The sequence below is a fragment of the Calothrix anomala FACHB-343 genome (assembly GCF_014696435.1).
Classification (GTDB): Bacteria; Cyanobacteriota; Cyanobacteriia; order Cyanobacteriales; family Nostocaceae; genus Aulosira; species Aulosira anomala_A.
The window spans coordinates 57672-115342 of the sequence record NZ_JACJQG010000005.1; the positions used below are offsets into that span (position 1 = coordinate 57672).

General features: G+C 40.7%; 45 protein-coding genes (1 of these 45 only partly in view). 26 read left to right on the forward strand and 19 right to left on the reverse strand.

Features of this window, described 5'->3' with window-relative positions:
• Nucleotides 1-36: 36 nt before the first annotated feature.
• Nucleotides 37-1656, forward strand: a complete 1620-nt coding sequence (locus H6G08_RS03850) for a helix-turn-helix domain-containing protein (RefSeq protein ID WP_190538965.1) — start codon at nucleotides 37-39, stop codon at nucleotides 1654-1656.
• A 443-nt stretch (nucleotides 1657-2099) separates the two neighbouring features.
• Here H6G08_RS03850 and H6G08_RS03855 read toward each other — a convergent pair whose 3' ends face one another.
• The 5 genes from H6G08_RS03855 to H6G08_RS03875 all read right to left on the reverse strand — a co-directional run bounded on the left by H6G08_RS03855 (nucleotide 2100) and on the right by H6G08_RS03875 (nucleotide 11691).
• A complete protein-coding gene (locus tag H6G08_RS03855) occupies nucleotides 2100-2984 on the reverse strand; it encodes a GNAT family N-acetyltransferase (protein WP_190538966.1) in 885 nt (294 codons plus the stop codon).
• A gap of 54 nt (nucleotides 2985-3038) precedes the next feature.
• Complete coding sequence (locus tag H6G08_RS03860) at nucleotides 3039-6887, reverse strand: hybrid sensor histidine kinase/response regulator (RefSeq protein ID WP_190538967.1); 3849 nt, start codon at nucleotides 6885-6887, stop codon at nucleotides 3039-3041.
• 265 nt (nucleotides 6888-7152) lie between these two features.
• A complete protein-coding gene (locus tag H6G08_RS03865) occupies nucleotides 7153-9516 on the reverse strand; it encodes a glycoside hydrolase family 31 protein (protein ID WP_190538968.1) in 2364 nt (787 codons plus the stop codon).
• A 124-nt stretch (nucleotides 9517-9640) separates the two neighbouring features.
• Nucleotides 9641-10030, reverse strand: a complete 390-nt coding sequence (locus H6G08_RS03870; protein ID WP_190538969.1) for a response regulator — start codon at nucleotides 10028-10030, stop codon at nucleotides 9641-9643.
• A gap of 20 nt (nucleotides 10031-10050) precedes the next feature.
• Nucleotides 10051-11691 (reverse strand): ATP-binding protein, encoded by a 1641-nt coding sequence (locus H6G08_RS03875; protein ID WP_242046058.1) that lies wholly within the window; start codon nucleotides 11689-11691, stop codon nucleotides 10051-10053.
• 1895 nt (nucleotides 11692-13586) lie between these two features.
• On the opposite strand from H6G08_RS03875, the gene H6G08_RS03880 reads away from it, so the two are divergent.
• From H6G08_RS03880 to hpnK, 3 genes are all read left to right on the forward strand, one after another.
• Nucleotides 13587-14417, forward strand: coding sequence for a squalene/phytoene synthase family protein (locus H6G08_RS03880; protein WP_190538970.1), 831 nt, complete (start codon nucleotides 13587-13589; stop codon nucleotides 14415-14417).
• Between the two features lie 197 nt (nucleotides 14418-14614).
• Nucleotides 14615-16060, forward strand: coding sequence for a hopanoid biosynthesis associated radical SAM protein HpnJ (hpnJ, locus tag H6G08_RS03885; protein ID WP_190539061.1), 1446 nt, complete (start codon nucleotides 14615-14617; stop codon nucleotides 16058-16060).
• Between the two features lie 135 nt (nucleotides 16061-16195).
• Nucleotides 16196-17062 (forward strand): hopanoid biosynthesis-associated protein HpnK, encoded by an 867-nt coding sequence (hpnK, locus tag H6G08_RS03890; protein ID WP_190538971.1) that lies wholly within the window; start codon nucleotides 16196-16198, stop codon nucleotides 17060-17062.
• Between the two features lie 35 nt (nucleotides 17063-17097).
• On the opposite strand, the gene H6G08_RS03895 is transcribed toward hpnK, so the two are convergent.
• Nucleotides 17098-17472 carry a DUF2237 family protein gene (locus H6G08_RS03895; RefSeq protein ID WP_190538972.1) on the reverse strand — a complete coding sequence of 125 codons (375 nt, stop codon included), beginning with the start codon at nucleotides 17470-17472 and terminating at the stop codon, nucleotides 17098-17100.
• A 439-nt stretch (nucleotides 17473-17911) separates the two neighbouring features.
• Between H6G08_RS03895 and H6G08_RS03900 the strand changes: the two genes are divergently transcribed.
• From H6G08_RS03900 to H6G08_RS03925, 6 genes are all read left to right on the forward strand, one after another.
• Entirely contained in the window at nucleotides 17912-18202 is a 291-nt protein-coding gene (locus H6G08_RS03900; RefSeq protein WP_096646748.1) for a hypothetical protein, read from the forward strand.
• Nucleotides 18203-18714: 512 nt separating this feature from the next.
• The gene (locus tag H6G08_RS03905; protein WP_190538973.1) at nucleotides 18715-19149 is read left to right on the forward strand and encodes a DUF6918 family protein; all 435 of its coding nucleotides are present in this window, start codon (nucleotides 18715-18717) and stop codon (nucleotides 19147-19149) included.
• 791 nt (nucleotides 19150-19940) lie between these two features.
• On the forward strand, nucleotides 19941-20546 hold the full coding sequence (locus H6G08_RS03910; RefSeq protein ID WP_190538974.1) for a vWA domain-containing protein: 606 nt from the start codon (nucleotides 19941-19943) through the stop codon (nucleotides 20544-20546).
• Nucleotides 20547-20750: 204 nt separating this feature from the next.
• Nucleotides 20751-21353, forward strand: coding sequence for a VWA domain-containing protein (locus tag H6G08_RS03915; RefSeq protein ID WP_190538975.1), 603 nt, complete (start codon nucleotides 20751-20753; stop codon nucleotides 21351-21353).
• 44 nt (nucleotides 21354-21397) lie between these two features.
• Nucleotides 21398-22003: a vWA domain-containing protein gene (locus H6G08_RS03920; protein WP_096646009.1), complete on the forward strand. Its 606-nt coding sequence runs from the start codon at nucleotides 21398-21400 to the stop codon at nucleotides 22001-22003.
• 105 nt (nucleotides 22004-22108) lie between these two features.
• On the forward strand, nucleotides 22109-22522 hold the full coding sequence (locus tag H6G08_RS03925) for a salt stress protein, Slr1339 family (RefSeq protein ID WP_190538976.1): 414 nt from the start codon (nucleotides 22109-22111) through the stop codon (nucleotides 22520-22522).
• A gap of 103 nt (nucleotides 22523-22625) precedes the next feature.
• Here H6G08_RS03925 and H6G08_RS03930 read toward each other — a convergent pair whose 3' ends face one another.
• From H6G08_RS03930 to H6G08_RS03935, 3 genes are all read right to left on the reverse strand, one after another.
• The gene (locus tag H6G08_RS03930; RefSeq protein WP_190538977.1) at nucleotides 22626-26147 is read right to left on the reverse strand and encodes a two-partner secretion domain-containing protein; all 3522 of its coding nucleotides are present in this window, start codon (nucleotides 26145-26147) and stop codon (nucleotides 22626-22628) included.
• Nucleotides 26148-26343: 196 nt separating this feature from the next.
• On the reverse strand, nucleotides 26344-26472 hold the full coding sequence (locus tag H6G08_RS38050) for a hypothetical protein (protein ID WP_277877796.1): 129 nt from the start codon (nucleotides 26470-26472) through the stop codon (nucleotides 26344-26346).
• A 12-nt stretch (nucleotides 26473-26484) separates the two neighbouring features.
• The gene (locus H6G08_RS03935) at nucleotides 26485-26727 is read right to left on the reverse strand and encodes a hypothetical protein (protein WP_190538978.1); all 243 of its coding nucleotides are present in this window, start codon (nucleotides 26725-26727) and stop codon (nucleotides 26485-26487) included.
• Between the two features lie 831 nt (nucleotides 26728-27558).
• Here H6G08_RS03935 and H6G08_RS03940 point away from each other — a divergent pair.
• Complete coding sequence (locus H6G08_RS03940; RefSeq protein ID WP_190538979.1) at nucleotides 27559-28452, forward strand: alpha/beta fold hydrolase; 894 nt, start codon at nucleotides 27559-27561, stop codon at nucleotides 28450-28452.
• Nucleotides 28453-28719: 267 nt separating this feature from the next.
• Here H6G08_RS03940 and H6G08_RS03945 read toward each other — a convergent pair whose 3' ends face one another.
• From H6G08_RS03945 to H6G08_RS03955, 3 genes are all read right to left on the reverse strand, one after another.
• Nucleotides 28720-29337: a hypothetical protein gene (locus H6G08_RS03945; RefSeq protein ID WP_190538980.1), complete on the reverse strand. Its 618-nt coding sequence runs from the start codon at nucleotides 29335-29337 to the stop codon at nucleotides 28720-28722.
• Nucleotides 29337-29969: an AAA family ATPase gene (locus H6G08_RS03950; RefSeq protein ID WP_096646003.1), complete on the reverse strand. Its 633-nt coding sequence runs from the start codon at nucleotides 29967-29969 to the stop codon at nucleotides 29337-29339. Before H6G08_RS03950 ends, H6G08_RS03945 begins: the two co-directional genes overlap by 1 nt.
• A 312-nt stretch (nucleotides 29970-30281) precedes the next feature.
• A complete protein-coding gene (locus H6G08_RS03955) occupies nucleotides 30282-31622 on the reverse strand; it encodes an NF038122 family metalloprotease (RefSeq protein WP_190538981.1) in 1341 nt (446 codons plus the stop codon).
• A gap of 547 nt (nucleotides 31623-32169) precedes the next feature.
• Here H6G08_RS03955 and H6G08_RS03960 point away from each other — a divergent pair.
• Both H6G08_RS03960 and H6G08_RS03965 read left to right on the forward strand, forming a co-directional pair.
• Complete coding sequence (locus tag H6G08_RS03960; protein ID WP_190538982.1) at nucleotides 32170-33549, forward strand: cytochrome P450; 1380 nt, start codon at nucleotides 32170-32172, stop codon at nucleotides 33547-33549.
• A 258-nt stretch (nucleotides 33550-33807) separates the two neighbouring features.
• Entirely contained in the window at nucleotides 33808-35544 is a 1737-nt protein-coding gene (locus tag H6G08_RS03965) for a HEAT repeat domain-containing protein (RefSeq protein WP_190538983.1), read from the forward strand.
• Between the two features lie 64 nt (nucleotides 35545-35608).
• On the opposite strand, the gene ccmS is transcribed toward H6G08_RS03965, so the two are convergent.
• Nucleotides 35609-36037, reverse strand: coding sequence for a beta-carboxysome assembly chaperone CcmS (ccmS, locus tag H6G08_RS03970; RefSeq protein ID WP_190538984.1), 429 nt, complete (start codon nucleotides 36035-36037; stop codon nucleotides 35609-35611).
• A gap of 65 nt (nucleotides 36038-36102) precedes the next feature.
• Nucleotides 36103-37911, reverse strand: coding sequence for an ABC transporter ATP-binding protein (locus tag H6G08_RS03975; protein WP_190538985.1), 1809 nt, complete (start codon nucleotides 37909-37911; stop codon nucleotides 36103-36105).
• A 207-nt stretch (nucleotides 37912-38118) separates the two neighbouring features.
• On the opposite strand from H6G08_RS03975, the gene H6G08_RS03980 reads away from it, so the two are divergent.
• From H6G08_RS03980 to purT, 8 genes are all read left to right on the forward strand, one after another.
• On the forward strand, nucleotides 38119-38967 hold the full coding sequence (locus H6G08_RS03980) for a prohibitin family protein (protein ID WP_190538986.1): 849 nt from the start codon (nucleotides 38119-38121) through the stop codon (nucleotides 38965-38967).
• Nucleotides 38968-39132: 165 nt separating this feature from the next.
• Nucleotides 39133-39549, forward strand: a complete 417-nt coding sequence (locus tag H6G08_RS03985) for a DUF1824 family protein (RefSeq protein ID WP_190538987.1) — start codon at nucleotides 39133-39135, stop codon at nucleotides 39547-39549.
• Between the two features lie 70 nt (nucleotides 39550-39619).
• Nucleotides 39620-41548, forward strand: a complete 1929-nt coding sequence (locus H6G08_RS03990) for an ABC-F family ATP-binding cassette domain-containing protein (RefSeq protein ID WP_190538988.1) — start codon at nucleotides 39620-39622, stop codon at nucleotides 41546-41548.
• Between the two features lie 83 nt (nucleotides 41549-41631).
• Entirely contained in the window at nucleotides 41632-41973 is a 342-nt protein-coding gene (locus H6G08_RS03995; protein ID WP_190538989.1) for a type II toxin-antitoxin system RelE/ParE family toxin, read from the forward strand.
• A 4-nt stretch (nucleotides 41974-41977) separates the two neighbouring features.
• Nucleotides 41978-42292, forward strand: coding sequence for a helix-turn-helix domain-containing protein (locus H6G08_RS04000; RefSeq protein WP_190538990.1), 315 nt, complete (start codon nucleotides 41978-41980; stop codon nucleotides 42290-42292).
• 186 nt (nucleotides 42293-42478) lie between these two features.
• Nucleotides 42479-42721 carry an AbrB/MazE/SpoVT family DNA-binding domain-containing protein gene (locus tag H6G08_RS04005; RefSeq protein ID WP_190538991.1) on the forward strand — a complete coding sequence of 81 codons (243 nt, stop codon included), beginning with the start codon at nucleotides 42479-42481 and terminating at the stop codon, nucleotides 42719-42721.
• A 44-nt stretch (nucleotides 42722-42765) separates the two neighbouring features.
• The gene (locus H6G08_RS04010; RefSeq protein WP_190538992.1) at nucleotides 42766-43263 is read left to right on the forward strand and encodes a pentapeptide repeat-containing protein; all 498 of its coding nucleotides are present in this window, start codon (nucleotides 42766-42768) and stop codon (nucleotides 43261-43263) included.
• A gap of 24 nt (nucleotides 43264-43287) precedes the next feature.
• On the forward strand, nucleotides 43288-44460 hold the full coding sequence (gene purT, locus H6G08_RS04015; RefSeq protein WP_190538993.1) for a formate-dependent phosphoribosylglycinamide formyltransferase: 1173 nt from the start codon (nucleotides 43288-43290) through the stop codon (nucleotides 44458-44460).
• Nucleotides 44461-44607: 147 nt separating this feature from the next.
• On the opposite strand, the gene H6G08_RS04020 is transcribed toward purT, so the two are convergent.
• A complete protein-coding gene (locus H6G08_RS04020; RefSeq protein WP_190538994.1) occupies nucleotides 44608-44979 on the reverse strand; it encodes a zinc ribbon domain-containing protein in 372 nt (123 codons plus the stop codon).
• Nucleotides 44980-45188: 209 nt separating this feature from the next.
• Here H6G08_RS04020 and H6G08_RS04025 point away from each other — a divergent pair, with 209 nt between their 5' ends.
• Nucleotides 45189-45512, forward strand: coding sequence for a hypothetical protein (locus H6G08_RS04025; protein ID WP_190538995.1), 324 nt, complete (start codon nucleotides 45189-45191; stop codon nucleotides 45510-45512).
• 142 nt (nucleotides 45513-45654) lie between these two features.
• On the opposite strand, the gene H6G08_RS04030 is transcribed toward H6G08_RS04025, so the two are convergent.
• Together H6G08_RS04030 and H6G08_RS04035 are read right to left on the reverse strand one after the other, a co-directional pair.
• Nucleotides 45655-46113, reverse strand: coding sequence for an HmpF-related protein (locus tag H6G08_RS04030; RefSeq protein WP_190538996.1), 459 nt, complete (start codon nucleotides 46111-46113; stop codon nucleotides 45655-45657).
• Nucleotides 46114-46227: 114 nt separating this feature from the next.
• Nucleotides 46228-49230, reverse strand: a complete 3003-nt coding sequence (locus H6G08_RS04035) for a valine--tRNA ligase (RefSeq protein WP_190538997.1) — start codon at nucleotides 49228-49230, stop codon at nucleotides 46228-46230.
• 62 nt (nucleotides 49231-49292) lie between these two features.
• Between H6G08_RS04035 and H6G08_RS04040 the strand changes: the two genes are divergently transcribed.
• The 4 genes from H6G08_RS04040 (at nucleotide 49293) to H6G08_RS04055 (ending at nucleotide 52422) form a co-directional block, all read left to right on the forward strand.
• Complete coding sequence (locus H6G08_RS04040; protein ID WP_190538998.1) at nucleotides 49293-49718, forward strand: GxxExxY protein; 426 nt, start codon at nucleotides 49293-49295, stop codon at nucleotides 49716-49718.
• Between the two features lie 42 nt (nucleotides 49719-49760).
• Nucleotides 49761-51023, forward strand: a complete 1263-nt coding sequence (locus H6G08_RS04045; protein WP_190538999.1) for an AmpG family muropeptide MFS transporter — start codon at nucleotides 49761-49763, stop codon at nucleotides 51021-51023.
• A 109-nt stretch (nucleotides 51024-51132) separates the two neighbouring features.
• Nucleotides 51133-52107 carry an N-acetylglucosamine kinase gene (locus H6G08_RS04050; protein WP_190539000.1) on the forward strand — a complete coding sequence of 325 codons (975 nt, stop codon included), beginning with the start codon at nucleotides 51133-51135 and terminating at the stop codon, nucleotides 52105-52107.
• 168 nt (nucleotides 52108-52275) lie between these two features.
• Nucleotides 52276-52422 (forward strand): hypothetical protein, encoded by a 147-nt coding sequence (locus tag H6G08_RS04055; protein ID WP_190539001.1) that lies wholly within the window; start codon nucleotides 52276-52278, stop codon nucleotides 52420-52422.
• Here the strand turns inward: H6G08_RS04055 and H6G08_RS04060 are convergent, their stop codons facing one another.
• Both H6G08_RS04060 and H6G08_RS04065 read right to left on the reverse strand, forming a co-directional pair.
• A complete protein-coding gene (locus H6G08_RS04060) occupies nucleotides 52423-53931 on the reverse strand; it encodes a cellulase family glycosylhydrolase (protein ID WP_190539002.1) in 1509 nt (502 codons plus the stop codon). It lies immediately after the preceding gene.
• A 318-nt stretch (nucleotides 53932-54249) separates the two neighbouring features.
• Nucleotides 54250-57671 carry the final stretch of an SPM autocatalytic domain-containing protein gene (locus H6G08_RS04065; protein ID WP_190539003.1) on the reverse strand. The gene runs 3571 nt beyond the window's last position, so only the last 3422 of its 6993 coding nucleotides appear in the window; the start codon falls outside the window, past its right edge — the gene reads right to left on this strand; its stop codon occupies nucleotides 54250-54252.

Genomic DNA, 57671 nt, shown 5'->3' on the forward strand with positions numbered 1-57671 from the left:
TTAGTATTTCCATCTAAAAACAACTCTGACAAAACCATGCCCTACGCCATTACTAAGCGCTGTATTCAGTGTGATAATTGCCTTCCTCATTGTCCTAAAGGCGCTATCCAAGTGATAGATGGTGATTACTGGATTGACCCGACTGTGTGTAATGACTGTGAAGGTTATATGACACCACAGTGCGTGCTTTCCTGTCCTGTTGATTCACCTATACCTTATCAGGCGAAAAAGGGCAGATGCAAGATTGACGCCAAAACTGTTGCGAGTCCGAAGCTGTTTACTAACGGAAACAGCCATCCTTTTGCTTCAGCGATTGTGATTTGGGAATTGTGCAACGTTTTAGCGCAACGCCAATCTCTTGTGTGGGATATGGATGCAGAGGGAGAGTTATATTATCAACGACAAATTAATGGCGGTAAAGGTGCGATCGCTTTTCGGGTGACAGATAGTGTTGATTCTACCGCAGCAGTAGCGCTTAAAGGTGCAGAAGCTGTCTCTGCCATTGAGAACTTCGATTTGAGATCTGCTTGTTTGCACTTAATCTATGCTGCTTATGCGACTAATTTAGAGCAGCCTTGGGCAGAAGAGTTTATCATTAATGACAAACAAATTGAAGATTATTTAGGCTTAGATAAGCGCAAAGATTTAAATAAATCTACCAAACTGGCTTTAATTAAAGAATTAGTACAGCAACCATGTCAACTGATAGCTTCAATTAATTTACCTGCAAAAGGTAAAATTCAGGAAGTGAAATTAGAAAACAGTCGAGTCTGGCATTTATTAGAAATTCAACACCATTTTCAAGAAGATGATTTAGGCTGTAAACATCTAGTAGGATTAACTTTTAAAATTCAAGCTGGGGAATGGGCACAGTATTTTTTAAATCGCCAAGCTTGCAAAGAAAGGAAAGCTTTTTATCAATATGGTACTTTACCCAAGGTTTTACTGAATACAGTCATGAGTATTTGGCAACAGCATGAAGGTGCAGCCAGGATGATGCTGTGGTTATTATTTAAAACCAAAATGGGTAAAGAACAGCGCGTAACTATTCCTACTTTGATGAGAGTAGCTTATGGTGAGGTAAAATTAAGCCATGTAGCCTTGCAACCAGAACATCGCCAACGGTTATTAAGAATATTTGAAAGCGATTTAGAAGTACTCCATCATTATGGACTAAAACCAATATTCGATCCCGTTACTTACCCTGAAGAAATTCAACCTTTATGGGCGAAATTAGTAAATATTCCCGAAGATGCAGAAGCAGCATTAGAATTCTGGATTGATGATGGTAGTAATAGTAAGCGATTAACTGATGCAGCGCCACGTGGTAAATGGACTAGATTAATGAATGCGCGGATTTTAGATTTTGAAATGCCTTCAGATTGGAAAAAACAATTGAGCAAATCAAAGCAGAAAAAATCGCGAACTACTAAAAGTAAGACTCAGATGAAACAGCAAATAGTTCTTTCTACCGAATATATTCTTGAAGCGAGGAAAAAACTCGGATTAAGTCAAAGAGATTTGGCTCAATTAACAGGTAAAAGTCAGAGTTGGATTCGAGATATTGAAAACGGGCGGTTTCAAGCTAAGTTAGAAGACCAAATATTATTAAGAAAAGCATTAGGTATCAATTCTAATTCTGTGGGTGGAAGTTAGGGAATTGGTCAATGGTCAATGGTCAATAGTCAATGGTCAATGGTCAATAGTCAATGGTTAATGGTCAATGGTTATGCGTTTATAATATATCGCGAAGTGTAGGGACTGGACAGTGCCCATAGGTGTTAACTTATCGTGAAACCCTGTTACCGCAAGGAACTGAAGTTCCTTGCTAATAGCCAAAGTCATCTCAAGATGACTAAATATCCTCACAATCTTGAGTCTACTTCAGTAGGGGCGGGTTCACAAATATGCTCCAATAATTCACAACTATCTCGCTTAACCCGCCCCTACTTGAACTTTTTCCCTGAAAATTCATTCTCAGATGGGCGAAAAAGCTAAGACAGAGGCGATTTTTAGCTGAAGTTGATACCAATGAAATGCTACAAGAAACCTGACAATTGACCATTGACAAATGACAATTGACCAATGACCAGTTATCTTTAATACAAAGCAGAGGGTATAAATACTCCTGTTGGCTCGTTATACAAGCCGATACTCATCAAGGTTTCGGGTTGGATAAAACGCAAGCCACGATCTAAACACCAACGGAACAAGTCGCCGTTACGCATGGGAACGTAAAAGCCTGAACCGGCAAAGGCTGGTGCTGCGCCAATTAGTGCTTTTAAGTCTTCATTATTTTCGCCTACGGCATGACCAAAAAAGCCAATTTCGGTGGCGTAACCGGAGATACGTCCATCATACTCAACTAAAGTGGCTGTACCGCGCTCAAAGGCGGTTTTGAGTTCGCCTGCGCGGTTATGTCCGTGAATGCGATCGCATAGTTGATTACATCTAGCAATGTCGGCTGCTGTTACCGGACGCACAATTCGCCCTGGTATTGTAACAAAAAATGGCTGTCCTTGCAAGTTCGCCAAGGGTTCGCGGACATTAAAGCCGAGTTTGGTATACAAGGAAAGGGAACGGCTGTTATATGCAGCTTGCACGAGTCGCACGCCAGGATAGCCTTTTTCCTGGGTTCGCTGTAATACATGTTCCATCAACCGACGACCTACAGACAAGTTTTGGGCGGCTGGATCGACTGTAGTGGGGCCGATTCCGGCGATCGCATCGCCTTCCCATAAAAAATTGCTACCGACAACGCGCCCATCTGCTGTCTCTGCGACGACTGAGTAAATATTGGGATCTGCTAATAGTTCGCTCAACATCTCCGCTCCAAACTCCGCAGAAGGAAAGTCTGGTGTATAACCATACTGTTCCGCAATTGCACTGAAGGCTTGATACACAATAGTGCCACAATGTAGCGCGTCTTCAGGGCGTCCCCCACGCAGTGTCACCGAAGATGTTTTTTCTAATACTTTATCCATAATAAAAAACCTGCTGATTTCTTCCTTCTGCCCTCTGCCGTCTGCCTTCTTCTCTCAAGCACGCCCAACCAAGCTCGCAACGACTGTGGCTAACTCTGCTGGTTCAATAGGTTTGGGTAAATGTAACTGATAACCTTCTTGAATAGCGCGCATTCTGTCTTCTGCTCTAGCATAAGCTGTCAGGGCGGCGGCGGGAATATCTCCGCCTTGCTCTGGTGGAAGCGATCGCACTTTGCGAATGAATGAGTAACCGTCTTCGATTGGCATACCAATGTCGCTGACAATGACATCTGGTTTCCACTGTGGAATTATTTCTAAGGCTTCTTTAACCGATGCGGCGGCTTGTACTTCGGCTTGGGCTTGTTGCAGTACAGTTGTGATAAAGTCTCGGCTGTCGGCTTCATCATCCACAACTAGCACCCTTGTACCTAATAAGGAAGGCAATAAAACTGGGGCGGAATCTTCTTCCTGAGTAACTTGGGGAATATTTGTCTGTGTGGGCGACAACAAAGGTAGGTTGACTGTAAATGTTGAGCCTTGTTCCTCGCCGGGGCTATCGACTTGCACCGTACCGCCATGTAATTCGACTAAATGACGGACAATTGCTAATCCTAAGCCGAGTCCGCCATGTTTTCTGGTACTAGAACTATCTGCTTGGCGAAAGCGGTCAAAAACGTAGGGAAGAAACTCAGAACTAATGCCGATACCAGTGTCAGTTATTTGAATTTGAGCGTAGCTAGTAAGATTACCTTTGAATTTTTCGACGGTTTTAGCCAGTCTAATTTCTATTCTCCCACGAGGTGAGGTAAATTTGATGGCGTTGGATAATAAATTCCAAATAATTTGTTGCAAGCGTTCGGCATCGCCAGAAACTAAAAAGTCACTATTGCCATAATTTGCTAGATGAAATTGCATCTCAATTTCTTTGACTTGGGCGGCGAGATGCACGGTTTCCAAGGCTGAGTTAATAATCGAAATCAGATTGCAGGTAGCGACATTTAAACGCAATTTTCCTCGGATCATCCGGGAGATATCGAGTAAGTCTTCAATCAGTTGGGTTTGGATTCTAGCGTTGCGTTCGATTGTTTCTAAACCCTTACTAGCTTGAGCTTCGCTGAGATTGCGCGATCGCAGTAATTGTGCCCAACCTAAGATGGCGTTGAGGGGCGATCGCAATTCATGGGACAATATCGCCAAGAATTCATCTTTCATCCGGTTGGCTTCTTGCAATTGCTCGGTTTGTTGCTGCAAAGAATTAATTAACTGCGCTCGTTCCATGGCGATCGCAATTTGATCGCAAACTGCTTGCATCATTCCCTTTTGATTTTCAGTAAACCGCGTGCGGGTGCGGCTGCCGAAGGAAAGTGTACCTAAAAGCTGTCCTTGGGTGATTAACGGGTAACTATAATAAGCTGTAATACCAATTGAGCGAATTAAGGCTGTTTTGGGATCGGTAGATTCCTGCACGTTATCTACAGTAATCTGACATTTGGTTTGCGCTGTCGTTCCGCATACCGCCGTACCCACAGCTAGATATTCAATTTCTTTGGCTAGTTCTGCGGAAATACCTGTAGATGAGGCGAGATGCATTACTTGAGAGTTATCTTCTATCAAGTAATTTAGATACATATCTAGCCCAATCTGTTCAGCAAGTTTACGGAATAAGCTATCAACTAAAGCCACAGGATTTTGACTGGATAACAATTCGCTAGCCGTGTCAAATAGTAGTTTTAGCCGCTTATAACCTAAGGAAATGGCTTTTTCTACTTCTTTGATATTGCTAATATCTTGAAAAACTAATACACAGGTAGCCGGATAGCCATGCATTGCTGGTAAGGTATCGGCGAAGATTAAGAGCGATCGCACGCCTTGATTTGTATGCCAATCTACCTCTAAGCCATCCAAACGTTCGCCACGAGCTACCCTAACTGCGGGGATTTGGTCGTTTGCTAGGCGATCGCCATTGGCATCGGTGAAATAATAAAATTTATTGTAATCTTCTATTGCTATGCCTTTGGGAAATTCCCCTCCCGCCGCTTCATCGGCAGCACGATTAGCAAAAGTTACCTTTGCTGTTCCCGGTTCAATAAATAAGAGTGGCTTGGGCATTAAGTTGAGGACATCTTCTAGCCATTTTTGCTGATTGCGGAGCAATTCCTCAGCTTGCTTGCGTTCTGTAATATTTAAAAATACGCCGATACAACCTCTAGTTTTACCTTCCTCATCAAATAGCGGTGCTACATATTCCAGCAGTTTGACGATGTTGCCATTATCTTGCACAACATCTACTTCAAAATCCATAACTTCCACACCATGCGCCGCAGCATACTGCATGGGGAGTTCTTCTCCAGATATTTCTCTACCTTCACGGTAGACTTTAAAATTCGGTTTCTCTTGAATTGGCGCGCTTAGGGAAGCATTGTGATTCGGAGAAATTCCTAAATGTTTAGCAAAAGCAGGGTTAACACGGATTGTTTGACATTCGGGATCTTCTGCGATTCCAATCCCGACAGGAATAACATCAAGCAAAGTTTGTAACTCAGTAACGCGCCGTTGTAAATCCTTGTTGAGTTGGATAATTTGCTGTTTTGCCTGTTGACGTTCGCTTAAGTTGATAATAAATGCTACTGACTCTTGGCGCTGTTCCCCTAATAATACGTAACCTACTAAAACCGGGATGCGGCTGCCATCTTTGCGGATATATTCTTTTTCATAAGGCGTACAAGCACCGTTAGCACTGGCTTGGGCTTCAGCGATTCCTTTCTCATCTAAATATAAGTATTCTGGGGGTGTGATTTCACTCCAACTAATTCTTCCTGCTAATAAATCTTCTCGCGTGTAGCCAATTAAAGATAAAAATTCGTTATTAGCTTGTTGGATACCGCCATAGATATCACCAAACAAAATGCCGATTAAATTCGCATCTACAAGACTTCTGAGTTTGGCTTCATAGGCTTTGAGTTCATCTTGCACGCGATCGCGCTGTTTGCTGAGACGTTCGACTACACTGGTACTTTGCCATATAATCGTGGCAAAAATCACCATAACGATAATCGCAAATAATGATATAGCAAACGCCGTATCATAACCACCGATTTTTTGACCGAGAACAATTAACCATCCTACAACAAACGGAACTGCGATCGCTGCTAATAATAATCTGCGAGACAACAAACCGCTATCGGTATTGCTAGTAATTATTCGCATTAATCCCTGGCTTGGATTTGTCCACATAATTCCTATACACAACACTATAAAAGTAATAGCTGTGTGTAACGCCATTGAAGTTGAATAAGGTTGTGCGCCATAGAGAGTACTTACGTGATAGGTATAACCAATTAAGGCTTGAATAGCAATTAAACCAGCAATTAGGGCGAGTATTTGGGAATACCAATAACTGCGGGAGGTTTTTTGAAACACTGCTAATTCTAAGGCTCTACCAACTAGCATAAAATCAAGTGCAGTGTTCAACCCCATGCGCCCTGGCTGCGCTGTCAATATAGGATGTGGGGAGTCGGGGAATAATAACTGATCAATGCCAAAATTAGTCTGAAATACATATTGAATGACTGTCAATAACCCCAGAATCAATACTGCAATCGCCAAAAAACGAGAACCCCACAGATAACGACTATGATTTTTCCCAGAAGCACCTTTTTCTTTGTTGAGATTTTGAACTAACAAAAGTGACACCCCAGACAATATAAAACCCAAGGCTGAATTTGCCTTCATGGTTACTAAACCGCTAGAGCAGACACATTTGAGCCATTCAATCTCGAAAGCCCAGCCTATTAGTACAAATACACCAATGAAAATGGCGATCGCACTAGTGATTTGTACTATTAACGCTTGTGTGGAGACGCGATCGAGAGCTGGCAAACGCTTGCGGTTTCTGTTTAACATCCAGGTTTTTGTAACCCCATCTAAACGTGCCAATCGTAATTTATTTTGTGTGTGAGTCTAGTGGGTTATATTCTGGTACTTAATGATACCTACATTCAATTTATGATTTCATCTATCTATGTGCAGATTTTATTGGGCATGGGGCATGGGGCATTGGGCATTGGGCATTGCTCAAAAGTCTAATAGAATTCTTCATTTTGAATTTTGAATTTTGAATTTTGAATTGATTTTGTCCTCCTTCCAAAAATCTATCTTGGTGTAGATGTTAAAATCTGAAAATATACGCGCTGCCATCATCAGTAAAGCGTTGTTCGCCAATACCAACGACTTCAACAATTACTTCTCTCTCTGGTGGTATCCAGTCCCCTACTCTAGGCACAATATCAACGACAATTTGATTTTCTTGCGTATATACCCTGATTTCTCTTAAAGAATAGTTTTGATTTTGACTAGAATTACTAATACCATCATCTTCAAAAAATAAGTATTGATTGTCACCAGGCCAAATACGCCAACGCAGTAAATTTTGTGGCAATTCATCGACATATTGCTGTACTGGTTGCATAGGGATAATCGCACCACCACGGACATAAAGTGGCATTTTTTCTAATGGTGCATGACTCAGAATATGGGTAGGGCCTGTGTATTGTTCTCCCGTCCACCAGTCATACCAAGTACCTGCGGGTAAATAGACAGCGCGGTACTCAACTCCAGGACGGTAAATTGGTGCAGCCATTAGGGAAGCTCCCAAAAATACCTGATCGTAAATTGTGTAGGTTTGGCGATCGCGCGGATAATGGTAAAATAAAGGTCTTAAAATCGGAGCGCCCGTTTGTGCCGCTTCCCAAAACAGATTGTATATATAAGGTAATAGCTGATAACGCAGGTTAATATATTCTCGACAGATATTTTCAGTGCGATCGCCAAATACCCAAGGTTCATGACGCGCCGTAGACATCGCCGAATGTCCCCGCATCAAAGGGTAAAGCATTCCCACCTGCATCCACCGGGCAAATAATTCTGCCGTCGCGTTACCAGCAAACCCGCCAATATCGCAACCCACAAACGCCACACCCGAAAGCCCCATATTACACAACATGGGTAGGGACATTTCCAAATGTTCCCACAAAGATTGATTATCCCCCATCCACACCGCAGACCAACGCTGTACCCCCGCATACCCCGAACGAGTCAACACAAAAGAGCGCTCCTGCTGCCGATGACGCTTTAACCCCTCAGCAGAAGCCTTAGCCATCATCAACCCATACAAATTATGCACCTCTGTATGAGTCACATCAATTTTGAATTTTGAATTTTGAATTTTGAATTGTTCATCCCCCTGTGGCGCATCCAAAGGAAACCATATCTTCTCCCCCCCATCCCCAAAGGGACGATTATCAATAGCGGGTTCATTCATATCATTCCAAATTCCCGCCACACCCATATCGGTGAGACTTTTGTGCAAATCACCCCACCACTGACGCACATCAGAACGTAAAAAATCGGGAAAAACTGCCTTTTCCGGCCATACATAGCCGTGAAATAACGCGCCATCAGCTTTACGCACAAAATAATCGTTCGCCAATCCTGTATCAAATACGTGATAATTAGCTTCCGGTTCATATTTCACACCCGGATCGATAATTGTCACCGTCTTAAAACCAGCTTGTGCTAAATCGCCGATTAATTTAGCTGGTTCCGGGAAACGTTGCGGACTCCAGGTAAACACGCGATAACCCCGCATATAATCAATATCTAAGTGGATGACATCACAGGGAATGCGACGCTGACGAAATTCTTGCGCCAGTTCCCGTACCACATCTTCTGATTCGTAACTCCAGCGACATTGATGATAACCTAACGCCCATTTTGGCGGTAGCGGCATTCTCCCAGTCAATTGCGTGTATATACGTAAAATATCTGCTGGTTCCGCGCCGTAGATAATGTAATAATCTAGCTCTCCGCCTCGTGTTTCCATATTCCACACACCAGGCTGTGCTGCGCCAATATCAAATTGACTCCAAAAAGTTGTGTTAAAAAAGATGCCATAACTCAACTCAGGGCGCAAAGCCATAAAAAAGGGAATGGCTTGGTACATTTCATCAGTCAATGCATCATAATCTAAAGCATCAACCGTCCAGTTAGTTTTAACTTGGCTGAGTTTATCTAAAAAACCTGTGCGTTCGCCAAAACCGTAAAAATGCTCATCAGCGTAGATTTTCTTCCAACCAGCAACCGCACCCTGACGCCAACCTATCCCCAAATCCACATCTTCCGCAAAGGGATGATTAGCGTTATCAAAGCAAACTAGGCGAGAATTTTGCTTTTGCACACACAAGCGAATTTTTCCCGTAGTAATTTCTACCTCTGTTTCCCTATCCTCTACCGCAAAAGCTACCTTTTCCCATTCTGAATCATCCACCGTCACCGCCCAAGAACGCCGGGTGGTAAATTCCCCTGTCGGTGAAAACCTGACTCTGATTAAATTAGGGGAAAGTATAGTAACTTGTAACCGCGAGTTACCACAATCAAAATTAACAGTGCTATCGCTCCAATTTACAGCCTGTACGCTACCGATATGATTCCAAGGTTGGTTGGTTGTCGGTAATTTACCAAAATATTGCGGCATGATAACTGATGACGGTTGACGGTTGACGGTTGACGGTTGACGGTTGACGGTTGACGGTTGACTGTTGACTATTGACTATTGACTATTGACTATTGACTATTGACTATTGACTATTGACAATCCCTTAATTCAAGACTACACCTACAAGTTCCTGTAAATCTTCCTCCTTCCAGGGTTTGCGGATACAAGCATAAAGATTAGCTTGTTGTCTAGCACGCTCAATTGCGGTTTCGTCGGCTTGTCCTGTTAACATAACAGTAATCACTTCCGGGAAGCGTTGATGAACTTGAGTTAAAAACTCATCTCCTCTAACATTAGGCATCAACCAGTCAGAGACAATGATGAGAATTTTAATTCCTTCCTGTTCTAATTCATCAATCACAATCCAGGCTTCTTCTGCACTTTCGGCAACTTCATAAATATACTTATTGCCAAATAACCTTTTGAGTTGTTCCTTCAGTGCCTTTAAAATTGCAACTTCGTCATCTACACAGAGAATAGCAGCATCAGACATAATAAATTTCCTTTACCTATTTAAATAGACTCAATGGGCAAATACACAATAAATTGAGTATGCCCTGGTTTAGTATCTAATGTTATCCGTCCTTGATGTTTATCAATAATTCTGCGAGAAATATGTAATCCTAAACCACTTCCTTCACCAGCCGGTTTGGTGGTAAAAAAAGCATCAAAGATTTTTTGCTGTATGTCTTCGGGAATGCCAGATCCTGTATCTGTAATGCTTACCTGAATTTCCTGTGCTTGCTGACGGGTAGCGATAGTCAACGTTCCCCCTGATGGCATTGCTTGTATAGCATTAAAAATTAAGTTTGTCCATACTTGAATTAGTTCGTCGGGGTAACCCCAAATGTCTGGTAAATCTTGATAATCACGAATTAATTTAATATTGCGTTTAAGTTGATTGTGATAAAGAGCGAGCGTAGTTTCTAAGCCTTCAGTTACTTTTAATAACTGTTTTTTCCCACTTTGATCGAAATGCGAATAGCTCTTGAGTGCAAACACAATTTTGGCGGAGCGATCTACTGCATTGCTAATCATCTGATTATTGATAAAGCAAGAAGTGAGATTATAGGCAAACTGTACAGTCCATTCTCTTTGCTCACCCTTTAATAGAGGCAACAAAAATTCTATATCTTCATTTATGCCCATATCCATCAAGAGGTCGGCAATATAACGGGCATTTTTAATATCATTTTCTTGCAGTTTATTAGTGATTTTGCGTTTGAGTGACCTGTCTTTTTGATAGCCTCCCAATGGCATATTTGCCATTGTATGATTAATCATGTTAAACAGAATTTCTTGTTCGTTACTATTTAACCTCTGATGTAAAGAAGAAATTTCTGCAATAGCTTCTTGCATTGCTTGATTATTGTTACTTGCCGATGCTTTGATAATCCCTAACGGATTATTAATTTCATGAGCTATGCCTGCAATTAGTTGTCCTAATGCTGCCATTTTTTCTTTTTGAATTAACTGATCTTGGGTTTGGTGTAGTTCTGTTAAAGCTGCCTTTAATTCTTGGTTTTTATTCCACAATCTCTGATTGAAACTATATGATAAAGCCCCAATGATAGCGGCTGATAATATTAAAGAAACTGTAGTACCAATATCTGCTATTTTTCTCGCCTCTACTTTCTGTTGTACATAATATTTTTCTAAAATAAAAACTTCAGCATATAATTCATCATATATTTGATCGATACCATCAGCATCAACTTGGATTGCTTCTTTGACTTTACCTTCGTTGATTAGCTTTAAAACCCCATCAATTTGTGTTCTATAAAAGCGATGTAGGGCCAACAATTTTTTTAAATCATCTTTTCGATCAATTTGCCGTAGCTCATTTAATATGATGCTGGTAGTTTCTTTATTTTCCGCTAGTTCTTCTGTTAAATCTTCATCAAGTTTGCCTTTAGAAATACCCTCCCATTCTAAGGCATTGAGCCTGCTGACTTGCTCTTTGACACGAGTTAAAAGTAGTCTGGTGTTATTGCTCTGCTCTGCCATCTGATTAAGTGTATAAATTGCCCCGGCTGTGGCGATCGCAACTATAATAGACAGCAATAATATGGGCAATGTTGAATATTGAGACTTGAGCTTGACTGGAGCCTGAGCTAACTGCGCTTTTAAGACTAGATAGAGGTGATTGAACATACATACTAAATAATAGAGAGTACGAAGCAATGATTACGGCGATAACAATCAACAAATTTGTCAATAGTAGTCGAAATACTGACACTCAGGAAATAATAGCAACCTCTTTAGTAATTGTAATACAGAAAAAACACTAAATTTAGGATTATTTTTCCCTATATATCGAAAAAATCACCAGGGTTTATTGGCATATATATTGCTAAAAATACCGATATTGATCGCGATCGCATCCATGAAAAATGAGACAATTCATGGCAATTTGCAAAAAGAATGCAACAGATGCTAGAGACATACCTGTGTCAACTTAACTCGAAACCCAGTTACCGTAAAGAAATTCAATTCCTTGCTCATAGCAAAAGTCATCTACTGGGTTGGTGACATCTCCTACACTTCTGCTTCGCAGTAATCACAACTAATAAGATGAACCACTAAATATGCTCTAAATTTTTAGTCTACTTTGAGTATATTTGGACTTGGTTCCTAGTCATTAATTCCAAAGCAGGCGAGAAAGCTTACAGTTAAGGAATTTCTAGCTGAAGTTGACACCAATGCTCAAAACTTGCACCCCTACATAATTGCAATAGGCTTCAGTGGAGACAGCAAAATCTGCTTTTGTTGACTAAATATACCAAACTGAGTCAGTGAAATAGCTTGTAACTTGCGGAAAACACCAAAATGAGTAAGTAAAATGGCTTATGACTTGCGAAAAACACCAAAATCAGTAGGTAAAATGGCATTTTTAGTCAGTGAAATAGCATTCGACTTGCGGAAAACACCAAAATGAGTAAGTAAAATGGCATTTTTAGTCAGTGAAATGGCATTCGACTTGCGGAAAACACCAAAATGAGTAGGTAAAATGGCATTTTTAGTAAGCAGAATGCCATTTTGAGAAGGTGGAATGGTATTCCAAGAAAGCGATCGCGGATTTTGCTGACTAATTTTAGTTTAAAAATCAAATTTAGATGAAGTTGTTGTAAATAACGTAACTCAACAAAATCACAGCCTTAACTCTGTACAAAAGATTGCTTTAAGCTACACTTGAGCGTCTAGACACAGTACATGCGTTAAAAATAATACATATTTTTGCTCAAACACAGTCCTGAAAAAACTTGCTGAAGAATCAACCGTCAGTAAGGGCGGGTTGATTGAGAATTATCGTTGATCCGTGAGGATATTTGTGAACCCGCCCGTACAACAGTCAACAGTCAACATAAATTTTAATTCAGCTAATCGCGAGAAAAACTCACAACCAAACATGAAAATCTCTGTTAACAGTCAACACTCAACAGTCAACATAAATTTTAATTCAGCTAATCGCGAGAAAAACTCACAACCAAACATGAAAATCTCTGTTAACAGTCAACACTCAACAGTCAACAGTCAACGCTATAGTAATCTTTTTCTTTACCCAAACCTTGATTAATCACCTTGAAGCAGCTGTGTTTGCTTAAACCACAGGCAGTGATGCTCGTCTTAGGTTACTATTACTTTTTAGTAGAAAACTGTCAATTTGTCTCTATGGATACAATGAATATGATATTCTATTCAGCTTCATTAATATTTCAGAGAAGTAAATTCTCTGAAATTAGCTGTTCTGTGAGATGACAATGTGCAAATAATTAAGCAAATTTTAGCATAATTATTTCTAATTACACTGAAAAATTATGCTAGTAGCGGCATCACATCCTTCAGGCATTTTTGTCACCAAAGGACTATATACTAGACTAGACTTTAGGCGATTTGAGCCTTTTGTTAATTGTGATACCTTAGACTATTAATTTTTAGAGGAAATACTAGCTAAAAAACAGTTCTTAATGTTTAGTAAAAATTAGATCAAGTATCATCAAAAAACCGAAAACTTCATGTGGTGTGACAATCAAGAGAGGAGTGAAAACATGGATTTACGTAGAGATGCACTGCAAATCCTGAAAGAAACGAGTCGAACTTTTTACATCCCAATTAGCATTTTACCGTCAGGATTACAAGAGGCAGTTGCATCAGCATACTTGTGTATGCGCGCTATTGATGAAATTGAAGATCATCCAGAACTGGATAACCCAACAAAAGCCCAGTTATTACGCACAATTAGCTTGACATTACAAGCTGGGGTTGATGGTTTTGCCGTGGATGCTTTTTCCTCAGGATTCAATGATTATGAAAATACTTTACCAGAAGTTACCCTTGGCATTAGGGACTGGTCAATTTTAGCACCGGAAGCGATCGCCCCGCGAATTTGGGATGCCACCGCCGCAATGGCAGATAGAATGGCATATTGGGCAGAAAATAACTGGAAAATCACCACAGAATCAGATTTAGATCGTTATACATTTGGGGTTGCAGGCGCGGTGGGGTTGTTGTTATCTGATTTATGGGCTTGGTATGATGGTACTCAAACCAACCGTACCCAAGCCATCGGTTTTGGCAGGGGTTTACAAGCAGTGAATATTTTACGTAACCATACTGAAGACTTAAAACGGGGTGTAGACTTTTATCCCCAAGGCTGGAATGCTGCCAACATGCACGAATATGCAAGGCGCAACCTAGCCCTAGCAGACGCTTACACTCAAAGTCTAGGTGCGGGGCCAGCCTTAGACTTTTGCCAAATTCCCCTCACCTTGGCACATGGAACCCTAGACGCCCTAGCCAATGGCAAAGAAAAACTCAGCCGTAACGATGTTTTGGCACTGCTCAAGCAATTTATTGATGTGAACATTAAAGCTAGTTAGGAAAGGCAGAGGGCAGAAGGGGATGAGGCAGGGGAGCAGGGAGCAGGGGGGACAAACAATTCAAAATTCAAAATTCAAAATTCAAAATTAAGAATTCTATTTGACTTTTGCCCCATGCCCAATGCCCCATGCCCAATGCCCCATGCCCAATGCCCCATGCCCAATTACTATTGACTATTGACCAAGGAGAGCTATCAATGAAGAAAACTTTGTTCCTCAGTCCTCCTTCCTTTGATGGATTTGACGGTGGTGCAGGTTCTAGATATCAAGCCAAGCGGGAAATTACTTCTTTTTGGTATCCTACATGGCTAGCCCAACCTGCGGCGCTGGTACCAGGGAGTAAGCTGGTGGATGCGCCGCCACATGGTCAAACTGTGGAAGATGTGCTGAAAATTGCTAGGGATTACGAATTGGTAATTATGCACACCAGTACACCATCATTGGCTAATGATGTGAAATGTGCAGAAGCCATCAAAGCCCAAAATCCAGACGTAAAGATAGGCTTTGTCGGTGCCCATGTGGCAGTATTACCAGAGGAAACACTGCGGGATCACCCAGTCATTGACTTTGTTTGTCGTAACGAATTTGACTACACCTGTAAGGAATTAGCCGAAGGCGTAGCTTGGGAAGATATTAAAGGTTTGAGCTATCGTGACCAGTTTTCTAACGTGCGTCACAATGAAGAGCGTCCCTTAATTCACGATTGGGATGCTATGCCCAGCGTGTTGCCTACCTATGCCCGCGATTTAGATATTAATAAATACTTCATCGGCTACCTGCTGCATCCCTACATTTCTTTTTATACTGGACGCGGTTGTCCGGCGAAATGTACCTTTTGCCTGTGGCCGCAAACAATAGGCGGACATTTATATCGCCATAAAAGCCCGGAAGTTGTCGGGCGGGAGATGGCAGAAGCCAAAGCTATCTTTGGTGACAAGGTGCGGGAGTATATGTTTGATGATGATACCTTTACCATCGACAAACATCGCGCGATCGCAATTAGCGAACACATGAAGCGTCTCAAACTCACTTGGAGTTGTAACGCCCGTGCCAACCTAGACTATGACACCCTTAAAACCCTGCGCGATAATGGCTTACGCTTGCTACTTGTCGGTTTTGAATCTGGTAACCAAGATATTCTCAACCGGATTAAAAAAGGCATCAAGCTAGAAGTGGCGCGGGAATTTATGAAAAACTGCCACAAACTCGGCATCACCGTTCACGGTACTTTTATTATTGGTCTACCAATTGAAACTCAAGAAACCGTAGAAGAGACAATTCGCTTCGCCTGCGAACTCAGTCCCCATACAATTCAAGTTTCCATTGCTGCACCATACCCCGGCACAGAACTTTACGAACAAGCCAAAGCCAACGGCTGGTTTACCAACCAATCCCTAGTAGCAAACTCTGGTATTCAAACCTCAACCCTGCAATATCCCACCCTTTCCAGCGAGGAAATTGAAGATGCAGTTGAGCGCATGTACCGAAAATTCTACTTCCGTCCCAAAGCCATCATCCCCATTGTCAAAGAAATGCTCACAGACAGACAAATGATGGTACGTCGCCTGCGCGAAGGCGGAGAGTTCTTCACCTACCTCAAAGAACGCCGCAATCAGCAAACTGCCGCACACGCAGGAAACTAGGCAGAGGGGCAGGGGGCAGGGGGACAAACAATTCAAAATTCAAAATTCAAAATTCAAAATTAAGAATTCTATTTGACTTTTGCCCAATGCCCAATGCCCAATGCCCAAGGACAAATGACAAATGACCAATGACAAATGACCAATACCAAATCCCGCTTTGCCATTATTAATGCTGATGACTTTGGCTTTTCTGCTGGAGTCAATCAGGCAATTATCCAAGCTCACGAACAGGGTGTATTAACTAGTACCAGTTTAATGGTAACAGGAGATGCTGCCGCAGATGCGATCGCCTGGGCACGCGATCGCCCCAGTTTGGCAGTTGGTCTACATTTGGTATTGGTTTGCGGTCGTTCTGTCCTGCCTCCCTCCCAAATTCCCCATTTAGTAGACTCTCAAGGCAATTTTTCTCATAGTCCTCTGGTAGCTGGCTTACGCTATCAATTTCACCCAGCTGCCCGTGAGGAATTACGCCAAGAAATCCGCGCCCAGTTGGAAAAATTTCGCCAATCTGGGCTGCCCCTTTCTCATGTTGATGGGCATTTACATTTACATGTACATCCTGTAATATTACGGATATTAGTAGAATTAGCTCCCGAATTTAACATCCAAGTCATCCGTCTGCCATCGGAAGAATTGCAAATGAGCCTCAAACTTGACCGGAGTGCTTTATTAACTAAATTAGTTTGGTCAGGAGTATTTGGGAGACTGCGCAGTTATGGCGAAAGCTTACTCACCGCTCATGGTATAAAGTTTGCACAGCGAGTATACGGCTTGCTGCAAACTGGTAATATGAATGAAGAGTACTTACTTGGTCTCCTACCCCAAATTCAAGCAGACTTAGTAGAAATTTATTCCCATCCCGCCTTAGTTAAACCTGGAGAACCGCTTAATGGATTACCTGGCGCAGGTGAAGTAGAACTTGCTGCTTTATTAAGCGAACAAGTCCGTCAGGTTTTAAGTGTAAATGGATTTGAACTAACTAATTATCACCAGCTTGAATAGTCAACAGTCAACATTCAACAGTCAACCGTCAACAGTCAACAGTCAACCGTCAATGCGTATTTTTTCAAATCCTCTAAATTACATACTTCCAAAGCTCTTGCATGGGTAGCTTCTAATACAACTGGGGGAGCAAAACCAGCTTCTAGAGCTTCTTGCCAACGAGCTGCACATAAACACCAGCGATCGCCTTCTCTCAATCCAGGAAAATTATACTCAGGGACAGGTGTACTTAAATCATTTCCGCGCGATTTGGTAAATTGCAGGAATTCTGCTGTCATTTGCGCACATACAACATGCATACCAAAATCTTGACCACCAGTATTGCAGAATCCATCACGATAATAACCAGTCATCGGAGCAGTACAGCAACTCTCCAAAGTAGTACCAAGTACGTTTTTAGCTTCTGCCATAAACACCTTACCTTCAGTTCACCCGTATTGTTGTACAGCTAATAACTAGATAACTAGAGTGAACTTTATCATTTTTCTCGAAGTTTCAGAGTAGTTTACACATTACACTTCTAACAAAATTGCTAATTTTCACATTCTTCTATGCAACTTTGTGACAGCAGTCCCTACAATATGATAAATTCTGCAATAAGATGTCTAGTGTTAGTGCAAGCTTTTCTGACTATTACTCAATAACGCTAAAATATTTCTCTAAAAATTATCTTAAAAGTAGAAGCAGCGAACAGATTTCTTAACTATAAATCTAAGTTTTTTATTTGGAAAAATTGTCCGCTAAAAAATTACTAATGTCATACCTATGAATTCCGTAATTCCACCGTAGCAGAAAGCTATAATCCCCGTGTAATCTGGAGCGCAACGTCTTTTTATAATCTCAGTAGTTGTGAAATCTATTCTTCAGACCTATTTAGAACAAGAAATCTGGATATTAATAAGAGATAAGTGGTATTTCGCCACAGTAATCGGAGTTTGGGATGATTTGTTATGGTTCAAACACAGAACTTATAACAAAGAAACAGAAGAAGATACTCTCTGGGAAATGATTGTCAAAATCAGTGAAGTAATTGCCATTGATAAAGTCAAGTCTGTTGTCAGTAGAAAACCAGACGTATTTATTTCGCGGCTACAAGAAAGTGAGACAAGTACAGGTCATCACCCAGAGCAAGAAAATTAACTAACTTCATCAAAATATTGGCTGTTTTTATCAGTCAATATTTTTATTTTCCTAGAGCAAGACTAATAAAAATCCGCCTCAAAATACAGCCAATTTTGAGTCAATTAAAGCTATGAATACAATTTATTGCGCCCCTAAACTTAAGTAGTTAGGTATCAATACACCAAACTATATTACGAAACCTAATACCAATTCAAAATTCAAAATTAAGAATCAAGACAGGACAAGCGTTTGGGTCTTTATTTATGTCGCATTCTTTTTTCAAATTGGTATAAATATACTTATACCCCTGACAAATGACTATTGACTATTGACTATTGACCAATAGCAAGTAATATTTATTACTTTACAATTCCTTTACTATATAAATTTTCGACAGCACCGCCGAAATTGTTTAGAATTTCTGGGGGTGCTTGGTAAGTTTTCACACTTACTACCCTATTTTGTAATATCCTGTTCGTTGACAAATTGGTTGAATAAAAATTAAGACTTTGACAATCAGGAGGATTGAAATGGGATTAAGCGACGAACTATTGAATTCCGATAAAAAAGACAAGATTGTAGTTGACTGTTGCACGATGCTGGAAAAGCAGATTGAATCTAAGTCAGGCCTCAGTGGTATGGCTTTAAAAACAGCCTTCGCTGCATTAAAGGGAGTAAAACCAGGATATATCCCTTACGTCGTCGAGCAGCTCCTACCACAATGCTTTACAGCCATCGATCCAATCTGGAACGAAGGTGTACAGAAAGGCGATCCAGTAGAATATATGACTACAAGTAGCGATCGCACTGCTGATGCACTACTAAGCGTCACCGATGAACGAGTCAAAAAAACCAAGCGTCAAATTGTTCGCGGAACATACGAAAGATTTCGGGGTTCAGCTAAACAGCATGTAGAAGAAGCAGTACCAGAATTAGCTAAGGTCATCAGTAAATACACTAATTAATAAACAAACAGGCAACCTCTAGGCAACAGTTTTTCTAACTCTGTTGCCTATTGCTTACCCATAGCATTAATCTTAATTTGCTACTAAACAAGCACGTGCTACTACTGATAAAAAATTAAAAAAATAATGCGACAAATGGTAGGGGCATGGCATTGCCATGCCCTCTAGAATATATTTACGTGCCGCCAACATTATTTAAATTTGTATAAGAGAATAGCGCTGAGGACGTTAATCTGCAACCTCATAGAGATTTAGCCTCAATGACAAAATCTACATAGACTACATATATCTGCAATTCATCGCCTGTAATTAGGACTTTATACTAACTTTCTATGAAGATGCAAATTAGCCTGCCTTTGCAGGCTTTGTGTGTTTAGCCCCACCCTTCTAGGGTGAGGGCGTTAATGTGCAGCCTCACTTCAATCCTGAGATAAATCAGCTATTCACAAAAAAATCCCACAACTAATACCGCTTCACTTTAAAAATGATACACATAGGCAAGCAGAGGGGCAGAGGAAGCAGAGGGGCAGAGGAAGCAGAGGGGCAGAGGAAGTGATTTGTATCAGTAATTTCGTGAATTGGTATAAGCATAAAAATCTATCTTTCCCATGCCCCATGACGCCAGTTGCTACAACGGGGGGAACCCCCGCAACGCACTGGCTCCCCCATGCCCCATGCCCATTTTTAATAAAATTTTCAGTAGCAAATGTAACGATAGAGCTACAACACCTATATCAACCTCGATTCTAGTAGTTAAACTAGTAACCAAAGGATAACAATCAAGGAATACTATGATGAGTGACCGTGACTATACTTTAATTATCGATAAAAGCGGCAGCATGTCTACCCCTGACCAAGCAGGAGGGAGAAGTAGATGGGACATAGCTCAAGAATCCACACTAGCCTTAGCCAGGAAATGTGAGCAGTTTGACCCAGATGGGATTACAGTCTACGTATTTTCCGGTAGATTTAAACGCTACGATGATGTCACATCCGCCAAAGTTGCGCAAATTTTCCAAGAAAACGATCCAGCAGGAACAACCAATTTAGCAGGTGTACTTCAAGACGCACTCAATAATTACTTTAAGCGGAAAGCATCAGGTCAAACTAAACCCAATGGCGAGACAATCTTAGTGATCACCGATGGCGAACCAGACGATCGCAAAGCCGTCTTTGAAGTCATTATTAGTGCTACCCGCCAAATGGATCGAGATGAAGAATTAGCAATTTCCATTGTTCAGGTTGGTTTAGATCCCCAGGCTACTAAGTTTCTTAAAGCCTTAGATGACCAATTACAAAGTGTAGGTGCTAAATTTGACATCTGTGATACCGTGACTTTAGACGACTTAGAAGAAATGAGTCTTGCAGATGTGTTAATGAGTGCAATTACAGACTAAGTTTAACTAACCAAGTCTGTAAGCTTTATCTATAGCTGTAGCCAGATAGATTAGGACATCCAGCTAAGATAAAACCCTGACCATAAAAGGCTTTTAAGTCTGTCAACAGTCAACACTCAACAGTCAACAGTCAACACTCAACAGTCAACACTCAACAGTCAACAGCTATAACTAATTATCAACAAATTTTGGGGGACATCAGCCATGCTCGAAAACCGTGACTACACCTTAATTATTGACCAGAGTGCCAGCATGGCTACTACAGATCAAAAAAATGGTAAAAGTCGCTGGACAGCACTACAAGAATCAACATACGCTTTAGCTGTTAGATGCGAAGAATTTGACCTTGATGGTCTCACCATTTATATATTTTCTAAAGAATTTAAGCGTTACGATTATGTTACCGCCGCCAAAATTAAGCAAATTTTTACAGAAAATATTCCTGGGGATAGCACCAACTTAGTAGGGGTGCTACAAGACGCCATTAATAGCTACTTTAAACGCAAAGCCGATGGCAAAACCAAGCCAGCAGGAGAAGTAATTTTAGTTGTGACTGACGGTACACCAGGCGATCGCCAAGCCGTCTATGAAATAATTATCAATGCAACTCAGCGCTTGGACAATCCCCAAGAGTTAAGAATTGCTGTCATTCAAGTAGGTGCTGATACCAAAGCTACCAAATTTCTCCATGCCATAGATGATGAATTGCAAAGCGTTGGCGCTAAATTTGATATTTGTGACACCATCACTTTAGACCAATTAGAAGAAATGACTCTCACCGACGTATTAAAAGCGATCGCTGGTTAATCCATCGGTGCAAATGTTTTAAATAATACTTGGAGACATTAGAAATGCTAGATAATCGTGACTATACCTTAATTATCGACAAAAGCGGCAGCATGGCTACCCCAGATCAAAAAGGCGGTAGAAACAGATGGGTAACCGCGCAAGAATCAACCTTTGCTTTAGCGAGTAAATGCGAACAATTAGATCCCGATGGTATCACTATTTACGTATTTTCCGGCAAATTCAAACGCTATGAAAACGTCACCTCCGCTAAAGTAGCGCAAATCTTTCAAGAAAACGATCCCTCAGGAACCACAGATTTAGCAGGAGTCCTCAAACACGCCACAGATGATTACTTTAAACGCAAAGCAGCTAAACAAACTAAGCCTAATGGTGAGACAATTTTAGTAGTTACCGATGGCGAACCAGACGATCGCAAAGCCGTGATGAAAGTCATTATCGAAGCTTCCCGACAAATGGATCGCGATGAAGAACTAGCCATTTCCTTTATTCAAGTCGGTACAGATGCGCAAGCTACCCGCTTTCTCAAAGTCCTAGATGACGATCTCCAAGGCGCAGGAGCCAAGTTTGATATCTGCGACACCATTACAATGGAAGATATGGAGGATATGAGTCTATCAGAAGTGCTACTGAATGCGATTAAGGACTAATTGTCATTTGTCATTGGTCATTTGTCATTTGTCATTAGTCCTCCTTGTCTCCCTTGTCTTCCTTGTCTTCCTTGTCCCCCTTTTCCCCCTTCCCTGATTCCTGCAATGGATAATATTGATAAGCTATTAGCTGAACTCCAAACTGAATACAAAGAAGGGAAAACTCCTCCACCCCAACCACAACCTCAGTCAAAACCTCAGCTAAACATTACCCAACCATTTATTCCCGTATCACCAAAAGCAGCTTCTCTCATCGATAATCTTTTGGAGGAAGTGAAGGCTGATTTTGTCGAACGAGACAAAGCCGAAGATTTGAGACGACAGGAAGAATTAGAACAAGAAAGAATTCGCCAAGAACAACTTAAAGTAAAACAACGAGAAGCATTAAAAACTCAGGCGAAAGAATGGTTAGCTAAATTAGATCCATTTTCGCCTGAAGGACTTTGGTTTGAAAGATTTGCCGAAGGATATCCTTCCAAATTAGAAGCTGCTATTGAATATTTACAAAACAACTATTAACCCATTGTTTACTTGATTAATAATAAAACCCTCTGATAATTGTACAGACGTGATTCATCGCGTCTCTGACAATTGTACAGACGCGATTCATCGCGTCTCTAATTTAAATTGCTCCACAATAAGCAGGAGAATTTTTAGCCGATTCAGGAATAATATTCGGAGAATTAGCTAATAATTCAGCTTCACCGCGACTATTAATTATCAAACCTTGAGCCTCAATAATTGCAGATGGTTCATTATTTTTCGGCGCTGCTTGAGAAGCAGTTGTGACTCTTGTTTCCACACCCTTTGGCTGTAATCCTACTTGAGAAGACAAATCACGGACATCATTCCAAATTGTTTGACCCATAATAATATCAGTAGGATTTTGTGGTAATCCACCTCGTCCAGTCACAACAAAATTATTAGCGCGATCGCCTCGACAACTAGCAGCAATCTGTTGACTAGGATCTATAATATTTGTGGGTAATTCAGTATTAGCAAGATTCTTACTCGTTTCTAGGTTATTAATTGTCACAACCCCATCAACTCCGAATTTTGAACTCGCATCAATCTGACTATCTGGAGAGATAAAAATACCTTGAGTTTGGATTTGAATATTACCACCAGGGCCAAAAACAGCATTAGCTCGAATATCGCTGTTATTGTGAGCCACAACAAAATTGGCATTAATGTTTATATTACCACCGCCACCAGTACTATCTAAAACGCTAGTACTAATTAAACTCTGGTTATTGAGGAAGAGTAAATCAGTAGTCAAATTGAGATTACCGCCACCTGTTTGCGTGGATGTAGCTACTATATTACCGCGATCGCTTTGGATTTGCTGCGCATTGATAATGATATTACCAGCTTGACCTAATCCCAAACTATTAGTAGAAATACGAGCTTGATTTATTACCTTTAATAAATTACTTGTCACTTGAATATTACCGCCATTACCTTGCGATCCAGCTTTAGCTTCGCTGAAAGCGCCTGTAAATAAAGTATTAATATAACCATCAAACAAAACAGAATTAGCAGCAATTTTAATTAATCCCGCATTGCCTGTACTTACTGTACTGGTATTCAAAGAAGCCCCAGTAGTAAATGTGAGAGAATCAGCATTGATATTAATGCTACCGCCATCACCACTACCTTTAGTATCAGCAGATATTTGGCTACCATTGCGAGCGGTTAATGATGTTTGCACATTCAAAAAGATATTACCACCACCACCAGAAACTGTAGAGGCGCTGATGCTGGCTAGATTTTCTGAGGAAGTATTATCAAGTAAAATCGCTCCCGCATCAATCTGAATATTACCTGCTTTTCCTTGTCCTGGTGGTATATTCGTGTTGCGGCTATGGAAATTACTAGCACTGATAATACCTCCATTTTGAATAGTTAAATTATCAGTAATAATATTTAAGTTTCCCCCATCACCATTGCCTTGGATTGCACTAGCAAATAAACCACTGCGTCCTACAGCATTCACACCAATAACTTCTATATCGTTCGCTGTTACTATTAAATTACCCGCCTTGCCAGAGCCAGCAGTACTTGTAGCAATTTGACCGCCATCTATCAGCCGCAAGGTATCGGTATCTATTGTCAAATTCCCTCCCTTACCCGTGGCATTAGAGAGAACTGTGGTAAATAATAAACTCTGACCGCTAGTAGAACCACCAATGAGTTCTATATTATTTGCCTGAATATTTAAATCTCCAGCATTTCCAGAGCTAAAAGTACCCGTACCAATTTGCGCACCATTAATTAAACGTAAACTTTGAGTATCAATGCTTAAACTACCACCATTACCCGTCGCACCTGATTCCACATTCGCAAGTAGCCCGCTAGGGAAACCTCCGGGTGAAGTACCGCTCAGTTCTATTTGATTGGCTTGCAAATTGACAATTCCCGCATTTCCTGAACCAAAAGTTAATGCTGCTATCTGTGCGCCATCAGCAATGCGCAAATTTTCGGTTTCAATCAACAATTTGCCACCATTACCTGCGGCTTTAGATTCTACATTTGCATATAAGCCACTGGAACCAACACCAGCTGCACCCCGCAGTAGCTCTATATCTTTTGCCTTGACTGTTAAAATTCCTCCATCTTTGGCATTAAAGGTACTAACTGCTATCCTGGCACCATTAGCAACCTGTAAATTTTCCGTATTAATAATGATATTCCCGCCTCTACCTTGGGCAATAGATTCGGCATTGGCAAAAATGCCACTAGAAACGCTGCCTCGTGAAGCACCGGTTAATTGTACATTTGTGGCGTTTAATTCTATGCTGCCAGCATTGCCCATACCAAAAGTATTAACAAATACCTGTGCGCCGTTAGTAACTAACAAATTATCTGTTTGAATTACTAACTTACCGCCATTACCTGTGGCTCCAGGCGCTACCGGTGTAAATAAACCGCTAGAACCAGAAACACTTGAACCGCCACTCAATTCAATTTGCTGGGCGTTAACTGTGAGACTCCCGGCGTTACCAGCACCAAAGGTACCACTGGAAATTTGAGCGCCACTAGCAACAAGCAGGCTTTTTGTATCAATTAATAAATTACCACCATTACCCGTTGCGCCAGGTGCAACATCGCTAGATAAATAAGTTACAAAGGGAAGACCCAATACAGAAGTACCACTGACTGCTACCGCTTCTGTTGCCTTAATTATCAGACTTCCTGGTAAACCATTACCTACAGTCTCTGCCAACATAGCAGAACCATCTTTTACTTGAATGTTACGCCCCTGTACTTGGATATTACCGCCATTACCACTAACTTCTAAAGAAGCTGCTTGAGATAGGTTAATATCGCGAAAACTATTGACATTTTCATAACTCAATTGCCAACCTGAGGTAATGGGGTTAAGGGTGACAAAACTGTCTGTACCTACACTTCCTAACTCAATTCGTCCGCTATTGGCGGTGAGATTACCTCCTGTAACTTCAATATTCCCACCTACCAAAGCCAAAGTTTTCTGTGGCTGTACCATAACCCCGGTAGGACGAGAGTCTTTAATGATGGAAAAGTTATTTTTATTGAAACTGAGATTGTTTCCCGTGCCGTTGACCTTGATAATAGCTGTATTATTTGACCCGTATTGCAACCCTAAAGGAAGGCTTACTGTTAATAAAGGTGTTGTTTGTGGATTGCTAGCATTGAATTCGCTACCATCAGTAAATCGGATACTATTGGCTGTAGAACCAATAAAAGAACCACCAATATCGAGGGCAGCATTAGCACCAAAAACAATCCCATTGGGATTGATGAGAAATAAATTAGCTGCGCCTTGGGCACGAATTAAACCATCAATTTCGGAGATAGAACTACCAGTAACACGGCTGATGATGTTTTGAATATCTGTAGGATTATTAAAAGCGGCTATTTGGTCTTTTAGCAGAGAAAAATCTTGAAAACTATGGAATAAGTTATTACCAGATCTAGTACCACCATCAATTGTAAAAGTCCCAGAATTAGGAGTAACAGTTGTATTATTTGGCAGCGTATTATCGGGAATAATTTGTGCTGAAGCGCTTAGTTTTGTATTTGCCAGCGACCAAAAAATAAGCGGTAAGCCCAGCAATATTTTTATGCCTAAAATTTTGCTCTTTCTTTTCGTCACTGACATAGTTTTTGCCATTCTCTTGCTAGAAGCTACTATCTTAGCTACGGAGTCACTGAAATGTCTTCCCCTATTGGCAACTCTGATGGTAACAAACTCAATTGCTACCTTTTTTCAATAAGTTAACTGAAATAAAAACCCCGATTTCATGAAGAAACTGGGGTGTTACACAAGTATGTTCAAATTATGTCTAACCAGGCATTTACTCTCTCTTTGTTTGACCACCATTACCAGTAGCACTAGCACTACTGGTAGTATGAATTCGAGTGATTACTACTAATTCAACTTCCTGATGAGTTAAGTCCATCAAATCTTCATATTTGTTGGGCAAAACCTGGGAATATTATAGTTCTATAGAACTTTCTACATGACAATTATTAGGAATACTACCACCGACCCAAGTATCACCTCCATAACTATCCCAACCACTACCGCCAGATCCACTACCTCCACTACCTCCGCCACCCCAAGCGCCGACAACTAATTCAGCTTCTTTGTCAGTTAATTCGCTCAATTCTAGTAGCTCCAGAATTTGACTATTTTGTGGAGACTTTTTGTGATAATTTTCTGAAATTTTAACATTCATATATTCTTGTTTAACCTCTAACAAGTATTTTGTCTGCATTTGTTATCTTTGCAAATCAATAAAAAATTATTGTATGTATCTCAAGTTGATTGGGCATAAATTATGGAATAAATTCGCATTATCTATACCCCCAAAACTTGATATTTTCCTTGGCAAGATTAGTTTAGAGAACTCAGAAACTACCACCGCCACTACCACCGCCACCGCCACCCCAGGCAGTGGGATCTATAGAATTACCACCTCCACCTGTTACTGTTTCTGCTTCAGAATTAGTAATTTCATTCACTAGTAATAGCTGGCTATTATCTCTAGATTGCTGATGATTTTTTTGGAGTTTTATTGGTGAATTTTGTCGGCATGTTTTGTTTTTTAAAGACTAAAAACTTAATAGCTATTTTTCACAACATTTTCTATTGTGGCAAGAGTTACTGAGATTATTTGTAGTAATTTTAATATTGCTAGTCATTTTGATAAAAATATATGATTTAACCGTACAATCACTTATTTTGCTAATTATCGATAAGCATTATATTTTATAATGATCAAAATAGATTGATATTTATTAACAGTATTTTTTCGTAAGTATTAATATGAGCATGAGTTATCTATGACCAACTGTATTAATTTAAAGTAGGAAATCTAATAAATATTAAGAGGCATAATCAATTAATCTTCAGAGGATGTAGGCGATATATTCTACATTTTCCATGAATCAGGCTTTGATTTAAGGCGATGCTATTACCGAATCGATGAGAGAGTGATTATTCTGGAGTCAAAGGCAACACAGGAGCGATCGCACTGTTGGGGACACAACATGGTAAACTAAGGCTTATGTTTCCAAGTTTCTTACCTACAGCCGTTGGGCAACTCCAAGAACCAGCTGCGATCGCACTAGCTCAGAGTATCCAATCTCATGCGATCGCTACTCCTCTAGCTAATCAACCAATCAATACTACCTATGTTCATCAAGGTAGCGGTGGTGTACCCATTCTCTTAATTCACGGCTTTGATAGTTCTGTTTTAGAATTTCGCCGATTACTACCGCTATTAGCCGCCAAAAATGAAACTTGGGCGGTGGATTTATTAGGCTTTGGTTTTACAGAAAGATTGGCTGATATTGAATATAGCCCTACTGCCATTAAAACCCATCTTTATTATTTTTGGAAAACTCTAATTAATCAGCCTGTAATTTTGCTTGGCGCATCAATGGGGGGTGCGGCGGCGATTGATTTTACTCTAACTTATCCAGAAGTGGTGCAAAAACTCGTGTTAATGGATAGTGCAGGGTTACAGGGAGGTTCGCCACTGAGTAAATTCATGTTTCCCCCTTTGGATTATTATGCTACAGAGTTTTTACGCAGTCCAAAAGTTCGCGATCGCATTTCTCGCGCTGCTTATAAAGCCACACATTTAGCATCAAATGATAGTGTCGCTTGTGCCGCATTACATCTACAAATGCCAAGTTGGAGCAAAGCTTTAATTACTTTTACTAAAAGCGGTGGTTATCGAGCTTTTAAAAGGCAAAAATTAGCGGAAATTAACCAACCTACATTAATTTTATGGGGTGACTCCGATAAAATTTTAGGTACTAAAGGCGCAAAGAAATTTCAAAGTGCCATACCCAATAGTAAGCTTTCATGGATTAAAGATTGCGGTCATATTCCCCACTTAGAACAGCCAGAACTCACTGCTGAATATATTTTAGAATTTTGCAGCCATCAATAATCAATTATTTAATCAGTTGAGAATGCCAAATTCAAAAACTTAAATGTAGTGCCCTGGCAAGCTGACAATATTGTAATATAACTTTCTTGTGGGGTGGACATCTTGTCCGCCCAGGACGGGCGAGACGCCCATCCCACAAGAGTTTTACTAATACAGTATTTTAGCCTTAAACCGCCAGTATAGTGCGCTGTATTGTGCTACAACGCACTATTCTAATACAAATTAGCTCACCTAACAAAAACGTAATTACGAATTACGAATTACGAATTAATCAAGCAACCACATTTGAGAAGAATTATCTTCTGGTTCGGCTGGTTGTGTAATGGCTAGATGTTCAGAAGTCCGGTAAGATTTTCTGTAATAGTCTTGACTATGGGTTTGTTTGACTGGTTTATAACTTTCCTTTGGTTGTTTTAAGGCATTAAGTTCTTCTGTAAGCTGAAAATTAGAGGCGCTAAGAGTTTCCTTTTCTTGCTTTAAAGTATTAATTTCTTCTATGAGCTTAGAGTTAGACTCAGCTAGATGTAACGCGGCTTTTTTCGCTTCATCAAGCTCTTTAGTGAGGCGTTTTGCTGCTGTTTTTTGTTCTGATACAGATGATTGTAAATCTGCAACTTGTTTTTGCAGGGTAGCTTCCTGCTGCTGAGATTTTTCTAGAGATTCTTTTAACTCTTGAATAGTTGTTTCTAAATCTACCTTGGTAGGAGTTGTGCGCCTAGCTGCTGTTCCTGTTTCTGGTGTTGCCGTAGGTGCTTCTTCGGCTGTAACATTTTCTTCTGTCACAGCTTGTGCAGTCACTTCAATCACTGATTCACCTTCAGGTGGTGTAAATTTTTGTGCTTCTTCTTGTAATAAATCGGAGACAGAGACACGTTTCTTAACCATTATTCCCTCCAATCGAGCTGTAATTCATTAGCCACACGGCGATAATCAGATTCTGCTTCCCGTGCGTTGTTTCCCCGCCATTGAGTAATTGGTACACCCTCAAGTGCTGCTCTTTCGTGAGCTTTATAAGTACGGATTAAGTTTTTACATACAGGAATTCCTAATCCCATGAGAGTTTTTTGCGCCTCAATGGCTTCCCCCAAACTCCGCGTATCAACTTTGGTTAGCAACACCTTATGGGGAACTCCCACAGGGATGACGGCTTTTCTAACAGTCTCAATCAAGACAGCGAGATCCATTGCTGCTGGGGGTGTAGGTAAAACCAGATAATCTGCGATAGCTACTACCGTCGCCAATGCTTCAGAGCGCAGCGCCGGAGGCGTATCCACTACTACTAAATCGTAACCTGTTAGCTTTGTTAAATTACTTAAAAGTTTTGGATTAGTTTCTTGAGCTAGATCAAACCCCATCCCATCCTGATTGCGCCCAAACCACCAACTAGCAGATCCTTGAATATCTGCGTCAACCAGAATCACGTTTTGTTTACGGGCAAAGTTGGCAGCTAGATTGACTGCGGTTGTCGTTTTACCGACACCTCCCTTGCCGTTGAGTATAACGATAATTTTTGGCACTTCACATTCCCGACGCTGCTGTCATACCAGAATATAATGCTTTGTGCCTCAAAGACTCACTTTGCTCACACTTACTTACAATCGCCTGGGATATGAGAAAGGGAAACCAGGGGAAGAATAGCGATCGCTCCTCACCAATCAACAGACTTACACCGAAAAAATCTCATTTGTCAGAATTTTACTTATCTATCCAACCGAAGATTATACCAATTTTAAATAGTGTTTGCGGCACATCAGTACATTAATAATATTCTAGAGGCCATGACATTGCCATGCCTCTACCATCTGTCGCATTCTTTGTTCAAATAGGTATTAGATAGACTTGGGGCGATCGCAAGGAAACTTTTTCAATTTCAATCCAGCAAAACCCAATAAACTCATTAATCCAAAAGTTACAGCAGGTTCAGGAACAGAAGTTACATCTGGCTCAACTGAACTTATATCGGTGGGTATACTATCCCAGAGCATACCTTGTTGAAAAAATCCTTCCTGGGCTAGATAATTTGCTAAATCTTGTGTTTGGTTTAAGCTAGTAGTTGTGGTAGTACCGCCCCAACGACTTTGATTAAACATATTGTTAATGTCAGCATTACGATTGATACTGATTGCTGACTGTGCTTTACTGATAGCTTGATTTAGCATATCACTATGGGATAAAGTCACATTTCTTGTTTGCCAACCAATCACATCGAAAACGGTTTTATCTCGCACATCAATATCACGATACGTACCCATACGCAAAGCAGGTGTCATCACGCCAATAGTGGTATCGTAATTCTTCCAATGGCTACCCTGAAAGCCATCACCTTTTAAGTTATTTTTGTCGGTTCCAGTAGATAAATATCCGATACTACTTGTGCCACCATCAAGAGAGAAGTATGTATCGTAACCATTACTAAGGTCAGATACTTTGCTATTAGCACTGTAACTAGAATAGCGGAACAAATCAAAGGGTGTAAAGATTTTTTTGCGGTTATTCATATCCCAGTAGTTATTAGCATTCACACCGTCTAAGCTACTCACAAACCCGAGAATATGACCGATTTCGTGGATCGCAACACTAGTCATATCAAATTGTTGATTACCTACAGTGTTAATGACTTCACTAGTTGTCCAAGCATAGTTAGTGTTGTCTAACTTATTCAACATAATTACGCCATCTAAAGCATTGTTGTTATTACTCATTAAACCTAATGCTTTGGCATTGGCTGTAGTTAAACTGAGCGTGCTATTAGAAATTGAACTAATATTTGTCGATAATGGATCTCTGACAACTGCATTCCAAGAGGTACCAGCAGCTAAGTTACTCACAGCAGTATTATCGAAGGTTGAAGTCTTGTCATTATTCAGTGCATTCCGCAAGCCACTATAGCTGACATTATTCATAAAAGCTGGAAGAGCGCCACCTAGTACCCCACTAGGTAGTTGCGCAGAATTAGCAAAATCTATATGAATATTGATAGCAACATCATCAGCTAAGTTTTGAGACCAGTAAATTCCTGCGAATTCAAAAGCCTTCTTTTGTTCTTGTGTCACATCATCATTATATGTGAAATTAAATGTGACTGCTTGTGCAGGTAAAGTCAGAGAAATTAAGGCATTTGCAGCAATTACCAGAGACATCATCTGAGATAAATGTGTATTTGCTGTCATATTTTTGAGATTATTTTTCACGGAAATGTTTGATTTTTGGCTAAATTACTATGATGAGAAATAATATAGCTTCTACATTTATGGTTTATATTTTCTTTGAATAAGATAGTGATAAAATCTTAGTCTTTTTATTGTTAAAATAGCTTCAAATATCACCATAAATAAATGAAATTACTTATAAACAAATAGTTATGCATAATATAGTATTTATATGAAAATACGGAGTTATGTTGAAAAAATAAACTAAGTCAATGGAATTATGACAGCAAAGCCTCTTTAAAACACTAAGATTGAGAATAGACTGCAAATTCACTGCAAAAATAAATTAGCAGCTAAAATTGACTGTCAATTTACTAGGACTTACGCACCGAACACAAAAACCCTCACAAGGGTGGTCAAAAGTCAAAAATCAATGGTCAAAATTCAGGTTTTTGGACTATGGACTATTGACCATTGACAAAAAGCATGAAAAATATCTGACACTGCGTAAGTCCTATTTACTAAAAACTTGTCACAATAAAATCCAACACTTATATTCTGCATTGATATGACAATCACTAACAGCTTACCTGATGGGCCTAGAGTCTTGCGCTTTCTGCGGCTGGTTAAATTTATTACTCAGCCAATAAAATATGTAGAAGACTTTGCTAAAGTTTATGGCGATCGCTTTACTATTTGGGGTAGGAAAGATGTGCATATTATCTACTTCAGCGATCCGGAAGCCTTGGAACAGATTTTTACTGCCGATCCCAAGTATTTTAAGTCTGGGGAAGGCAACGGGCCTTTAAGGTTTTTACTAGGTGAGAACTCATTAATTTTACTAGATGGCGATCGCCATCAGCGTCAACGTCAATTATTAACCCCGCCTTTTCATGGCGATCGAATGCGAGCTTATGGGCAAGATATTCGTACAATTACTGAGCAGGTAAGTAGCCAATGGCTGATTGATCAACCTTTCAATATCCGCAATTCAATGCAAGAAATCACCTTAAACGTGATTTTACGAGTAGTATTTGGCTTAGAAGAAGGAAAGCAATTTCAAGAACTTCAGCATTTACTCTCTTCTGTGTTAGATTTTCTCGGTTCTCCTTTATTATCTGGCGCTTTATTTTTCAGCTTCTTGCGCAAAGATTTAGGTGCTTGGAGTCCTTGGGGTAAAGTATTGCGTTTATTAGCGCAAATCGATGAATTTATTTATGCTCTCATTACTGAAAGACGCAATGATACTCAAGAAAATCGCCAAGATATCCTCAGTTTAATGATGGCGGCTCGTGACGCAGATGGGCAACCAATGTCTGATAGAGAATTACGTGATGAATTAATGACATTGTTAGTTACTGGACATGAAACTACAGCTTCTGTATTAACATGGGCTTTTTACTGGATTGACCGATTACCAGAAGTTCAAGAAAAGTTACTACGAGAACTAGATACTATTGATGTTAATGCAGATCCGAGTAGCATTGCTAAGTTACCCTATTTGACAGCCTTTTGTCAGGAAACGTTGCGGCTTTACCCTATTGTGATCAATGCTTCACCCAGAATTGTGAAATCCCCAATTGAAATTAAAGGTTATACAATTCCTGAAAAACATGTAATTATGCCTAGTATTTACTTAGCGCATCATCGCCCAGAAGTTTACCCCAATCCCAAACAATTCCAACCAGAACGCTTTTTAGAAAGACAATTTTCTCAATATGAATACTTACCTTTTGGTGGTGGTAATCGTCGCTGTATTGGGTTAGCATTTGCCCAATATGAAATGAAAATTGTCTTAGCCACAATTCTGTCAAAATTTCAACTTTCGCTGGTAAATAAACGCCCTATAGAACCTGTGCGGCGTGGTTTTACTATCGCTCCACCATCAGGAATGCGGATGATTGCCAAACCTCAAGTTAAGCTTGTAAGTAAGCCAGTAGCGGTTTAATTTGTAATTAAGAATTAGGGTGCGTTAATCACGCACCATCAAGAGACTTTACAAAAGCCCTAATTTTGGCGTTCTTCTTTACGCTGCCTCTTCTGGGTAAGATTTTCAGAGTAATAGTCAATTTTATGTGTCCTAGCAAAAGCGATTTTCTCGCAGTTAAAAGCAGCATATTTGCTGATACTTGACAGCAAAGCAACAGATATAGCAAGATTCAATTCAAGTCCCTTTCGTACCACGCTGTAAAGTGGATAGGAGGCTATGCATGATTGGCAATATTTCTTTAACTGCGAACGCACTTTTCTAAATCAAGATAATTACCGCATCTTTGAGCCAAGCTGGAAAACCAAAATTCTCCAATGGTTTAGGCGAGAGGATGTAGCTAAGGCGCAAAAAGAAGCATTTATTCAGGCTTTAATCGATTTTGATGATAATTGCAGCGATTTTTATCGTTACCGCGCTTACTTTATAGCGGCTGAGGCTTTAGCATACTTCCCAGAATGCAGTTTAGGGGATGTAATTGTTGCACAACTGCTGAAATGGAGTTATGGCTATTTTCGTCAGGATAAGCGAGATTGGCAAATAGTTCCAAAACCTTTAGTAAAAGCAGCTAGAACAACCCTGGAATTAACCGGTAGAAAACGAGTAATTGCCGCCTTTGTTGATTTGGTTCATACTACTGAAAGTCGCACAATTCTGCGCCGAGCAGCAGAGAAATTAGCACAATTCGATCCGGGTAATAAAAGTGCATTAGCAGCTTTGGCGCTACTACATTCGCTTCCGAATCAGGAGAAAATAGCTGTTAGTGGTGAAAGTGCCATCGCAGCTGTAATTCAAATTATGGAGACAACGCCAAATAAGTATAATTGCTGGGAGGCGATCGCAACTTTAGGAAAAATCGCTGTCGGTAATCAAACTGCGATTGCATCTCTCGTCAAATTCTTGCAAATCAACCAAGGCGATAGAATTTGTTTAGATGCAGCTAAGGTACTTTGGCAACTCGATCCCGGTAATGCTGCTGTAATCCAGGCTTTAATTTATCTTCTGGAAAATTCTGCAAGTGCATTTCTTAGAGAATGTGCGGCTGTGTATTTACTCGAAATTGAACCAGCTAATCAAGTAGGTATTGATGCTCTATGCGATTCAATTAAAAATATCGCCAAATTTTCAGAACATGTAGATTATGCCAGATATATTGCATGTGTATCAACTGAGAGATTGCTGGAGGTTCATACCAGTCTACATGAAGGAAATCAAGCGGTAATTGCAGCATTAATCGAATTGATTTATACTACGAAAAATGATTATCTATTATGCGATGTAGCCCGTACTTTAGGTAAAATTAATCCTGGTAATGAAATAGCCATCCCTACTTTATTGCAAATAATTGAAACTACTGAGGATGAGTCTATTTGTTGCCAATATGCTGCTTATTTAGGAGAATTAATCCCTGGTAATATCTTCGCAATTAACAAGTTATCTCAACTAATTTCGAGTACTCAAAGTGAGTGGGTGCGGATATCTGCTAACCAAAATCTCTTGAAAATTGACTTGACTAATCCAACTGCGATCGCTACTTTATCCCAAATACGAAAAAGCAATCTATGTCAATATGAATCAATCCTATTTGCTACAGTTCTTAATTTAGAACAACTTCATCTAGCAAACCAAATATTACCAGAGAAATTGAATGAAGTTATCTCTACTCTCATCCAATTTATTCAACCATTGACGCCAGATGATGACAATCAAAACTGCTTCAACAGTCAAACCACAAATCAGCAATCCTATGAAGATTATTTAATGGATATAGCTGATGTTTTGACAAAAATCCTCCGCACCGAAGATTTACCGCAAGTCATTACAGCCTTAAAAGGATACCTCAGCCAACCGTTTGCTAAGAACAGTTCTTATCGCTACGATGCTGTATTTCATATTATCTGGCATTGCGCCAATAATCTAAACTATCCAGATTTCTACACAGCTTGGCACAATTAATAAACCAAAAAATAAGCGCAGAGTTATTTATCTTCCTCTGCGATACTCTGCGCTTACCTTTGCGTTAAATTACAATCGCTTCCCTCATCCTTTGTTCCAACAATTCCAATAACCCATCAACATCCTTACCAACTTGCTCAAAACAAACAGGTGGTGCGGGTTCTGGCGCAAACTGAATTAACTTAATTTCCCCCTTACCAATCCCAATCATCACCACTTCTACTTCTGGTTTATGATTCTCAATAATTCCGATAATTTCTTGCAGTCGATTTTCAACTCGACTATTTAATTTTTCTATCTCATCTTGAGGACAATATACAAAATGCGGCGCAGGTTGTAAATCAATCCCGATAGTACCTTGACTATTACCATTTTCTAACCATAATCCCCAAAACAGCGCCGCCAATTCTGGTTGATTTGCTTTCACAAATCTATCCAATTCTTTACGCCATTTACTATCGCCTGATTCCGTTTGGTTACTACCAAAAAACATAAATAATTCGTTATTCGTAATTAATTAGCTTAGAGTCTGTTGACTGTTGACTATTGACTATTGACTTACCGCAACCCACTTTGTACACGCCAGAGACTAGCGTAAACGCTATCTTGCTGTAGCAATTGATCGTGGGTTCCAGATTCTACTAGTTTTCCATGTTCCATGACATAAATGCAATTAGCATCGCGGATAGTAGAAAGACGATGAGCGATCGCAATTGTGGTTCTATTAACTGTAATTCGTTCGAGCGATCGCTGAATAGCAGCTTCTGTTTCATTATCTACTGCCGAGGTCGCTTCATCTAAAATCAAAATTGGGGGATTTTTTAACACTGCACGCGCGATCGCAATTCTTTGTCTTTGTCCACCAGATAACTTTTGTCCTCTTTCCCCAACAATTGTCTCATAACCTTGAGGCAGGTGCATAATAAAGTCGTGAGCTTCTGCTACCTTCGCCGCCATAATAATTTCTTCTTCTGACGCTTCAAAGGTACCGTAAGCAATATTCTCGGCTACCGTGCCATGAAATAAAAATACATCTTGACTAACTAAACCAATACAACGGCGTAAATCTCGCAAGTTTAAATCTTGTAAGTCAATGCCATCTAAGGTAATATTGCCAGTTTTGATTTCATACAGCCGCAACAAAAGTTTAACTAAAGTACTTTTACCCGAACCTGTAGAACCGACAATGGCGATCGTTTGTCCGGCAGGAATCTGCAAAGATAGATGTTTAATCACTGGTAATCTATCTTTGTAAGCAAAAGTCACATTTTTAAATTCCACCTCACCGCGCACCGTCTCCACAGGTAAAGCCATATTCCCCGGATGAATGGCGATTGGTGTATCTAGTAAATCCATAACGCGATTAGTAGAAGCCATCGCCCGTTGATATTGGTCAAAGGTTTCCCCTAATCTAGTTAAAGGCCATAGCAAGCGCTGAATTAAAAACACCAACACGCTGTAAGTACCTACAGACATAGTACCCGCCGCCGCCGCCATCCCGCCGTACAATAGTAAAGCTGTAAACCCTACCAAAATCAGCATCCGAATTAAAGGTACAAACGCCGCAGATAGTTGAATAGCTTTGGCGTTACTTTGCCTGTAAGCATTACTGTCTTGTGCTACCCTAGAATTTTCATAATCTTCGGCGGTGAAACTTTTAATCGTCGTAATTCCGCTTAAATTATTCACCAATCGCCCATTCAGGTAACCCACCTTTTCCCGTATATTGGCGTAACGTGGTGCTAGCAACTTTTGAAACGCAAAGGAACCCCAGAGAATAAATGGCATCGGTGACATCGCCATCCAAGCTACACTAGGAGCCAAAACAAAAAAAGCACCACCGATAATTACAACTGTTGTGGCTACTTGGATAATGTCATTAGCTCCCACATCGAGAAACCGCTCTAATTGGTTGATATCATCACTGAGGATCGACATCAAACCACCAGTACTGCGTTCCTCAAAATAAGCTAATTCCAAATCTTGTAAATGTTTATATGCATCCAGACGTAGGTTATGCTGAATATTTTGTGCTAAATTGCGCCAAAGTCGAGCGTATGCGTATTCAAAAACCGATTCTAGTATCCAAATGATAACCGTCAGCAGGGAGATAATTAAAAATTGTCCAAAGACATCTTTTACTCCCCATTGAGCAATAATAGAATCCTGTTGCTTAACTACCACATCCACCGCTACCCCAATTAAAGCCGGTGGTGCTAAATCAAAAAACTTATTGAGGATAGAACAAGCAATAGCTAGCCAAATTTGTTTACGATACTGATGCCCATAGTCTAATAGACGCTGGAGGGGATGCACAGAATGTCTACGCCTTCTTGATACCTGATGAGATTTAGATGCTGTAGCCACAATTACTCTCAGTCGCGTGCAATTGATATTACCACGATTTATACAAGGTGATGAGGGAGATTAGGCAAGGGGGCAGGGGGCAGGGAGCAGGGGGGAAAGAATTCAAAATTCAAAATTCAAAATTCAAAATTAAGGAATTTCCCAATGCCCAATGCCCAATGCCCCATGCCCAATGCCCCATGCCCAATATCATAAGGAGATAACAATTTGAGAAATCAGCAATTTGCGAATTGGCAAACTACAATTTTAGGAGTGGTGTTAGCCATACTGGTGAGTATCAGTCTAAATTCCTTTATCATTATTAACCCAGGACAAGCAGGAGTGATTAGTATCTTGGGTAAAGCTAAAGATGGAGCCTTACTGGAGGGTATCCACCTAAAACCGCCGTTTATTTCGGCAATTGATGTATACGATTTAACAGTACAAAAATTTGAAGTCCCCGCCGAGAGTTCTACTAAGGATTTGCAAAATTTATCGGCACGATTTGCTATCAACTTTCGTCTAGATCCTATTCAGGTAGTAGATGTGAGAAGAAAACAAGGTACCCTAGAAAATATTGTCTCAAAAATTATTGCACCCCAAACCCAAGAAGCATTTAAAATTGCAGCTGCAAAAAGAACCGTAGAAGAGGCAATTACCAAGCGTAGCGAATTAAAGGAAGACTTTGACAACGCTTTAGGCGATCGCTTAGATAAATATGGGATAATCGTACTGGATACTAGTGTAGTTGACTTGACTTTTTCCCCAGAATTTGCCAGAGCAGTGGAAGAAAAACAAATCGCTGAACAAAGGGCACAACGAGCAGTGTACATAGCGCGAGAAGCAGAACAAGAAGCACAAGCAGAAATTAATCGCGCTAAAGGTAAAGCAGAGGCGCAAAGGCTGTTGGCAGAAACCCTTAAAGCCCAAGGTGGGCAATTAGTGCTACAAAAAGAAGCGATAGAAGCTTGGAAAGCTGGTGGTTCGCAAATGCCAAATGTTTTAGTTATGGGGAACGACGCCAAAAGCAGCGTACCTTTTATTTTTAACCTGGGTAATAATCAAAATCAGCCTTAAGTTTGTCAGTAGAGACACGATTGATCGCGTCTGTATTCACAAATAGCATAGAGCATGAAACTAAAACAAAAATGACAAGCCAAAAGCAGTACATCCTCTTAGGATAGTAAACAATCTCAACCGCAAATTCTCAATCGTCATCCAAAACTCCAACCAACTACATTCATGTCAACTCCTAATCATCCCAATCTCACAGTTGAAGACGCTAGAAAGGTTCTCAATAAATTTACTTGTCTCGATATTGCTCCCATCCTCAAGCCATCAGAAAAAGCTTCCGTGAGGCGAGCTTTAATTTTGATTGCCAAACTTTCCGATTATCAAATTTTAGGTATTTGTGCTGATACCGCCGAAGCAGGTAAACTAGCAATGAAAACCTATACCCACGCTTTAGGTTATGAAGTTCCCAGCAACTTACCCGACATTGAAGGGCCAGTTTATATTAAATTAAACGGCAAGAACGGTTTGTGTTATATCGATTCCTATTCCGGACATCATCGCGGAGTTTTAGTTTCTTGCCAATCTCACAATCCCGGAGGAATTAACGAAATGTATGGACATTTACCTCTGGATTTGTTTCTCTAAAATTTGCGCTTCTAGGTAGGGTAGATACCTTACCTAGAACATCAATTTTCAAGACCAATTACTAACTTTTATGAGCGTTATTACCCTACAATCAGTTAAAAAAGATTTTGGCATCAAAGAAATTCTCAAAGATGCCAACTTTAGTTTAGATACAACTGATAAAGTTGGTTTAATTGGTACTAATGGTTCTGGTAAATCAACTTTATTAAAAATGATTGCGGGACTAGAACCAGTTGATAGCGGACAAATTTTAGTTAACTCTGGTTCTAAAGTTATCTATCTCCCCCAGCAGCCAGATTTAGACGAAAATCGCACAGTATTAGAGCAGATTTTTGCTGATAGTGGCGAACACATGGCTTTAGTGCGGGAATATGAAGAACTTTCTGATAAATTAGCCCATTATCCCGAAGATAGTCAGTTAATGTCCCGGCTTTCGGCAGTAATGCAAAAAATGGATGCAACTGGCTCATGGGAATTAGAAACTAATGCCAAAATCATCCTCACCAAATTAGGAATTTCTGATTTTGATACGGTGATTGGTACATTATCAGGAGGCTATAGAAAGCGGATTGCTTTAGCCACAGCTTTGCTATCCGAACCTGATGTTTTACTCATGGATGAGCCAACAAACCATCTAGATGCGCTGTCTGTAGAGTGGTTGCAAAGTTATTTAAATCGTTATCGTGGTGCTTTATTTTTAATTACTCACGATCGCTATTTTTTAGATCGTGTCACCAATCGAATTATTGAAATTGACCGAGGTGATATTTACACTTACTCAGGTAACTATTCATATTACCTCGAAAAGAAAGCTTTAGCTGAAGAATCTGCTGTTAGCAGTCAACGCAAACACCAAGGCGTATTACGAAGAGAATTAGAATGGCTCAAACGAGGCCCCAAGGCGCGGAGTACCAAACAAAAAGCGAGAATTGAGCGCATTCAAGCTATGCGTCAAACTGAGTTTAAACAAGCTCAGGGTAAAGTAGATATTTCTACAGCTAGTAGGCGCATTGGTAAAAAAGTTATTGAGATAAATAACATTTCCAAAGCCTATAATGGACGCACCTTAATTAAAGATTTTACCTACGAATTTAGCCCTGAAGACCGCATTGGCATTATTGGTGGTAACGGTGCCGGAAAATCCACATTAATGGATATGATCACTGGCAGAGTGCAGCCAGATTCAGGTAATGTAGATATTGGCTCAACAATTCATATCGGTTATTTTGACCAACATTCCGAAGAATTGCTCACAGCTTTAAACGAAAATCAGCGCGTGATTGACTACATCAAAGAAGAAGGCGAATTTGTGCAAATAGCCGATGGAACAAAAATTACAGCTTCGCAAATGTTGGAGCGATTTTTATTTCCGGGTAATCAACAATATGCGCCAATTCATAAATTATCTGGTGGGGAAAAACGGCGATTATTTTTGTTGCGCGTCCTCATGAGCGTACCTAATGTCTTAATTTTAGACGAACCGACTAACGATTTAGATGTGCAAACATTAGCCGTACTCGAAGATTATTTAGAAGACTTTTCCGGTTCTGTAATTGTAGTTTCCCACGATCGCTATTTTTTAGACAGAACTGTAGATACGATTTTCGCCTTTGAAGAAGGTGGAATTATGCGTCAATATCCTGGTAATTACTCAGTTTACCTTGATTATAAAAAAGCTGAAGAAGCCGCACAGCAAGAAGCTGCAAATAAGGAAAAGTCTAATAAGGTAGAGGCGGAAAAACCTGCATCTAAACCGCAAGATTCCGAACCGAAAAAGCGACGCAGAATGTCAAATTGGGAAAGGAAAGAATTTGAACAGTTAGAAGGTAAAATTGCTCAGTTAGAGGATGAGAAATCCGAAGCTGAGAAAGCTTTATTAAATGTTTCACCGGGGAATTATAGCCAAGTACAAAAATTATACGAGCAGGTGGAAGCTTTAAAGCAAGCAATTGATACGGCGACTGAACGGTGGTTAGAATTAGCTGAAATGGATTCTTAAGTTATGAAAATTTTCTGCTAACTTACTTAAACAAGTTTGTTTGCTGCAATCATAAAATATATCAAATTTGATATATTTTATAAATGGACGCAAGCGACAAACCTTTAGTCTGGTTACATGGCGAGATTAAAACTCCTCCCTTTAGCCAAGAAGCACGCATAGAAGCAGGAGTATTACTCAGGCGCTTACAGCAAGGTGAAAATCTGGGATTGCCACATTCAAGACCAATGCCTAGTATTGGAACTCATTGTCACGAACTGCGGATTCGGGATACAGGTAAAAATTGGCGAATTATTTACCGCGTTGATGACGATGCGATTTTAATTATTGAGGTCTTTAATAAAACAACTAGAACTACACCAAATAGCGTAATCGACAATAGCAAAAAAAGACTGAGCCACTACGAGCAGGATATACAGGATTAATATTATGGATGAAGTTAAAAGAAAACGTTTAGAAGAAAAAGGCTGGAAAGTGGGAAATGTTTCCGAATTTTTGGAATTAACACAAGAAGAAGCTGCACTTATTGAGATTAAACTTGCACTTAGCCGTAATTTGAAAGAGCGACGACAAAAATTAATGACTCAAACAGAATTAGCCCAGAAATTGCACTCAAGCCAGCCTCGTATTGCTAAAGCTGAAAATTGTGACGCTTCCGTTTCCATTGAACTTTTGATTCGCGCAATGTTAGCGACAGGTGCAACCCCTCAAGAAATTGGCAAAGTTATTGCACAGGTAGGATAGTTTTAATTTTAGATAGATCGGCATGTTTACAGGGATCTCGATTATCCTGCAGATCTAGAAATTTAAAAACTACTTTCTTTGTTGGCAAATTCTGCGATCGCTTTTTTTATTTCACGAGACTAGCATCCAAACACAAGCAATCGGCAATATACTCAATGTATAAACATCAGATCTTAATTTTCAACAATGATTACCCAAAAAATTAGCATCTGGAGTAACTCTCTGGGAATCAGGCTCCCGCAAACCATTATTCAGCAGATGGGATTAAAACAAGGAGACTTAGTGGCTATTTCCACAGAGGGAAATAAAATTATTCTCTCGCCGACAAAACCTAAGTATACACTCAATGAATTGCTGAAAGATGCTACCCCAGACAAACAGCATAATGAAGTAGATTGGGGAGAACCTGTGGGAGAAGAAGCCTGGTGAAAATCTATCTATAAAAAATTTATATCATTAAATTTTATTTACAAATGCTCAATATCCCAACTCAAGAGTTACGCGATCGCGCTATTTATTTTTTAGAACAAACTCCACAACAAAGACTGGAAATTCTCCAGCAATTAGGTATATCTCGGTATAATTTTTTAACTCAAATCAAGCTCAATGCAGCGAATATCACCTGTATTAGCCGATTTTTAAATAATCCCAGCCTGCTGAAATTTCCTAATTTGAGCGGCGCAGATTTATCTGGTTTAAACTTAGAATCAGTTAATTTTATTCGTGGTAATTTATCAGGGGCAAATCTCCAAGGTTGCAGTTTAGTCAATGCAGACCTGTTATTTGCCAATTTTACCAGAGCCGATTTACGAAATGCAAATTTAAGCGGCACAACCTTAAATGAGACGATTTGGTTGAGTGCGCTTGTAGATGAATGTCAGTTTGGTAATGGTACGGGTTTAACCCCTCAGCAACGTAAAGATTTACAAATACGTGGCGCTAGGTTTATAACTTCGGCAGATGATAATTAAACGTAAAATAAGAAAAGCAGATTGATGAATAATTCGATTAAATTACCTAAAAAAATAATGCTATTGGGTGCGGGAGAATTAGGCAAGGAGTTTGTCATTGCTGCTCAACGCTTGGGTAATTATGTAATTGCTGTTGACCGCTATCCCAATGCGCCAGCGATGCAAGTTGCTGACTGCTCGGAAGTGATTTCTATGCTCAGTGGTGATGATTTAGAAGCGATAGTCACTAAGCATCAACCAGATTTAATTATACCAGAAATTGAAGCAATTAGAACCGAAAAACTTTTAGAATTTGAGCAGCGAGGAATTACAGTTATTCCTACGGCGGCGGCTACAAATTACACCATGAATCGGGATAGAATACGCGATTTAGCCAATCAAGAATTAGCCATTAGAACAGCTAGATATGGTTATGCTAACTCCCTAGAAGAATTGATAGTTGCTGCTGATTTAATTGGCTTTCCAAATGTATTGAAACCAGTAATGTCCTCTTCAGGAAAAGGTCAATCAGTCATACAGAATAAAGATGAAGTAGAACAGGCTTGGAATTATGCGATCGCTAATTCTCGTGGCGATACTCAAAAGGTAATTGTCGAAGAATTTATTGACTTTGAAATTGAGATTACCTTATTGACAATTAAACAGTGGAATGCACCGACTATTTTCTGTTCTCCTATTGGTCATCGTCAAGAAAGAGGCGATTATCAAGAATCTTGGCAACCAGCAGGTATATCTGAAGAGAAAATATTAAAAGCTCAAGAAATAGCTAAAAAAGTTACCGATGCTTTGGGTGGCGCGGGAATTTTTGGTGTAGAGTTTTTCATCACTAAAGATGAAGTAATTTTCTCAGAACTTTCTCCCAGACCTCATGATACGGGAATGGTAACTTTAATTTCTCAAAATCTCAATGAATTTGAACTACATTTAAGAGCAGTTTTAGGCTTACCAATTCCCAATATCACACAATTTGGACCTTCAGCTAGTGCGGTGATTTTAGCTTCTGAAAAATCAGATTCAATCGCCTATACAGGTGTTGCAGATGCTTTATCAGAAACAGATGTAGATATCCGCTTATTTGGTAAACCCACATCCCATCCCTATCGCCGCATGGGAGTAGCTTTAGCTAAAGGTGCGGATGTCCAACAAGCAAGAGAAAAAGCCACCAGCGCCGCCAGTAAAATTAAATTAGTTAGCTGATATCATCTCTAGTTAAAAGTAGAGGACAAGGGAGACAAGGGAGACAAGGGAGACAAGGAGGGAAAATAACTAATGACAAATGACAAATGACAAATGACAAATGACAAATGACAAATGACAAATGACAAATGACAAATGACTAAACCCTTAAGATGTAGAAAGCGCAATCAATAAACAAATAAACAGTAACCCGATTAATAATAGTAACGCCTGATTGCGTTGAATCCAACTTTTCACAGTTACACCGAAACTTTGATTAGGAAGTTGCGGTTGTGACTGTAATTTACTCTCCGCAATATTTTGGTAAAGAGTGCAATCTTTTGCGTGGGGACGTTGGGGAAAATTGCAAGTATCGTCAGCATGATAAGTACAACTATCACAAAGATACTCATTACCAACAGCACGGTGCAAGGGAATACCCGGATGACCATAAGCTTTGAGAGTTACGCGACAATAAGGACAAGTAACCGCCTGATTATCTACGAGTTGATGACAGCGAGGACAAGATACAGTAGCCACAACTTCAGCGTCAACTAAGTAAACATTCTGATTGTAGCGATTTATGAGATAAAGTTTAGTAAGAATTTTTGCGTAAATGTATAGTTTTTCTACTACTCAATAATATAAAAACCTTGGTCTAGTCGCTGATTATTAATAAGATGATTTCTCCGGATGAGTCAATATAAAAACCGAAGAAGATTTTATAATGAGTTTATCTGTGAAAATTTATGGAAATGCCCCAGCGCGTATCAATTCGCTACAAAGATGCGTCTTATAATACTAGTGAAATCCGCTTGAAAACTTTGAGGTTAGCTTTTCAATTGTGGGAAGAAGAAACTAAACCTAGAAAAACAGAGTTGTATGAATTTATCACATCTTGTTTAAAACAAATCGATCGTCAAGACCGATTTATGATTTCTCTATTATTTGTGGAATTAGCGGATACAATCCGCGATTCGGCTTTAGAAAGGGGAATGAAAGAAGTATTAATCAAAACCTCTTTTCGAGAATTTGCTTGTGCGTTAGCAGATTTTGAAGAGAAGTCAAAATAAAATACAGCCTGTGTGATTTGGTGAATACATCAGCCAAAATAACAAGAAAAAATAAAAGCTGACAATTAGTCAAGCTGGTTTTAATTTTAAATTATCTGGGAACGACTGCAATAATTTAATAATTTTTTGTCATGTTTAAAAATTAGCTATCACTATCTTTGTAGGGACATTCCACAAAATCGCATGGCTCCCTTTTATCTCGTTTTACACTTTCTTCTAAAGCTTGAATTTGTTCGCGACGAGCTTCTAATTCTAAAGAACGTCGGGCTAAATCTTGATTTTGTAAAGTCAAGGTTTGTCGCCAATGTTCTGCTCTTTCTGCTTCTTGTTGTAAAAAATCTGGGCTAACACCTGTAGATAGGTAGGCTTGGACTAAATGTAGTACCCAGTTGGTAGCATCTTCTAATCTTTCGATGTCTCCGGTAGCGGAAAGTTCTACTAACACCAGTAATCTTTCGCTCATGGTGTTACCTTTACCTAAAAGAATGACCGCCTCTTCTGGGATAATTGACCAAATATGCTCGGCTTCCTCTCGCGCTAATAAGCGCAATTCGTACTGTTTTAAAAATTCGTTTTTGTGTACTTGGGCTAAATATCGCATGGCTGTCGCTACTTTTCTTTAACTGCTTTGCAGAAAGCTTCAATGTCTTCCAATCTTCAGGATTTTCAAGAAGTAATGGGTAACTATGTTTAATTTACCCATTACTTCTTGCAGTTATACTAAACTACGCAGGCGATCGCGTAAAATTTCCGCTTGTTTTTGCGCCTCTGCTAAAGCATCTCGCGCAGTTTGGACTACATCTTTTGGTGCTTTATCAACAAAGTTAGGGTTGCTTAATCTGCTAGTGAGAGATTGAGCTTCTGCTTCAGCTTTGCTGAGGCTTTTTTCTAGCTTGGCGCGCACTGCTTCAATATCCACTACACCCTTGAGGGGAATGACAACTTGGATTGTACCGACAACACCAGCAATAGAATTTTCGGCTGATTCAGGTTGCGGTGTTGCTTGTGGCGCTTGTTTTGTTGTAGGTGGGAATAACTTTGTCCACAACTGTTTTCTCGCTGACGCTGAAAGTAAATAGCGACTAGCAAACCAAGCTGTGTAACCTAAACCGACAATTTCAAAGAAGGTTCCAAAGATAGGAACTTCATCAATTGCATAGCCAACAGTGTAAGCCAACCGAGTAAACACAATCGCCACAATAATTAAGCCTATGGTTTTTAAACCCCTAACAGATTCTTTAGGAGTAACTGTAGCCTGATTAGACTTATCCGCAATGGTTAAAGTCTCCACCTTCGCCAAATCTTTAATATAGGCTTGTCCCAAAGTCAAGATTTGACGTTCTGTTGGGTTTTCACTTTGGAAGTTTACCGTGACTTTAGCCCCTGGCTTAATTTCGGCTTCGGCGCGTAAATTGCGAATAGTGCGGATGGTATCAATCAAAAGCTCAAACTGAGTCTCAATTTCTGGCGCTATCTGCTGCGTATTCAGTTGGGGATAGGTTTGTAAGGATATAGTTTGAGGGGTAGTTGCTGGTTGTTGGGTGAGAGTTTGCCAAATTTCCTCGGTAATATGAGGCATAAAAGGATGAAGCAGTTTTAAAATTCCTTCTAAAACATGAGCGAGGATTTGCTGTGCTACTCGTCGCGATGCTGGATCTGCATCTTTTTGCAGGCGAGATTTCACCAGTTCAATATACCAGTCGCAAAAGTCACCCCAAATAAATTCATACAATCCTTTTGCTGCTTCACCTAAACCATAATTATCGATGTAATTACTGGTTTGTTTAATTACTTGATGGTAGCGCGAAAGAATCCAGCGATCGCATAATTCGGTGGCTATGGGTTCACCTAATTGCTGCGGTGTTTGTCCGTCCAGATTCATCATCACAAACCGCGCCGCATTCCACAACTTATTGGCAAAGTTGCGAGAAGCTTCCACTGATGGCGATTCATCTTTTTTCCGGTCATATTCCAAGCGGATATCTTGACCTGCACCGACGACTTCCTTAACTAAGGTATAACGTAGAGCATCAGTGCCATATTTATCTATTAATAATAGGGGGTCAATGCCATTACCTTTGGTCTTCGACATTTTTTGACCTTTTTCATCCAGCACTAACCCGTGGATGTAAACGTCTTTAAATGGCATTTGTCCGGTAAAATGACCCGCCATCATCGTCATTCTGGCTACCCAGAAAAAGATAATGTCAAAGCCTGTCACTAAGGTAGTCGTAGGGTAATAAGTTGCTAAATCCTGGGTTTGTTGCGGCCAGCCTAATGTGGAAAACGGCCACAATCCTGAAGAAAACCAAGTATCTAATACATCTGGGTCTTGCTCAAGCTGGACATTTTCGCCAAATTGTGCTTTGGCTTTCTCCCATGCTGACTCAGCATTTTTGGCGACGACAAAGGGAGTATTATCGGCGATTTGTCCGTTTGTTTCGCTGACAGCGTACCAAGCGGGGATTTGATGACCCCACCACAATTGACGAGAAATACACCAATCTTTGAGCTTGACTAACCAATCGCGATAAACCTTAGTCCAGCGTTGGGGGACAAAATCGGGAGAATTTTTCTGGTCGAGGAATTCCAGCGCCCGGTCAGCTAAAGGGCGAATTTTCACAAACCACTGAGTAGATAGTAAAGGTTCGATGGGGACTTTTCCGCGATCGCTATAAGGAACAGTATGCTTATAATCTTCTACTTTGACTAAAAAGCCATCTGCCTCTAGGCGGGCAATCACATTTTTTCGCGCTACAAAGCGGTCTTGTCCTTGAAACTCACCCGCATTTGCGTTCAGCGTTCCATCTTTATTCAGAATATTAATAAACGGCAAATTGTGACGCTTACCCATTTCAAAATCGTTCGGGTCATGGGCGGGAGTCACCTTGACGCAACCAGTACCAAAAGTCGGATCGACAAATTCATCGCCAATAATCGGGATTTCCCGTTGTGTAATTGGCAGAGTTACCGTCTTACCAATTAAATGCTTGTATCTCTCATCACTAGGATTAACAGCCACCCCAGTATCGCCCAGCATTGTTTCTGGTCGAGTTGTTGCTACTTCGACATAACCAGACCCATCACTGAGGGGATAGCGGAAGTGCCAGAGATTACCATTAACTTCTTGGTTTTCTACTTCCACATCCGACACCGCCGACTGAGAAGCAGGACACCAGTTAACTAAATATTCACCGCGATAAATTAAGCCTTCCTCATAGAGACGAGTAAACGCTTCCACCACAGCTTGCGATAAACCCTCATCCAGGGTAAATCTTTCCCGCGACCAATCCACCGACACACCCAAGCGGCGCAGCTGATTGACAATAAATCCGCCGGATTCCGCCTTCCACTGTTTAGCGCGTTCTAAAAATTGTTCGCGCCCCAACTCATAGCGAGTTTTACCCTCAGTTTTGAGTTGCTTTTCCAGCATGGTATGTACAGCGATGCTGGCGTGGTCAGTTCCGGGTAGCCATAAAGTGTTGCGTCCCTGCATCCGGTGATAGCGTACCAGCACATCAATTAACGCGCTTTCAAAGGCGTGTCCCATGTGCAAACTACCGGTGACGTTTGGTGGGGGGATAACAACACAGTAAGGTTCGCCGCCGCGATTGGGATCGGCTTTATAAATTTGGTTTTCTTCCCAGAATTTTTGCCATTTGGCTTCTGTGGAGAAGGGTTCGTAGAGACTTGGGAGATTAGGTATAGTTGCGGTCATGCGGGGAAAAATACGTTTGGAAGGACTCTAATAAATTTTGCCACAGGGTTGGAGAGGGATTTATGGAAATGAACCGCAGAGGCGCAGAGAACACAGAGAGAAGAGAATTAGAGAGGAGAATGACTTCGCTGACTGGTGAGGTGATTGGGGCGGCGATTGAGGTACATCGGCTATTGGGGCCAGGGTTTTTGGAGGAGGTGTACAAGGAGGCGTTGATTGTAGAATTTTTAGCCCGTGGGATACCTCATGAATGCGAGAAGTCGGTAACAGTTACTTACAAAGGACATGAAGTAGGTACAAGTAGATTAGATTTTCTGGTTGCTAATTGTCTCGTCTTAGAATTAAAAGCTGTCCAGAATTTAGCCCCAATCCATGAAGCAAAAGTACTCTCATACCTAAAAATTACTAATTGTTCCCTCGCCCTCCTCATAAACTTTAACGTCCATCTCCTCAAAGACGGCATTAAACGTATTATTCTATCTTCTTAACTCCTCTCTGTGCCCTCTGCGCCTCTGCGGTTCGTTAATTCCATGAAAACCCGTTCCCCCTGGACATACATTCCCACCCTCTACTTCGCTGAAGGTGTCCCCAACGTTCTCATCAGCAGCGTTTCCGTCATCTTCTACAAAAAACTCGGCATCGACAACGACCAAATCACCGCTTGGACAAGCTTTCTCTACCTCCCCTGGGTACTAAAAATGTTTTGGGGGCCATTTGTCGATATTTACGCCACCAAAAGAACATGGATACTTGTCACCCAATTTGCCATGTTTTGCTGCTTAACGTTAGTCGCCTTATCCTTACAACTACCCAATTTCTTTTTCATCTCCTTAGCAGCCTTAACAGTCGGCGCATTTATTTCTGCCACCTATGATATAGCTACCGATGGCTATTATATGTTGGCATTAAGTCCCGAACAACAAGCCTTTTTTGTAGGTATTCGCTCGCTGTTTTATCGCATTGCTGTATTATTTGGTAGCGGCTTGTTAGTCGTTTTAGCTGGACGCTTAGAAACCACACTCAATAATATTCCTTTAAGTTGGGCGATCGCGATCGGCTTTTCCGCCGTCATTTTTGCGATTCTGTTTATTTTTCACCGCTTCGTTTTACCTTGGCCGGAATCAGATATTCCCAGACAAAGACAAGCCCAAGCTGAAAAAATACCTTTTTTAGATATTATCCAAACCTATTTTCGCCAAGAAAAAATATTAGCAATTTTAGCATTTATTTTACTTTACCGATTCGGTGAAGCCATGCTTGTCAAAGTAGCATCGTTATTTCTCTTAGACAAATTAGAGAAAGGTGGTTTGGCTATTTCTACAGAACAAGTTGGACTAATTTACGGAACATTTGGCGTACTCTCTTTAATTATTGGTGGCATTTTAGGCGGAATGTTAATTTCCCGCTATGGCTTAAAAAAATGTCTGTTTCCAATGGCTTTAGCGTTGAATTTACCGGACTTATTTTATGTATATCTCGCCTATGCGAAACCATCACTCACATTAGTTTATCCCCTAGTTTCTTTAGAACAATTTGGTTATGGACTAGGTTTTACAGCCTTTAGCGTATATTTAATGTATATCTGCCAAGGCGAATATAAAACCTCTCATTACGCCATATCTACGGGACTGATGGCTTTAGGTTTGATGTTACCGGGGGCAATTAGCGGTACAATTCAACAAGCAGTGGGATATCCATTATTTTTTATTTTGGTCTGTTTGCTGACGATTCCCGGAATGATTACTATCTTTTTCATTCCCTTACAAGAACCAGTCAAACCTCCCACCAGTTAAAAGAAAAAACGAGGCAGATGTCAAAAAATAGATTTTCATAACTTCTGCCCTCTGCCCTCTGCCCTCTGCCTTTCTTCAACCAATAAAATAGCGAATTTTGAATTTATCCATGAATTACGTTTTAGGAATTGATGGCGGCGGTAGCAAAACCGTTTGTGTTTTGATGGATGAAAATCGCCAAGTTGTGAGTCGGGGTGAAGCTGGCGCATCTAATTATCAAAGTATCGGTATTGCTACAGCTAAACAATCAATTGAATTTGCTATCATGGCGGCAACAGATAAAGCCGTAAATATTACTAAGCCGATAACAATTAATGCAATTTGTTTAGGTTTAGCTGGTGTAGGACGTAAAGAAGATATTGAAGTTATCAAAAGTGTAGTTAAAGACTTACAAAATAGTCAATTACTGCCTATAAACTGGGCATTACCTACAAATAATATTTTGATTTGTCACGATGCTTTAATTGCTTTAGTTGGCGGTACTGGTAATAGCGTGGGAATTGTCACCGCCGCAGGTACTGGTTCGATAGTTTTTGGACGCAATCATCAAGGAATAACTAAGCGTGTTGGTGGTTGGGGATATATTTTAGGTGATGAAGGTAGCGCTTATCGAATTGCGATCGCAGGCGTGCAAGCTGCATTAAAAGCTTACGATGGTAGTGGAATGCCTACTAGTTTGATAGATATTTTTAAAGTGTATCTCGAATTATCCAATTTAGAAAATTTAGTAGAGTTAATCTATCGTCGGGGTTGGGGTGTAACAGAAATCGCCGCTTTAGCAGAAATTGTTGATTTAGCCGCAGCTTTAGGCGATCGCGTCGCTAATCAAATTATTGATGATGCCGTACAATATTTAGTTGTCGCTACCTCCACAGTTATTGATACGCTTTTTAGCGATCGCCCTGTTTTAGAAGTAGTGACTACGGGAAGTGTGTGGACTGGTAAAGCGAAAATGCATCAGAGGTTTACAGCTTCTCTCAATCAGAATTTTCCCGAAGTAAAAGTGATATTTCCCAAGCATGAACCTGCTTATGGTGCGGGTTTATTGGCTTTGCAGAAGTTACAGCATATTTCAGGTAAATGAGTTGTACGCTTTGGGGCGAACGGTCGTTAGCCCTTACAATAATTTGTCCCTCACCAAGTTGTAATCGGCTGTAAGTAGGTAACAATTTTTAACGAACCACCCCAGGCTCAGAAGCGATCGCTTCCATTTGCGCTCTCGTTTGGCGATGCTCTGAATGATTGTCCTGATATGACAACCTACGACGGCGACGAAGACATCTATTGGAAACTGCGAGCAGGCGCAAATATTTATGTCTTAAATACTACAAAAGTAGACAGACTACTGGCAGTGATGCGGGGGATTCACAAAGGACAACAGTATATCTCCCTACGGTGATTACTTAACTACAAATGTGGCGCTATCGCTTAGTTGAGAACTACCATTACTGTAATTTGCTGTTACCCACCATTCTGCGCTAGCTCGTGCAAAACGTACCCCAGGACTGACTTTACAAGTATTACTGCTAGCACAATTAGCTTGTGTTGGGGTAAAGTCACGGTTAATTTTACCAGGAACATTAGGACTGCTATACTCGTTAACCCAAAGTTTGTAACTTGTAGCTCCTGGTGTTGCTTGCCAAGAAAAGACAGGTGGATTTGTTGTAATTTGACCTTTTGGCGAGATAAGTACTGGTTTTATTGTACTCATAAGTTGCTTAAAAGCCTGACCTGAAGGTTTAATTTTACCGTTGATATCAAAAAGACCAAATCGACCTTCTCGGTCATTACGAGCGTATCTATCAACTAGTTGATACCAGCAAGCAACTGGAACATAACTCCAGTTATTAATTAACTCAACAGCTTTTCGCAAATGTTCGGCTTGACCATTCAGACCGGAACCATTCCATCCAATTTCAAGGTCAGGATTACTCGCTTTCCATCCTTCAGTACTGCTAAAACCAAACTCAGTAAACCAAATAGGTTTATTATCATTTTGATTTAGCATGGCTTGTCGTATTCTTTCGACACCAATCTTAAAGCACCAAAGCTTTGCTGACTCTACTCCGGTAGGGCATTCGTCTGGCCCGTAACTTCTACTATATTTAGAATCTGTCTGACCCACAGGATAAGTGCCAGTGTAAGGATGAATAGAGAGTGCATCAAAATAACCTTTGATACCAGCCTTATACATTTCATTTACATAATCAACATCTCCAGCTGCAATTGCACCAGCTAACACTACAGCATTAGGGTCAACACTTTTAATCTTGTTATAGGATGCTTTAACAAGGTTTGTATATTGCCATGCACCCTGAAGATTAATAAATGAATTTTGGAAGTCGTTAATTGCTAGGGGACGAGAGCCAAGTGGTTTCCAATTTCCTTTAAGATTGGGTTCGTTCCATATTTCCCAAGCGTAAACCCGACTGCGGTAACGTTGCACAAGTTTAGCGATCGCATCTGCATAGTCAGTGTATTTAATTGGTGGGTATAACAAGTAATCATTGTAATTAGGCTCGGTGCATCGTTGTTTATTCGGTGCAGATGAAGCCCAACAAGGTGTTTGTCCCAATTCAATAATCAGCTTTAGTCCTGCTTTTTCCGCAGCAGACACTTCTGCATCTAGTTCATCCCAGAACCATTGCGGAGTTATTCCTTTTTGCTGTCCTTCCATTAAATGCCAAGTTACTGGCAAACGAACTACCTTTGCTCCTACTTGCTGAATCAAACTAATTCGCTCTGGTAAATTATGTATAGCCTGCTTGGCAATATTAAACTCATGCACTCCATAGAGTTTGCTACTACTTTGTTGAGCATTAGTAGGTTGGAACAATGTTATCTGCGACACAAAAAATATCAGTTGTGCAACAATAACTAGGATTAAAGTTGATATGAATTTTCGCATGAGAATTCCTTTCTATTTTTCTGGAACTAATAGATATTTAAAATTGATTATATCCACCCAAAAATACTGATTTTTTTGGCAAAAAACGATTTTATTCAGGATTTTTTTCTTCCTCTAATCAAGGAAATACGGATTAGGAATGCGATCGCTGTGGTTTGTAAATTGATTTAGTCATCAGGCTGGGAAAAGAGAATTTGAAACGCCTCACAGCGCTTGCTTCTATCCAGTGGTTACCACTTTGGATGAAGATTTGTGTTTTCATACTGTCACCAGACTCTGATAAATTTTTAGTCTGGTGACACGTTTCATTTGCGCACCTTAAGCTTGTAACAAGATATCTGTTGTAGACAGAGTTGTAACTCCTGATAAAGTTGCGAAGTATCCACCGGAACCTAAACCTGATGTTGCACCATCGGCGTTATAGAATAAATCGCCATTAAATCGGTTAAAGACCATACGGGCAATGCTGGCACCAGCTACCGTTGCGCCGTTAGTAGATTCGTTAATTACCGCGAACTCGCTAGCGTTGAGATTAGAACCAGCAGAGGTGGTGAGTGCAGTAAAGGTGGTTTTGTCAAGGACAATTTTGTCTGTACCTGTAACAAAATCGGTAATGCGATCGCTTCCCATTGCGCTGGTGGTAAAAGCTGTTCCGATATCGAAAACAAATTTGTCAATACCAGTACCTCCGGTTAGAGTATCGTTTCCTGCACCTCCAGCAAGCCAGTCATTACCAGCATCGCCAAATAGCTGGTCATTACCAGCATCGCCATAAAGACCACCGTATTTCACACCAGCAACCAGTCGCTCATCATTATCATCACCTGCACCACCGCGCAAAATATCGTTACCATCACCACCCTCAAGGCGATCGCGGTCTACACCACCATCAAGGGTGTCATTTCCGGCTTCTCCGTACAATGCATCCGTACCAGTGCCACCAATTACCGAATCATTTCCTGCGCCAAGACGTACCTCACTACCGTAATTCCAGCTACCGCCACTTCCTACGGTGGCGCTGAGATTAACCACATCGTTAGCGCTACCTGTTTTCAGGAAAAGTTGCTCAATTTCACGGAAAGTTGTGCCGCCAGTCACGGTTCCGCTAGCAGTACTTGTGTAGTTGATAGTGACAGCAGTTGTTCGGGTTGATAGGTCAAGGTTAAGGACATCGTTACCCAAACCACCAATTACTGAGTCAACACCTGTACCAGGGTCTAGGTAGTCATTGCCATCACCACCATCTAAGGTGTCATTACCAGCACCACCATAAAGACCACCGTATTCAACACCAGCAACCAGCCGTTCCCGATTATCATCGCCTGCACCACCGCGCAAAATATCATTATCATCACCACCCTCAAGGCGATCGCGGTCTGCACCACCATCAAGGGTGTCATTTCCGGCTTCTCCGTACAATGCATCCGTACCAGTGCCACCAATTACCGAATCATTTCCTGCGCCAAGACGTACCTCACTACCGTAATTCCAGCTACCGCCACTTCCTACGGTGGCGCTGAGATTGACTACATCGTTAGCGCTACCTGTTTTCAGGAAAAGTTGCTCAATTTCACGGAAAGTTGTGCCGCCAGTCACGGTTCCACTAGCGGTACTTGTGTAGCTGACAGTGACAGCAGTTGTTCGGGTTGATAGGTCAAGGTTAAGGACATCGTTACCCAAACCACCAATTACTGAGTCAACACCACTACCAGGGTCGAGATAGTCGTTACCAGCACCACCATCTAAGGTGTCATTACCAGCACCACCATAAAGACCACCGTATTTCACACCAGCAACCAGTCGCTCATCATTATCATCGCCTGCACCACCGCGCAAAATATCGTTACCATCACCACCTTCAAGGCGATCGCGGTCTGCACCACCATCGAGGGTGTCATTTCCGGCTTCTCCATAAAATGCATCCGTACCAGTGCCGCCGATTACCGAATCATTGCCAGCGCCAAGTCGGACTTCGCTACCATAATTCCAATAACCTCCATCGCCAACAGTGGCGCTGAGATTAACCACATCGTTACCGCTACCTGTTTTCAGGAAAAGTTGCTCAATTTCACGGAAAGTTGTGCCGCCTGTAACGGTTCCGCTAGCAGTACTTGTATAGCTGACAGTGACAGCAGTTGTTCGGGTTGATAGGTCAAGGTTAAGGACATCGTTACCCAAACCACCAATTACTGAGTCAACACCACTACCAGGGTCGAGATAGTCGTTACCAGCACCACCATCTAAGGTGTCATTACCAGCACCACCATAAAGACCACCGTATTTCACACCAGCAACCAGTCGCTCATCATTATCATCGCCTGCACCACCGCGCAAAATATCGTTACCATCACCACCTTCAAGGCGATCGCGGTCTGCACCACCATCAAGGGTGTCATTTCCTGCTTCTCCATAAAATGCATCCGTACCAGTGCCGCCGATTACTGAATCATTGCCAGCACCCAGTCGGACTTCGCTACCATAATTCCAATAACCTCCATCGCCAACGCTTGCAGCCAGGTTAACTACATCGTTACCGCTACCTGTTTTCAGGAAAAGTTGCTCAATTTCACGGAAAGTTGTGCCGCCTGTAACGGTTCCACTAGCGGTACTTGTATAGCTGACAGTGACAGCAGTTGTTCGGGTTGATAAGTCAAGGTTGAGGACATCGTTACCAGTTCCACCGATAATTGTGTCAACACCAGTACCTGGATCTAGATAGTCATTGCCAGCACCACCATCTAAGCTGTCATTACCAGCACCACCGTAGAGTCCGCCATAAACAACACCAGCGGCCAGCCGTTCTCCATTATCATCGCCTGCACCACCACGCAAAATATCATTGCCATCACCACCTTCCAGGCGATCGCGGTCTGCACCACCATCGAGGGTGTCATTTCCGGCTTCTCCATAAAATGCATCCGTACCAGTGCCGCCGATTACCGAATCATTGCCAGCACCCAGTCGGACTTCGCTACCATAATTCCAATAACCTCCATCGCCAACAGTGGCGCTGAGATTGACCACATCGTTACCGCTACCTGTATTGGTTAGTGAAATAGACTCGAAATTGGTAATCGAGTTGGTAAAACCAGGAGTGGTAATTCCAGATGGGGTAACGGTGATATTAACGTCGGTGGTTTGAGCCGAAAGATTTAGCAACAGCTTATCTGTACCTGCACCACCATCAGCTGTAAAACCTAGACTTCTAAGGGTGACAGTATCATTACCATCGCCAGCATTAATTATGCTGTTAGTACCACCAACATCAATAGTATCGGCGTTGCGAGTTGCTGTAATGTTAAAGCGATCAATGCCTGTAAAGCTAATCGAATCCAGCCAACCTCCAGTAGTTGCAGTTCTTCCTGCACTGCCAGAAAAACCGTTACCATTACTACCAGCAATGGTAAATTGCATTTGATTGCCAACATCATTAACGGAATAATTAAGAATCAGGGTATCAACACCAGAACCCCCATTTACTTGGTCGTTAAGACCCAACCCAGCATTAATAATGTCATTTCCTGCACCACCGTTAAATATGTCATTACTGCGGAAGATACTGCCATTGATGGTAGTGGCTTGGGTGATAGTGTCGTTACCGCTACCTGCTGTGAGTTTGAGAAATTCAATGTTTGTTGCTGAAGCGATACCTGGTAAAGTGCCACCGTTAAGGGGGTTAGTGATGGTGAGGTTTGCTGTTTGCCCGGATAAATCCAGTTCTAGGGTATCTTGACCGTTAC

Excerpts from the sequence above, each read along its gene's own strand:
- H6G08_RS03850 (WP_190538965.1), top strand. The coding sequence starts at position 37 with ATGCCCTACGCCATTACTAAGCGCTGTATTCAGTGTGATAATTGCCTT.
- H6G08_RS03855 (WP_190538966.1), bottom strand. The coding sequence starts at position 2,984 with ATGGATAAAGTATTAGAAAAAACATCTTCGGTGACACTGCGTGGGGGA.
- H6G08_RS03860 (WP_190538967.1), bottom strand. The coding sequence starts at position 6,887 with ATGTTAAACAGAAACCGCAAGCGTTTGCCAGCTCTCGATCGCGTCTCC.
- H6G08_RS03865 (WP_190538968.1), bottom strand. The coding sequence starts at position 9,516 with ATGCCGCAATATTTTGGTAAATTACCGACAACCAACCAACCTTGGAAT.
- H6G08_RS03870 (WP_190538969.1), bottom strand. The coding sequence starts at position 10,030 with ATGTCTGATGCTGCTATTCTCTGTGTAGATGACGAAGTTGCAATTTTA.
- H6G08_RS03875 (WP_242046058.1), bottom strand. The coding sequence starts at position 11,691 with ATGTTCAATCACCTCTATCTAGTCTTAAAAGCGCAGTTAGCTCAGGCT.
- H6G08_RS03880 (WP_190538970.1), top strand. The coding sequence starts at position 13,587 with ATGGATTTACGTAGAGATGCACTGCAAATCCTGAAAGAAACGAGTCGA.
- hpnJ (WP_190539061.1), top strand. The coding sequence starts at position 14,615 with ATGAAGAAAACTTTGTTCCTCAGTCCTCCTTCCTTTGATGGATTTGAC.
- hpnK (WP_190538971.1), top strand. The coding sequence starts at position 16,196 with ATGACCAATACCAAATCCCGCTTTGCCATTATTAATGCTGATGACTTT.
- H6G08_RS03895 (WP_190538972.1), bottom strand. The coding sequence starts at position 17,472 with ATGGCAGAAGCTAAAAACGTACTTGGTACTACTTTGGAGAGTTGCTGT.
- H6G08_RS03905 (WP_190538973.1), top strand. The coding sequence starts at position 18,715 with ATGGGATTAAGCGACGAACTATTGAATTCCGATAAAAAAGACAAGATT.
- H6G08_RS03910 (WP_190538974.1), top strand. The coding sequence starts at position 19,941 with ATGATGAGTGACCGTGACTATACTTTAATTATCGATAAAAGCGGCAGC.
- H6G08_RS03915 (WP_190538975.1), top strand. The coding sequence starts at position 20,751 with ATGCTCGAAAACCGTGACTACACCTTAATTATTGACCAGAGTGCCAGC.
- H6G08_RS03920 (WP_096646009.1), top strand. The coding sequence starts at position 21,398 with ATGCTAGATAATCGTGACTATACCTTAATTATCGACAAAAGCGGCAGC.
- H6G08_RS03925 (WP_190538976.1), top strand. The coding sequence starts at position 22,109 with ATGGATAATATTGATAAGCTATTAGCTGAACTCCAAACTGAATACAAA.
- H6G08_RS03930 (WP_190538977.1), bottom strand. The coding sequence starts at position 26,147 with ATGTCAGTGACGAAAAGAAAGAGCAAAATTTTAGGCATAAAAATATTG.
- H6G08_RS03935 (WP_190538978.1), bottom strand. The coding sequence starts at position 26,727 with ATGAATGTTAAAATTTCAGAAAATTATCACAAAAAGTCTCCACAAAAT.
- H6G08_RS03940 (WP_190538979.1), top strand. The coding sequence starts at position 27,559 with ATGTTTCCAAGTTTCTTACCTACAGCCGTTGGGCAACTCCAAGAACCA.
- H6G08_RS03945 (WP_190538980.1), bottom strand. The coding sequence starts at position 29,337 with ATGGTTAAGAAACGTGTCTCTGTCTCCGATTTATTACAAGAAGAAGCA.
- H6G08_RS03955 (WP_190538981.1), bottom strand. The coding sequence starts at position 31,622 with ATGACAGCAAATACACATTTATCTCAGATGATGTCTCTGGTAATTGCT.
- H6G08_RS03960 (WP_190538982.1), top strand. The coding sequence starts at position 32,170 with ATGACAATCACTAACAGCTTACCTGATGGGCCTAGAGTCTTGCGCTTT.
- H6G08_RS03965 (WP_190538983.1), top strand. The coding sequence starts at position 33,808 with ATGCATGATTGGCAATATTTCTTTAACTGCGAACGCACTTTTCTAAAT.
- ccmS (WP_190538984.1), bottom strand. The coding sequence starts at position 36,037 with ATGTTTTTTGGTAGTAACCAAACGGAATCAGGCGATAGTAAATGGCGT.
- H6G08_RS03985 (WP_190538987.1), top strand. The coding sequence starts at position 39,133 with ATGTCAACTCCTAATCATCCCAATCTCACAGTTGAAGACGCTAGAAAG.
- H6G08_RS03990 (WP_190538988.1), top strand. The coding sequence starts at position 39,620 with ATGAGCGTTATTACCCTACAATCAGTTAAAAAAGATTTTGGCATCAAA.
- H6G08_RS03995 (WP_190538989.1), top strand. The coding sequence starts at position 41,632 with ATGGACGCAAGCGACAAACCTTTAGTCTGGTTACATGGCGAGATTAAA.
- H6G08_RS04000 (WP_190538990.1), top strand. The coding sequence starts at position 41,978 with ATGGATGAAGTTAAAAGAAAACGTTTAGAAGAAAAAGGCTGGAAAGTG.
- H6G08_RS04005 (WP_190538991.1), top strand. The coding sequence starts at position 42,479 with ATGATTACCCAAAAAATTAGCATCTGGAGTAACTCTCTGGGAATCAGG.
- H6G08_RS04010 (WP_190538992.1), top strand. The coding sequence starts at position 42,766 with ATGCTCAATATCCCAACTCAAGAGTTACGCGATCGCGCTATTTATTTT.
- purT (WP_190538993.1), top strand. The coding sequence starts at position 43,288 with ATGAATAATTCGATTAAATTACCTAAAAAAATAATGCTATTGGGTGCG.
- H6G08_RS04025 (WP_190538995.1), top strand. The coding sequence starts at position 45,189 with ATGGAAATGCCCCAGCGCGTATCAATTCGCTACAAAGATGCGTCTTAT.
- H6G08_RS04030 (WP_190538996.1), bottom strand. The coding sequence starts at position 46,113 with ATGCGATATTTAGCCCAAGTACACAAAAACGAATTTTTAAAACAGTAC.
- H6G08_RS04035 (WP_190538997.1), bottom strand. The coding sequence starts at position 49,230 with ATGACCGCAACTATACCTAATCTCCCAAGTCTCTACGAACCCTTCTCC.
- H6G08_RS04040 (WP_190538998.1), top strand. The coding sequence starts at position 49,293 with ATGGAAATGAACCGCAGAGGCGCAGAGAACACAGAGAGAAGAGAATTA.
- H6G08_RS04045 (WP_190538999.1), top strand. The coding sequence starts at position 49,761 with ATGAAAACCCGTTCCCCCTGGACATACATTCCCACCCTCTACTTCGCT.
- H6G08_RS04050 (WP_190539000.1), top strand. The coding sequence starts at position 51,133 with ATGAATTACGTTTTAGGAATTGATGGCGGCGGTAGCAAAACCGTTTGT.
- H6G08_RS04055 (WP_190539001.1), top strand. The coding sequence starts at position 52,276 with ATGACAACCTACGACGGCGACGAAGACATCTATTGGAAACTGCGAGCA.
- H6G08_RS04060 (WP_190539002.1), bottom strand. The coding sequence starts at position 53,931 with ATGCGAAAATTCATATCAACTTTAATCCTAGTTATTGTTGCACAACTG.